Origin of the sequence: Frateuria hangzhouensis (assembly GCF_026410505.1) — a bacterium.
GTDB classification, from domain to species: domain Bacteria; phylum Pseudomonadota; class Gammaproteobacteria; order Xanthomonadales; family Rhodanobacteraceae; genus Frateuria_A; species Frateuria_A hangzhouensis.
This window is the reverse complement of the sequence record NZ_JAPMIU010000008.1, coordinates 1-56,156: the sequence shown is the minus strand read 5'-3', so window position 1 is coordinate 56,156 and position 56,156 is coordinate 1. Positions and strand designations below refer to the sequence as shown.

Below are 56,156 nucleotides of genomic sequence, written 5' to 3'. Positions count from 1 at the left end.
GATGGGGGCGCTCTTGCAAAAGACCCAAAAAAAGGCCGCCCTACTCCACCGATTCCTCGGCCGCCAGGCACTGCCGCTCGAACTCGGCGGCCGACATCGGCCGGGCCAGCAGGTAACCCTGCACCTGGTCACAGCCCAGCGCGCGCAGGATCCTGGCCTGCGCGGCCGTCTCCACGCCTTCGGCCACCACTTCCATGCCAAGGATATGGGCCAGCTCGATGATCGCGGCGATGATCGCGCGCGGCTCGTGCTCTCCCTCGTCCAGCGCCTGCACGAAGAACTGGTCGATCTTCAGCTGCCGCACCTGGAACTTGCGCAGGTAGGCGAGGCTGGAATAACCCGTGCCGAAATCGTCGATGGCGAACTCGAAGCCGTGCGCGCGGAAGTCCTCGAGCACCGTGGTGGTGCGTTCGGCATCGCGCATGGCCATGCTCTCGGTGACTTCGAACATGATCTGCGAGCTTTCGATGCCCGCCGCGGAGACGATGCCCGCGGCCACGTCGACCAGCCCGGGCTGCTGGATCTGCATGGGCGACAGGTTGATGGCGACGCGCACCGGCGACAGGCCGCGGTCGTGCCAGTCACGCAACTGGCGGCAGGCTTCCCGGATCACCCATTCGCCCAGCCGTCCGATCTGCCCGCTGCGCTCGGCCACGCCGATGAACTCCAGCGGCGGCACCGCGCCCAGTTCCGGATGGCACCAGCGCAGCAGCGCCTCCGCGCCGACCATGACGCCGGTGTCGCCGCAATGCTTGGGCTGGAAGTGCAGCGCCAGGCTGCCATCCTCCAGCGCGGTCTGCAGGCCGTGCTGGATCTTCAGCAAGCGCACCGCACGCTCGCGCATCGAGGTGTCGTAGCAGCGGTAGCCGTTTCGGCCACCTTCCTTGGCGTCGTACATGGCCGCGTCGGCGTGCGCGATCAGGTCTTCCACTGTTTCGCCGTCGCGCGGGTAAAGCGCCACGCCGATGCTGGGCGTGACCCGCAGTTCGGTACCGCGCACGTCAAAACCTCCCTGCATCAGGTCGATCAGTTGCTGGGCGATGCGCAGGGCAGAGTCCGGGCTGTGCATGTGTTCCAGCACGGCCACGAATTCGTCGCCGCCCATCCGCGCCAGGCTGTTCTTGTGCAGCGCACCGGCCAGCCGGTCGGCCACCGCGCGCAGCAGCTCGTCGCCGAAACCGTGGCCCAGCGTGTCGTTGATGGCCTTGAAGCCGTCCAGGTCGATGTACAGCACGGCCAGGTGGCCATGCCCGGCGCGCGTGCGCGCCAGCGCCCGCTCCATCCGCTCGGCCAGCAGATGGCGGTTGGGCAGGCCGGTCAGGGGATCGTGCGTGGCCAGGTGATGCAGCTGGCTGTTGAGATGGTCGAGCGAGCCGGACAACCGCTGCGCTCGCACGTACAGCCGCGTCACCACTTCGGACAGCGCCAGCGATGCTCCCATCGCGACCACGGCGACCAGGCTCACGACGCTTCCCAGCCAGACCGTACCCGGCGAGCTCTCCAGCGACAGCACCGGGTGATCGCCGTAGGACAGTCGGGTCGACCAATCCAGCAACAGGCAGATGAGCAGCCCCATCACCGCCGACAACAGTGCGCGTCGACCCAGCTGGCGCCGCTTGGCGCGCGGCCGGAACGCATGCATCAGGCGCAGGCCGCAGGCCACGCCGATCGTGCACAGCACCACCCAGCCCAGCCATACCGCCGGCTGGTAGCGGGTGCCACCGGCCACGTTCACCGCACCCTCGCTGAACATGTGGACGAGCGCCACGCCTACGCCGATCGCCAGCGAACCGGCCAGCCAGCGCCGCCGTCCCAGTACCGCGCAATCGGCAACCCAGAGCAGGCCCAGGCCCACCGCCAGTGCAGCCAGGCCGGAAGCCACGCTCATCACGGGGTCGAACGTACCCACCGCCCGCGGCAGGCGCGCCAGCATGCCCACGAAATGCACCGACCACAGGCCAAGGCCCAGCATCCAGGCGCCCACCCCGTACCAGATGGAGCGATGCACGGTGGCGCGGGAGGCGGCGATACGGCCGGTTGCATCGATGGCCTGATAGGCGATCAGACTGCCGATGAGCAGCGAAAGAAGCTCCAGGCTGAGACGATAACTGCCGACCATGACGTACTCGAAGCCGACAAGACGGCAATTCCCTGCCTTAGCGGCCGGATGGCTGGTTTCTTTAGGCGCGGCGGGAGACGCGCGGACCTCAGCCGCCGTGCTGGTTCAGGCCACGCAGGCGTGCTTGATGTGGCCACGGCCCACCTCGCCACGCGGCGCGAGGTCGGCGCGATGAGCACCTTCGCACGCCTGGATCTGCCGATCATCGCTGGATCGAACGAACGCCGCCCAGGCCCGCCGGTGGTGGACAAACAACAGCTGGTAATGCGAGGCCCCTGATCCCAGGCACAGGCCGATTCCATGCCTGGCGGATCAATCCGGTTCGGCGTCCGCCAGGTCGTTGGGATCGAAGTCGTAACCGAGCAGGTCCGCCGGCTGGCACTGCAGTACCGCGCACATCTTCGCCAGCGTGCGGAAGCGGATGCCCTTGACCTTGCCCGAGCGGAACAGCGAAAGCTGCGTCTCGCTGATCCCGACTTCGGCGGCCAGGTCGCGGGCCTTGATGCGCTTGCGGGTGATCACCTCGTCCAGCGTCACGCGGATCGGCATCAGAGGATCTCGTCCAGTTCGGCCTGCATGCGGCGAGCCTGCTCCACCAGCCGCGCCAGCAGCACCAGCGCCGCACCGACGATCGCCAGCATGATCCCGGACAGGTCGAAGTAGGCGTAGCCACCGCGTCCATGTTCGATCACCCGGGTGAGGTTGGTCACCGCAAACAGGCTGAGCAGCGCGCCGGCCATCACCGCGCAGCCGATCTGGCGCAGCGCCCGCGCCACGGTAACGGCGAACAACCGGCCCAGCGCCAGTTCGCCCAGCGCGCGGCGCACCGCCCACAGGCCCCATAGGTAGAACCAGCCCGGCAACACGTGCACCGTGGCCACGCGCCAACCGTGGCCGCTGAGGTCGCCGCGGAGGAGCAACGAGGCCAGCGGTATCACCACAAAGGGCAACAACAGCAACAGTGCAAGGCCGACCCAGACCGCGGTAGTGATCCGGCGCAGCAGCCGGCAATGCTGTTGGAAGCGTTTCAGGTCCGACATCGTGGTTCCTGGGAAATTTAAGTTTGACTTAAAGACATCGACGCGAATAACTTTATCTCCAACTTAAAGACAAGGGAAAGTCCATGTCCTTCGCGATAGAGACCCAAAGCCTCTGCCGCCGCTTCGGCGATCGCCTGGTCGTCGACCAGATTTCGTTGCATGTGCCCCGGCGCGCCATCTACGGCTTTCTCGGCCGCAACGGCGCCGGCAAGACCACCACGCTGAAGATCCTGCTCGGCCTGTTGCGCGCCGATCATGGACGCGCGTTGGTCGATGGCATCGATGTGGCAGTCGAGCGCCGCGCCGCCGCGCGCAGGGTCGGCGCCCTGCTCGAGGCGCACGGCTTCTACGTGAACCTGAGCGGCGAGGCGAACCTGGATCTTACCCGGCGGTTGCTCGGCTGCCCCGCCACCGAGGTTGCGCGCGTGCTCGCGCTGGTGGAACTGGGTGCGCATGCGCGCCGGCGGGTGGCCGACTATTCGCTGGGCATGCGCCAGCGGCTCGGGCTGGCGAGGGCGCTGCTGGGTGCGCCGCCGGTACTGGTGCTGGACGAACCGACCAACGGCCTGGACCCCGAAGGCATGGCCGACATGCGCCGCTTCCTGCGCGAGCTACCCGAACGGACGGGGGTCACCGTGCTGTTGTCCAGCCATTTGCTGGGCGAAATCGAGCACGTGGCCACGCATGTGGGCATCCTGAGCCAGGGCCGGCTCGTGATGGAGGGCGGGCTGGCCGAACTCAAGGCGGGGCTGACCGCGGAGATCCGCGTGCAGGCCGACGACCCGGCCCGCGCCGCGAAGGTGGCACGCGCCCATGGCTTCACCATCGACGCGGCCGACGATGGGCTCACCGTGCGGCTCGCGCCCGGGGAAGACCCGCGCGAGGGCTCGGCTGCGCTCAATCGTGCGCTGTGCGCCGCGGGCGTGGCCGTGCACGCCTTGCATCCGGAGCTGCCGTCGCTGGAACGGCTTTACCGGGCGGTCTCGCAATCGCCCGCCGCCGTGGAGGCCACCCCATGAACACGCTCGCCACCGCCCTGCTGGTCGAACACCGCAAACTGCGCCGCTCGCTGGCGTTGCTGCTCGCCGCCAGCGTGCCGCTGCTGATCGCCGTGTTCCTGTTCTTCAACCTGCTGCGTGGGCACCAGGCCCGCCCATGGCAGCAGGACATGCAGATGGGCGCGGCGATCTGGGCCTTTTTCATGCTGCCGATGGGCGTGACCGCGCTGACCGTTCTGGTGGCGCAGGTCGAGCACGTTCCGCGTAGCTGGGATCACCTGCGCGCCCTGCCCGTGCCGCGCTGGCATTTTTTCCTGGCCAAGGCGGCGTGGGTGCTGGGTATTGTTGCGTTGATGAGCGCGGGGGTATTGGCAGGTAGCGCGGCAGCGCTCTACCTGGCCGGACGGATCGAGCCGGCCGTGGCACCGCAGGGGCCGTTGGACATGGGCTACTGCGTGCTTCTTTACGGCCGCATGTATCTGTCGGCGTTCCTGCTCGTAGCGGTGCAACTCTGGCTGGCACTGCGTTATGCCAGCTTCGTTCCCGCGCTGGCCGCCGGCATCGGCGGCACCTTCTTCGCCGTGGTGGCCAGTTCGGCGAAGGTCGGGGTCGTGCTGCCCTGGCAGGTGCCGATCAACCTGCTGGCAAGCGATCCGCTGCGGGCGCGGATCGCCCTGCTATGGGGATGCCTGGGTGGAGTGGCTGCGCTGGCGCTGATGCTGGTGCATCTCGCGCACCGGGAAGTGCGCTAGCTGTCCTGCGCGCGGCCGGGCGAGCCGACCGGGGAGGGCTGCGCGTCGCCGCGGGCGGCGAACATCGGCGGCACGCCACCCGGGCTTTTCGCCGGGGTCGTCGCTGGCAGCTTGATACCGGAATGGACAGTGCCGCCTGCCAGCGATTGACGGGATGCGGGCAGGGACTCGTCGTAATGCATGGCCGCGGGCTCCAGTTGGGTTTGGTCACGCGACTGTGCGGCAGCGCCAGTGCAGCGAGCGTGTGGAGGACGCCAAGGGAACGCCGACACGCGGGCCTGCCTGGTAACAAGGCCGTCGAAGATTCGGCCCAGCGCCCCCGCCGCACACCGAAGGCGCGAACCCGCCCCGCACGCTACGCCGGATCCGGCCTCAGCCTCGCCCGCCGCGGCTGGGTGCGCCCGGCGGTGGATCGAGCCCACCGTCCTTGCCGCCGACGCCGTGGCCCTTGGTGGAACCCACGCCGCTCTCGCGTTGCTTGCGCTCCTGGATGTGCTGGGCGCGATCCTGCCCCACCCCACCGGTCTGGTAGGTCGGGCCGTTTTCCTGGATCGGCACGATGGCGTCGGGATCCTCCGGCTCGCCCATCGCCTTGCGGCCCTGCGGGTCGCCGAAGCCGTGGTGCGGGCGCATCTGGCCATTACCGCTGTCGCCGCCGGTGCCACCCGCGGACTCGATCGCCTCGCCGGTTTCTCCCTCGACCTGTACCTGGTCCTGTTCGGCGCGCTTGCCGATGGCGTCCTGGAGGTTGGCGTTGGTACGGCCGCGCGGATCGTCGATGCTTCCCATGGGGTTCTCCCGTTCCGGAATGGCTGCGCATGATCGTGCCGGAACGAAGGTCAGCAGGGCGTGCAGCAGGAATGCCCGCAGCGTTAGTCGATTCGTGCACACCTCCGGCGGCAACCTTGGCCGCGCCGACATGCCTGCAAGGGTCAACCAACATGCAAACCGAAGCCTTCCGGCTCGCTCGCCACGATTGGGTTCCCAACCACCCGCGGCTGCCCGTGCTGCTCTACCACCAGGCGCTTGCCGGCCTGGACGGTGCCGCCATCGAGGAGTGCTTCGATGGCAACGGCTGGCCGCCGCAGTGGCGCGCGGGCGTCTACGAGTTCCACCATTACCACTCCACCGCGCACGAGGTGCTCGGCGTGGTCAACGGCACAGCATTGCTGGTGCTGGGTGGCCCGGACGGGCGCGAGGTCGAAGTGGACGCGGGCGACGCCGTGCTGCTGCCCGCCGGCACCGGCCACCGCAGCCTCCGCTCCAGCGACGGTTTCCAGGTAGTGGGCGCCTATCCGCCCGGGCAGCAGTGGGACATCTGCAGAAAAGCCCCGGACGAAGCGATGCTTGAGCGCATCGCAACCCTGCCCTACCCGACCTGCGATCCGGTGAGCGGCGACCACGGCCCGATGCTGGCGTGCTGGAGCCAACCCGCCTGACCCCACCGCCCGTAGGGTGGGCTTCAGCCCACCACCGCCCTGGCCGCAAAACCGCGATGGGCCGAAGCCCACCCTACGCGCACGGTCAGATCCGATCGAGGATTCCGGGCACCGGCCCGGGAATCTCGCGCGCCAGGAAACCCAGCGAGCCGACCGAGCCTTCCAGCACGCGCCCTGCCTCGGCGTGCACGAACACGCCCCACAACGCCGCCTGCACGGCGTCGCCGCAACGTGCCGCCAGGCCGGCGATCACCCCGGCCAGCACATCACCGGAACCGGACGTGCCCAGCCCATGGCAACCGCCGGGATGGACCCAGGACCGCCCGTCGGGTGCGGCGATGTGCGTGGTGGCCCCCTTGAGCACCGGCACGCTGCGTGCCCGGCGTGCGAGGGCGCACGCCAGCGCGTGGGGCTCCTGTTCCACCTGTGCCTTTTCCCGGCCGCACAGCTTGGCCATCTCGCCCGCGTGCGGGGTGAGCACGAACGGCTTGCCCGGCGGCGCGCGCAGATCCGGCGCCAGCGCGCCGGCGTCGATCACCGCAATGCCGCGCATATGCCGGATGACCCGTTGCACCAATGTTGCGGCTGCCGCCGACGGATTCATGCCGCAACCGACCAGCACCGCATCGCAACCGTCCAATGCCTGATCCAGGGCCGGGCTGCCACGCGCGATCTCGCCCTGCGCCGTCACCGGCAAGCCCAGCACCAGCGCTTCCGGCATCGCCACCGCGAGCGGCAACGCCACCTCCTGGGTGGTGGCGAGCTGCAATTTGCCGGCACCGGCGCGCAGGGCGCCGGTGCCAGCCAGCAACACCGCGCCGGGCACGCGGCTGGAGCCGCCGACCACCAGCACCCGTCCGCGCTGCTCCTTGCCACCGCGCGGATCGGGCAAGGGCATCGTGCGCAACAGCCGCGCGGTCAGGCGTTGCGGCTTCGCCTGGACCGCGCTCATCGCGCGCCTTTGGGCCGGTCCGATTCGATCGTCACCGGCGAGCCGGCCTGCACCAAAGGCGCGACGAAGTTGGTGCGCTCCAGCACCAGGCCGCAACCGTCCGGCGCCTCGACGTATTCGGTGATGCCGCAATTGGGCACGTCGCCGTTGCGGTCGATCGAAAGGATCGTGCCTTCGTCCATCCGTTCCAGCAGATAGCGGAAGCAATTGACGATCACCTGGTGGCCGACGATCATCACGCGCTCGCCCGCGTGGTTGCGCTGCAGGTCACTCAGCATGCTGCGCAGGCGCAATACCACGTCGCACCAGCTCTCGCCGCCGGGCGGGCGGAAATAGAATTTGCCGACCAGCTGCCGCTGTTCGGCCAGCTCGGGAAACTTGGCGCGGATGCCGGCGCGGGTGTAACGATCGAGCACGCCGAACTCCTTCTCGCGCAGGCGCTCATCCACTACCACCTGCTCGGGCGATTGACCCATCGCCGCGGCTACCGCGTCGGCGGTTTCGCGCGCCCGCTTGTAGGGCGAGGCCATGAATGTGGTGGGCCGGTCCTGTTCCGGCAACGCCCGCGCCCATTCGCCGAGCGCACGGGCTTGCTCCAGACCCTGCGGCGAGAGCGGCACGTCAGCGTCGCGATGCTGCAGGTCGATCAACGGTGCACCGGAAGCTTCCGCGCGGTCGCGGGCGATGTTTCCGGCGCTTTCACCGTGCCGGATGACCCACAACCGCTGTGGCCAACCGATGTTGCCCTGCATGACCGCTGCACCCACGCCGCTCTCCCGTTCCGGAATATGCGAAGCATGGGCACGGGCGCCGTGAATGGCTGGTCGACCTGTCGCATGGCGGGCACGCTCCCTCTGCACGCCACGGCGCCTGAGCTATTTACTAGCGCCAGTTAGACGGCGGCCTCACGATCGTTGGGCGACCATCACAGTCGCGAACGGTCGACCCCGGCCGATCGTTCGCAACGCGTGCCGAGCCCACCCGGCCTGACCGTCGAACGAGAACCCCGCCATGCGAAACCCCCTGCAACTGCGCTGCAACCAGTTGGAGCGCTCGATGCGCACCCTGCACGACGAATGCGACCGCCTGATGCGCGAGAACGCGCTGCTGCGCGAACGGATCCAAGGCACCGGCCAGAGCGTGCAGCGCCTCGACGACGAACTGGCACGCATCGCCTCCGGACCGGACGCCGAGCAGGCACCGTTCGTGGTCCGGGCCTCGTCGATCAGGATGTATTAAGACGCCAGGCCGCGCCCCCGCTTCGGCGGAGCCGGAGAGCTGCCACCCTCGTTGCAACCGCTTGCGGTCGGTGTTCTTGGCGTGGTCGAAGATCAGGGCATTGCCGGCTGCCGTCTGGCCGGATCACAACCGATCCCGTCCACAAAAAAGGCCCCGCGGTGGCGGGGCCTTCGTGGTGCGAGCGCGGCGATCAGGCGAACGGATCGTCCAGCACGATGGTGTCGTCGCGGTCGGCGCCGGTGGCGACGATGGCCAGGCGGCAGCCGGACAATTCCTCCACCGCGCGCAGATAGGCACGGGCGGCAGCGGGCAGCTTGTTCCAGTCGCGGATGCCGGCGGTGGATTCCTCCCAGCCGGGGAACTCCAGATAGACCGGTTTGCACTCGGCCCAGCCGTCGGCGTCCAGCGGTGCCAGTTCGCGGCGCTTGCCGCGGTATTCGTAGGCAACGCACACCTTGATCGACGGCAGGCCGTCGAGCACGTCCAGCTTGGTGATGGCCAGGCCGTTGATGCCGTTGATCTGCACCGCGCGCTTGAGCGCCACCAGGTCGATCCAGCCACAGCGGCGCGGACGGCCGGTGCTGGCGCCGAACTCGTTGCCGACCTTGCGCAGGCGCTCGCCCATGTCGTCGTGCAGTTCGGTGGGGAACGGGCCGCCGCCGACGCGGGTGGCGTAGGCCTTGCAAATGCCCAGCACGTAGTCGATGTCGCCGGCGCCCACGCCGGTGCCCGCCAGCGCGCCACCGACGGTGGTGTTGGACGAGGTGACGTACGGATAGGTGCCGTGGTCGATGTCCAGCAGCGCGCCCTGCGCACCTTCGTACAGGATGTTGCCACCCTCGGCACGCACCTCGTGCAGGATGGTGGCGACGTCATCGACCAGCGGACGGATGTATTCGCCCCACGCCAGTGCGTCGTCGAGCACCTTCTGGTAGTCGACCGGCTCGGCCTTGAGCCACTGGGTGAGAATGAAGTTGTGGTAATCGACCGCGACCTCGAGCTGCGCCGGCAGCTCGTGCGGGTACATCAGGTCGGCCACGCGGATCGAGCGGCGCGCGACCTTGTCCTCGTAGGCCGGGCCTATGCCGCGGCCGGTGGTGCCGATCGCCTTGCCGCCGGCGGCCACCTCGCGCGCCTTATCGACGGCGATGTGGTAGGGCATGATCAACGGCGTGGCGGGGCTGATCTTCACCCGCGAGCGCACTTCCACGCCGTTGCCCTCGAGCTCGGCGATCTCGTTGATCAGCGCCTCGGGCGAAAGCACCACGCCGTTGCCGATCAGGCACAGCGCGTCTTCGCGCAGGATGCCGGAGGGAATCAGGTGCAGCACCGTCTTCTTGCCCTTGATCACCAGCGTGTGGCCGGCGTTATGGCCACCCTGGAAGCGCGCCACCGCGCTGACCCGCTCGGTCAGCAGGTCGACGATCTTGCCCTTGCCTTCGTCGCCCCACTGGGCTCCAAGAATGACGACTGACTTGCCCATGAAAGTTCTCGCTCGTTGGGTGCTCCACGCGGGAGCCGTAAGTGGGGAAAACGAAATCTCAGCGCACCAGTTGCAACACCGCCAGCCCGGCGACCACCGCCACGGCGCCGAATACGCGCAGCGTGCGCGGCTGCAGCTCCAGTGCCTGGCGCACCATCGACTGCCAGTGACGCGGGGCGGCGAACAGCATCAAGCCCTCGAACACCAGCACCAGGCACAACGCGATGGCAAGCTCGTGCGGCATCGAGGCATCAGCGTTTGGCGGCGCCGTCGTCGAAGTAGCGCAGCAGCTCCGCGTCGGGCTTGAGCACCAGCGTGCCCTTGCCGTCGGCGAAGGCTTTCTTGTACGCCGCCAGGCTTCGATAGAACGCGAAGAACTCCGGGTCCTGGCTATACGCGCGGGCGTAGATGGCGGCCGCCTCGGCGTCGCCCTGGCCGCGCACGGTGGCCGCGTCACGGTCGGCATCGGCGCGCAGCACCTGGCCCTGGCGATCGGCGTCCGCCTTGATCTTCTCCGCCTGCTCCTGGCCGGTATAGCGCAGTTCGTTGGCCAACTGTAGGCGCTCGGCGCGCATGCGCTTGTAGACCGACTCGCTCACTTCCTCGGGCAGGTCGATGCGCTTGATGCGCACGTCGACCACGGCGATCCCCAGGTTCTTGCGCGCGGCCACGTCGGTCTGCTTGCGCACGCGCTCGGTGATGTCCTTGCGCCCGCCCGCGATCAGGTCCTGCAGGCTGCGCGAGTTGAACTCGAAGCGCAGCGCATCCTTGACCACCGGGCTCAACCGTTGCGCCGCCTGGTTGGCGTCGCCGCTGGTGGCGCGGTAATAGGCCGCGTTGTCGGCGATTCGCCACTTCACGTAGAAGTCGACGTTGACGCTCTTCTTCTCGGAGGTGAAGTAGCGCTCAGGCGGCGCGTCCAGACCCTGGATGCGGCTGTCGAAACGCACCACCTGCTGGACCAGCGGCGCCTTGAAGTGCAGGCCCGGCGCGTAGTCAGTCTGCACGATGCGGCCGAACTGCAGCAGCAGCGCGCTCTGCCCTTCGCGCACCACGAAGGCGCTGTTGAAGCCCAGCAACACCAGCAGCACGGCGATCACGATCCAGACGATCTTCATGGCTGGGTCCCCTTGTCGGTGGCGTCATCGGAAGTGACGGCGGTTGCCGTGCCCGGGCTGGCCGGCGGGGCCGGCGGCAGGTTGATGATGGTGCGGCCATTGGAGCCGTCGATCACCTTGCGGTTGCCGGCCATCACCTGCTCCATCGTCTCCAGCCACAAGCGCTTGCGGGTCACTTCCGGCGCCGCCTTGTATTCCTTCAGCAGCAGGTCGAAGCGTTCGGCGTCGCCCTGTGCGCGGGCAATGCGCTCGGCCTTGTAGCCGGAGGCCTCGGCGGCGATGCGCGAGGCGTCGCCGCGGGCCACCGGCACCACCTTGTTGGCGTAGGCCAGCGCGCCGTTCTCGATGCTCTGCTTGTCTTCGCGCGCCTTGTTGACGTCGTCGAAGGCGTCCTTGACCTCGGCCGGCGGCGAGACGTTCTGGAAGCTCACCGCGGTGACCTGCAGGCCGGCGTGGTAGCTGTCGAGGGTCTTCTGCAGGGCCTGGTTGGCCTCGCCGACCAGCGCGGCGCCTTCGCCGGACAGGATCGTGTCCATGTCACTGCGGCCGATCACCGAGCGCACGGCCGCCTCGGAGGCCGCGGCGATGGTGGTTTCCACGTCGTCCACCGAGAACAGGTAGGCGCGCGCGTCGGACACCTGGTACTGCACGGTGAAGTCGATGGTGATGATGTTCTCGTCGCGGGTCAGCATGCGCACGCTGTCCTGCAGCGAGCGCACGCGGGTGGTCTGGACCTTGGTCACCGACTCGACCGGCTGCGGGAGCTTGAAGTGGAACCCCGGCGGCAACGTGCGGCTGTACTGGCCGAAGCGCAGCACCACGCCGGCCTGGCGCGCATCGATGATGGTGTAGCTGCTCAGCAGCAGCCAGGCCAGCACCAGCGCCAGCACGATGGTGATGATGCCGCCGGGGCCACCATGCTTGCCCAGCCGCGCGCGCAGGCGCTTGAGGACATCGTCCAGGCCGTGGTTGCCGGCGCCGGGGCGCTTGCTGTTCCAGGGGTCGCGTTGGCCGTTGCCGGGCTCGTTCCAGGCCATCTCAGTCTCCTAGGGGCAAGGGGCGGGACGGCGTAAAATGCCGGTGGACAAGTCGCAGAATCAGGGCCATAGAGCGCAGCATTCGAGGTCGGGGATGAACGAACCGCGGCACGCCGCGATCGATCTCGGTGCGGGCGGAGAAAGTGCCGCACAAACGCCGGTTAGTCTAACAGAGGTGAATTGGCACGTGGCTCCAGCCACTGCCTGCCGAGCCCGCGCCCTCATCCTTGCGGGGCCCACTCGTGGGCGATGCGCTTGCCGCCCGGCCGGAAGCATCGCCCGCTTGCGGGCGCCTACCAAACCGCCCACCCGGGGCACTCATGGCGTGTCGGGCGAACCGAGCACCCCGCGCAGCAGCGCGGCATCCTGCGGATGGCCACCGCCCAGGGGCGCGATCACGCTGCGCGGCGCGTCGATCTGCAGGCGCCAACCATGTTCATCCACCGATTCCCCGGCGATCGCACCGGCCGCGCGCAGGCGCGCGTGCAGGCGGCCGGCCGAGAGCGGCAATTGCAGTTCGCTCTGCACGCGCTCGCCACCAAGCAGTTCGCCCAGCGCCTGGCGCAGCAAGTCCAGCCCTTCGCCGGTGCGTGCGGAGAGCCAGACCTGGGTCGGCCGCCCTTCCCCGTCGCGCACGATCCGCGGCCCGGTGCCGGCACGGGCTTCATCACCGTCCCGCAGTGCATCGATCTTGTTCATGACGTGCAGTTGGGGCACGTCGCCGGCGCCGATCTCTTCCAGCACGCCGTCGACCACCCGGTGCAGGCGCTCGCGCTCCTCGTCGGCCGCGTCGCTGACGTGCAACAGCAGGTCGGCGTCGCGCGCCTCGGCCAGGGTCGCGCGGAAGGCGGCCACCAGGTCATGCGGCAGCTCGCGGATGAAACCCACCGTGTCGGCCAGCACCGCCGGACCGCAGGAAAGATCCTCGATCTTGCGCACGGTCGGATCGAGCGTGGCGAACAGCAAGTTGGCGGCGAATACCTCGCCCTCGGTCAGCGCATTGAACAGAGTGGACTTGCCCGCGTTGGTGTATCCGACCAGCGCCACCCGCGGCACTGTGTTGCGCAGGCGCGCGCGGCGCTGCTGGGTGCGCTGCACCTGCACCTTCTCCAGCCGCCGGGTGAGCATCTTGACGCGCTCACCGAGCAGGCGGCGGTCGGTTTCCAGCTGCGTTTCGCCGGGGCCGCGCAGGCCGATGGCGCCGCCGCGCTGGCGCTCCAGGTGGGTCCAGCCACGCACCAGGCGGGTGGCCAGGTGCTTGAGCTGCGCCAGCTCCACTTCCAGCTTGCCTTCGTGCGAGCGGGCGCGCTGGGCGAAGATGTCCAGGATCAGCCCGGCGCGGTCGACCACGCGCACGGCCAGCAGCTTTTCCAGGTTGCGCTCCTGCACCGGCGTGAGCAGGTGATCGACCAGCACCACGTCCGCCTCGGTGGCGCGCACCGCTTCGGCCACTTCTTCGGCCTTGCCGGTGCCGATGTAATAGCGGGGGTTGGGGTCCTCGACCCGTGCCGGGACGCTGGCGAGCACTTCGGCGCCGGCCGAACGCACCAGTTCGGCGAATTCCTCTGCCCGGCGGACCGCATCGCCCTCGCCGCGGCCATGCGGAAGGATCAGTACGGCGCGTTCGCCCTTCTTTTGTCTATCGAACACTAGGTTGGCGTGGCCTGTGGATGCGCGCCGTCGGCGAAACGCCGGCGGCTGGGGGTCGAGGCCGGCATTGTATGCCGATCATCGCCCCGCCGACGGCAAGGCGCCGTCGGCGTAGTTGCCGGCGGGCCAGGCAACCCGCCGGCAGCATGAATCCTTCCCTGGGATCAGTCGTCGCCCTCGGCGGACGATGCGTGTGTGTCGGCGTGGCCGTCGGCATGGCCCTCATGGCCGTTGCCCATGCGCACGTTGCGGCTGGGCACCACGGTGGAAATGGCGTGCTTGTAAACCATCTGGCTCACCTGGTTGCGCAGCAGCACCACGAACTGGTCGAACGACTCGATCGTGCCTTGCAGCTTGATGCCGTTGACCAGGTAAATGGCGACCGGAACCCGCTCACGGCGGAGTGCGTTGAGAAACGGATCTTGCAATGACTGCCCTTTGGACATGTTGTTGTACCCCCTCGCGAACCTTCGCGGGCCGGAGAAAAGACGCACGCGCGGCGACCGGCCCAAGTCGAAGGGATATTAACCGCTTTTAAATGGCGGGCGGAAGCTCGTGAATGGCGACATGCGTCGCGGAGCCCCGTCTCCGTGTAGGAGCCCACTTGCGGGCGATGCTCCTGTTCGTTGTGCACATCAAAGCATCGCCCAAGAGTGGGCTCCTACAAAGTGCAACGCGGGCGAACTCTACAGGAACGATTCCAATGCCCCGCAGGCGCGGTCGAGCAGGCCGGCCTGGTCCGGGTCGAGCGCGCGCGCATCGAGCTCGGCGCGCAGCCAGGTGATCTGCCGCTTGGCCAGCTGGCGGGTGGCGAAGATGCCCTTGTCGCGGAACGTGGGCGCATCGATCGCGCCATCCAGATGTTCCCAGGCCTGGCGATAACCGACCGCGCGCAGGGCCGGCAAGTCCGCGGACAGGTCGCCGCGGGCGCGCAGCGCCTTCACCTCGTCCAGGAAGCCGGCTGCCAGCATGGCGTCGAAGCGTTGCGCAATGCGCGCGTGCAGCTCGCCGCGATCGGCGGGCAACAGCGCCAGCTTCAGCACCCGCCAGGGAAAAGGCTCGCCGCTGCCGCCGGTTTGCTGCTCGGACAACGGGCGGCCGGTGAGCTCGATCACTTCCAGCGCGCGTTGCAGGCGCTGGGCATCGTTGCGGCCGATGCGCGCGGCCGCGGTCGCATCCAGCCTGGCCAGGCGCGCATGCAGCGCCGGCCAACCACACACCGCGGCCTCGCCGGCCAGCCGGGCGCGGATCGCAGGCGCGGCGTCCGGCAGCGCCGAAAGCCCCCGCTGCAACGAACGGAAGTACAAGCCGGTGCCGCCGACCAGCAGGGGTACCCGGCCATGGGCGTGGATGCGCGCCATGGCCGCCAGCGCGTCGGCGCGGAAATCGGCCGCCGAGTACGGTTCGGATGGATCGCGCAGATCCAGCAGCGCGTGCGGGTGCCGGGCCAGCATGGCGGCATCGGGCTTGGCCGCGCCGATGTCCAGCCCGCGGTAGACCAGCGCCGAGTCCACGCTTACCAGCTCCAGCGCGAAGCGTTCGCGCAGTGCGCAGGCCAGCGCGGTCTTGCCCGACGCGGTCGGGCCCATCAGGAATATGGCGAGCGGGCGGGCGTCGGCAGGCACCGGCGCATTGTAGCGGCGCGCACGCTGGCGCCGGCGCCACAATTCCGCGGCGCTTCCACGGGAAAGCCACGGTGAAACCGATCACGTTTTTACCGATAATTCACCCCTCGCGACGACGACAGCTTGCCTGCGCCGCTTGGTGGGCGCACCATCGGCGCATAGCGACCACATAGAATTCACGCGATGGCGCACCGAATCGACGCGGAACACGATCAGGACGCTGGAGAGGGGACAGTTGTCATGTTGCAGCCAGGTATCGCCACGCCCGCCGCGCGCGTCCATCCCGCCACCCAGCCCGCTCCACTGCGTCCGGTACAGGACGACGCCTCGACGGCGCGTCGCAAGCCGATCTGGGACAAGAACAACGTCGGTTTCTGGCTGACGGCATGCATCCTGGCCAGCCTGGTCTTTTCGATCGCCTGGCGCGCCATCGGCTGAGCACGCAGCCTGCCTCGCGGCAAGGCCCTATAATCGTCGGCTTCCCCGCCCGCCTCCGCGGGCCAGACGATGGTGTCCCATGCCGCAGACGATGAAAGCCCTGGTCAAGCGCAAGCCCGAACAGGGCATCTGGATGGAAGAGGTGCCGGTTCCCGAGATCGGCCCCAACGAGGTGCTGATCAAGGTCGAGAAGACCGCCATCTGCGGCACCGACCTGCACATCTACAAGTGGGACGAATGGTCCCAGCGCACGATTCCCCAGGGACTGACCATCGGCCACGAGTTCGTCGGCCGCATCGCCGAGCTCGGCAGTGCCGTGACCGGCTACAAGGTCGGCGACCGCGTCTCGGCCGAAGGCCACATCGTCTGCGGACATTGTCGCAACTGCCGCGCCGGGCGCCAGCACCTTTGCCCGAACACTGTGGGCATCGGCGTCAACCGCAACGGCGCCTTCGCCGAGTACGTGGCGGTGCCAGCCTCCAACCTCTGGCCGATTCCCGACCAGATCCCTTCCGAGCTGGCCGCGTTTTTCGATCCCTATGGCAACGCCGCGCATTGCGCGCTGGAGTTCGACCTGATCGGCGAGGACGTGCTGATCACCGGCGCCGGCCCGATCGGCGTGATCGCCGCGGGCATCGCCAAGCATGTGGGCGCGCGCAACGTGGTGGTCACCGACGTCAACGACTACCGCCTGAAGCTGGCCGCCGACATGGGCGCCACCCGCGTGGTCAACGTGTCCAACCAGTCGCTCAAGGACGTGGTCAAGGACCTGCACATGGAAGGCTTCGACGTCGGCCTGGAGATGAGCGGCAATCCGCGTGCCTTCAACGACATGCTCGACGTGATGTACCACGGCGGCAAGATCGCGCTGCTGGGCATCCAGCCCAAGGGCGCCGGCATCGACTGGGACAAGGTGATCTTCAAGGGCCTCACGCTGCAAGGCATCTACGGCCGGCGCATGTACGAGACCTGGTACAAGATGACCCAGATGGTGCTGACCGGCTTCCCGCTGCAGAAGGTGCTGACGCACCAGATCGCCATCGACGATTTCCAGAAGGGTTTCGACCTGATGGATGCGGGCACCTGCGGCAAGGTGGTCTGCTCCTGGACATGAGTCCGGGCAGCCGCCCTCGGCACAGGCTGAGCCTCTAGCCGAACGTCGTTCCCGCGAACGCGGGTGGCCATCCTGCTCCTCGAACGCCAAGCGAAAATGGCATTCCCGCGTTCGCGGGAATGACGCCCAGGCGGGTTTCGCCGCAATGCGCCCTGCCGCCGCCCCCAAGACCGGAGACCAACGTGACCTATACCGCCCGCGACCGCTACGCCACCGAGCTGGACTCCATCCGCGAGCAGGGCCTGTTCAAGGGCGAACGCGTCATCGTTTCGCCGCAGTCGTCCGAGATCGAGCTGGCCAACGGTCGCAAGGTACTCAACTTCTGCGCCAACAATTACCTGGGCCTGGCCGACCATCCCGACGTGATCGCCGCGGCCAAGCAGGCGCTGGACACGCATGGCTTCGGTATGGCCTCGGTGCGCTTCATCTGCGGCACGCAGGACCTGCACAAGCAACTGGAGGCGAAGATCGCCGAGTTCTTCGGTACCGAAGACACCATCCTCTACGCCGCCTGCTTCGACGCCAACGGCGGCCTGTACGAGCCGCTGCTGGGCGAGGAGGACGCGATCATTTCCGACGCGCTCAACCACGCTTCGATCATCGACGGCATCCGCCTGTGCAAGGCCAAGCGCTTTCGCTACGCCAACTGCGACATGGCGGACCTGGAGAAGCAGCTGCAGGCCGCCGATGCCGCCGGCGCCCGCACCAAGCTGATCACCAGCGACGGCTCGTTCTCGATGGACGGTTTCATCGCACCCCTGGACCAGATCACCGCACTGGCGAAGAAGTACAACGCGATGGTACACATCGACGAATGCCACGCCACCGGCTTCCTCGGCGCCACCGGCCGCGGCTCGGCCGAGGTGCATGGCGTGATGGACAATATCGACATCTTCACGGGCACGCTGGGCAAGGCGCTGGGCGGCGCGCTGGGCGGCTTCGCCACGGGACCCGCGGAAGTCATCGAACTGCTGCGCCAGCGCTCGCGCCCGTACCTGTTCTCCAACTCGCTGCCGCCGCACGTGGTGGCCGCCGCGATCAAGGTGTTCGACATGCTGGTCTCGGCCGGCGAGCTGCGCACGCGCGTGCAGGAAAACACGGCCTACTTCCGCGAGCGGATGACCGCCGCCGGCTTCGACATCAAGCCCGGCGTGCACCCGATCGTGCCGGTGATGATCTACGACGCGCCCAAGGCCCAGGCGATGGCTACCGCGCTGCTGGAAGAAGGCATTTACGTGACTGGCTTCTTCTATCCGGTGGTGCCGCAGGGCCAGGCGCGCATCCGCACGCAGATGAGCGCGGCGCACACACGCGAGCACCTGGACCGGGCGATCGACGCGTTCACCAAGATCGGCAAGCAGTTGGGCGTGATCGAGGGCTGATTCCGCGGGATCCATGCCTGTGTAGGAGCTCGCTCGCGGGCGATGCTTTCTGGCGACATCGAGCGAGGCATCGCCCGCAAGCGGGCTCCTACAAACGCAACGCCAGCACTTCTTCCGTTGTGAGGTGCCGCCATTGCCCCTTGGGCAAGTCGCCGAGCGCGAGGTTGCCGATCGCCACCCGGACCAGCCGCAGCACGCCGACGCCATGGGCCGCGAGCAGGCGGCGGATGTGCCGGTTGCGGCCCTCGTCCAGCACGATCTCGAGCCAGGCGTTTTTCTCCCCCGCGCGCAGCAGCGCCACCTTTCGTGCCGCCAACCGCTCGCCCTGGTCGAGGATGCCCTCGCCCAGCCGAGCCAACAGGCCCTCGTCGGGAATGCGGTCGGCCTGCACGTGATAGGTCTTGTCCACGTGCGTGGCCGGCTCGGTGATGCCCGCCGCCCACACCGTGTCGTTGCTGAGCAGCAACAGGCCTTCGCTGGCCTTGTCCAGCCGGCCGACCGGCCCCAGCCAGGGCAACCCGGCCGCGGCAAGCGCGTCGTAGACGGTAGCGCGGCCGCGCTCGTCCGCCGCGCTGACCACCAGCCCGCGCGGCTTGTTGAACATCACGTAGACCCGCGCGGCCTCGCCGATCGGCTGGCCGTCTACGGTGATGCCGCCCTGCCCGGCCGCGGTGGGATGTTCCGGATCACGTACCACGCGACCGCCGACCGCCACGCGTCCCGCGCGAACCCATTGCTCGGCCTGGCTGCGCGAGCACACGCCGCGCTTGGACAACACACGCGCCAGCCCGTAGCGCGGGCCATTGCGGGCAGAGGCGACGGGTGGACGGCGTGGCGCGGACATCGCGCAAGCGTAGCGACCGCGCCGGAGCGCCGGCAAGCTCGCGCAGGGCGGGCTTAAGCCCACCATGAACTTCCGCACCGCCAAACGTCGCGCTGGTGGGCCACAGCCCACCGTGCGTTGCCGCGCCCGCAAAGAAAAGTGCAATCGCGGCCTGCGGAGCACAGGGCCTTGAACGCCGCGATTCCGCTCCGGCGCGTTCGGCCCCGTGTCTGCAGGAGTCCCCGCGAGAGTGCGATGGCGTTTCCCGGCAAGACCGATGAACCAAGAAAAAACCCGGCCGAAGCCGGGTTTTTCCATTCTGCGTCGTACCGTCCGATTACTGCTCGACCTGCAGCTCCGTGCGGCGGTTGCGCGCGCGGCCTTCGTTGGTCTCGTTGGTGTCGATCGGATCGCTCTCGCCGTGGCCGATCGGGCCTTCCAGGCGGCTGGCGTCGATGCCGTGCGAAGTCAGGTAGTCATACACGATCTTCGCGCGACGCTCGGACAGCGACTGGTTGTAGGCATCGGTACCCACCGCGTCCGTGTAGCCGGCGACAGTCACCTGCACCTGCGGGTAGCGCTGCAGGGTATCGACGGCCTGGTCGAGGATGCCCAGCGAGTCGGAGGTCGGCTCGGCCAGCGCCTTGCTGATGTCCATCTCGCCCTTCGACGGACGGTCGAACTTGAAGTTCACGCCGCGCAGGTCGATCACGACCTTCTGCGGGCAGCCATCCGGACCGACGATGGTACCGGCGGCCGTGGCCGGGCACTTGTCTTCGCAGTCGTTGACGCCGTCGTTGTCGTTGTCCTGGGTGGAGCAATCGTTGACCGGCGGGGGCGGCGGCGGCGCGACCGGTTCCGGAGCGGCAGCCGGTTCGCCGAAGCGGGATACGAAGCTGAAGCCCAGGAACCAGTCACCGTAGCCGTCTTCGGTCGACTGGCTGTTGTCGTCCCAGTCGTAACGGTAGCCGGTCTCGATGCGGATATCCGAGCTGTCGGTGATGGTCTTGGAGACGCCCACGCCCAGTTCGGCCGCCGGCGACCAGCCATCATCAACCGGGTTCTTGTGGTAGCTGCCCATCACGCCGGCCAGCAGGTAGGGGCGCCAGGCGTTCCAGTCGCCACCGTAGAAGCGTGCGGCCACGCCATAGTTGGTATTCGACCAGTCGCCGCCGCCGACCGCGGTGTCGCGGTCACGCTTGGTGCGGTCGATGAACAGATCAATCGAGGCATTCGGCGAAACGAAACGGCCAACACCCAGGCCATAATAGAACTGGCGGCTGTTGGTATTGCGATCGGTATCGTTGTAATAACCGCCAACGGTCGGGGCGATGTACCAACGGCCGTCATAATCGCCCATGCTGCTGGTGGTGGCGGTATCGCCGGTCATATCGGCGGTGTTGTCCTGCGCGTGAACGGCACCAACGCCGCCCAGGGCCAAGGCAATAAGAAAATACAAGCCCTTACGTTTCATCAGGTGTGTCTCCTTCATTTATTGATGTTCGCAGCCGTTCACCTCGTACGGACCGCGCGTCAAACTCTCAGACTTCCGGAAGCTTGAGCCGCCCCCTCGCTATTCGTCCCTACGGGCAAGCGGCACGAGTGTAGCAAAATCGTTAAGTCGTTCACGGGTCACGCAGGCTCCCTGGTGAGGCCTTGTTCAGCAAAGCCCTTTATCCATTCCTACCTGAATGGCGTGGACATGGTGTGAATACAAGTAAACCCGGCTCTGGGGCCGGGTTTACTGTGCAATGCATTGCAGGCGCGAACCTGTTTTTTTCATTGCCGGGTAATGGCAGTGCCCGGCTAATTGTGCTTAAAGCGTGAAAAGGCCGAGAAACCGCTGGATAGGCATGGCATCCAGTGCCGTCGTATCCGATGTCGCCTCCAGGATCGCCTTTACCCGATGCGCCGGCAGGTGGTCGCGCAGGGCCGCCTCGAACTTCTTCAGCAACACCGGAATGCCTTCGGCGCGACGCTTGCGGTGGCCGATCGGGAAGTCGATGGAAACCTTTTCGGTGGACGAGCCGTCCTTGAAGAACACCTGCACCGAGTTGCCGATGTAGCGCTTGTCCGGATCGAAGTAGTCCTTCGTGAACTGCGGGTTCTCGCGCACCTCCATCTTCGCGCGCAGCGCATCGATGCGCGGGTCGGCGGCGACGTCGTCGTTGTAGTCGCCGGCGGTCAGGCGGCCGAAGATCAGCGGCACCGCCACCATGTACTGGATGCAGTGGTCACGGTCGGCGTAGTTGGCCAGCGGGCCGGTCTTGTCGATGATGCGCACGCCCGCTTCCTGCGTTTCGATGACGATCTTCTCGACCTGGTCGAGCTTGTCCGCCACTTGTGCGTGAAGCTGCATGGCGCACTCCACCGCGGTCTGCGCGTGGAACTCCGCCGGGAAGCTGATCTTGAACAGCACGTTCTCCATCACGTAGCTGCCGAAGGGGCGCTCGAATTCGAAGGCATTGCCCTTGAAGGCGACGTCGTAAAAGCCCCAGGTCTTGGCGCTGAGCGCCGAGGGATAGCCGACCACGCCGCGGTAGACCGCGTTGATCGCGTGCGTCACGGCGCGGCGGCAGGCATCGCCCGCGGCCCAGCTCTTGCGCGGCCCGGTGTTGGGCGCGTGGCGATAGGTGCGCAGCGCGCCGTTGTCGATCCAGCTATGCGACACGGCGGTGGTGATCTGCTCCTTGCTGCCGCCGAGCATCGCGGTGGCCACCGCGGTAGAGGCCAGGCGCACCAGGATGACGTGGTCCTGGCCGACGCGGTTGAAGCTGTTCTTCAGTGCGTAGCAGCCCTGGATCTCGTGGGCCTTGATGGCGTAGTCGAGCACGTCGCGCACGGTGAACGCCTGGCCGCCCTCGCGCTCGGCCTTGCGGCTGAGGTAATCGGCCACCGACAGGATCGCGCCAAGGTTGTCCGACGGATGGCCCCACTCGGCGGCCAGCCAGGTGTCGTTGAAGTCGAGCCAGCGGATCTGGGTGCCGATGGCGAAGGCGCCCTGCACCGGATCGAGCTCGTGGCTGGTACCCGGCACGCGCGTGCCGCCCGGCAAGTTGGCGCCCGGCACCAGCGGGCCCAGGTGTTTGACGCACTCGGGAAACTTCATTGCCAGCATCGCCGTGCCGAGCGAGTCGAGCAGCATGTAGCGCGCGGTGTCGTAGGCCTCCTTCGACTCGATCCGGTAGTCGGCCACGTAATTGGCGATGTCGACCATCGGCTGGTCGGGATCGGGACGGACGGCGGAGCGGATGTCGTGGGCACTCATGAAGGCTTCTCGCGGCGGGAAAAACCGCCATTGTATCCGCCGCGCGCCCGATTGCCCCGCCATCCGCCGTGAACCACCTGTGGGAGCCGCCTTGGCCGCGACCACCATTCGGCCGCCGCGGCGACGAGGAACAACGCGGCCACGCCTGATCAACGCTGGCCGGAAACCGCACTGCGGTCCTTAGGGTGGGCCTCAGCCTACCTTGCGATGGCGATGGTGGGCTGAAGCCCACCCTACGGCCCACCGGCGCGCGGCCGAAAATCACCTTGACCGCTGCCAGCGCCGCCTCGACAATCGCCCGGCACCCAAAGGGGAGTAGTTCCGGCGCCGCGATTCGTTCGCGGCCCCGTGCGGTGGTCGTCATCACGGGCGTGCTCACGCCCCGGTCACCCCGGCGAGCTTCTCGCGAACGAGACTTTTGCGGTGGCGGCGGGCGTGCGCGTGTCCGGCGCCATCGTCATGAGTCACGCGCGGGAAACCTTCCATGGAACTTAGCGGTACCGATTTCTTCTCCGGCCTGCTGGCCATCATCCTGCTCGACCTCGTGCTCGCCGGCGACAACGCCATCGTGATCGCACTGGCCGCGCGCAACCTGCCCAAGTCGCTGCAGAAGAAAGCGGTTTTCTGGGGCACCTTTGGCGCGGTGGCCGTGCGCGTGGCGCTGACCGCGGTGGTGGTCTACCTGCTCAAGCTGCCCGGCCTGATGCTGGCCGGCGGGCTGTTGCTGCTGCCGATCGCCTGGAAGCTGCTCAAGCCGGGCGCCGAGGAAGGGCACGAGGTCGGCGCCGCCGACAACTTCTGGGCCGCGTTGCGCACCATCGTGGTGGCCGACGCGCTAATGGGCCTGGACAACGTGCTGGCGATCGCCGGCGCCTCCAAGGGCCACCTGGGCCTGGTGGTGCTGGGCCTGCTGATCAGCGTGCCGCTGGTAGTGTGGGGATCGACGCTGATCCTGAAACTGATCGAACGTTTCCCGATCATCGTCTACATCGGCGCGGGCGCGATCGCCTGGACCGCGGGCCGCATGATCGCCCACGACCACCTGCTCAGCGGCTGGTTCGACGCCTATCCGTGGGCGCGCTGGGTGCTGGATGCACTGCTCGTGGCGGGCATCTGCGGTGGTGGGTGGCTGTTCCATCACCGCAAGCGGCAACCCGCCTGAGTCGAGGCATCGCGTGCGCTGCGATCCGCAGCGCACGCGATGCCCGTCCGTCGCCTTACCAGCGCAGGTTCACGAACGCCGACGGACCGCTCAGGGTCATGTCCAGGTCGGCGTCGTAAGCGCTGCGGTTCCAGTGCAGCTTGATCTGGCTGTAGCCGTATTCCAGGCCCAAACCCAGGTTCTGCCACGGCAGCCACTCCACACCCAGAGCGGCGTTGTAGATGTGGCCACTGATGCGGCCGCCGTTCTTGCGCACGCCCGAGGCGTCCAGGTACGCGCGCCAGTGATCGTTGAAGGTGTGGCGCCAGCCCAGTTGCAACATGGGTGCCCAGGCGCTGTCGTTGCTGTTGGCCACGACCGACACCGTTTCCTCGCCGCCGGCGCCAAGGTCGTAGCTGCCATCGCCGGCCAATGCGGTCTTGACCCGATACCAACCGGCACCCAGGCCGACGCCGTAGGCGTCGTCGCCCTGCCCGAACCACCAGCGCCAGGCGACGCTGCCGAAGTCGAAATCCAGTTTGGCGCGGACGTCCGCGTTGGCGCTGTAGTTCACGCCGTCGTAGCTGATGTCGCGTGCGAGCACCTGGTGACTGGAACGGTCGATGCTGTAGTAGTCCAGCGCCAGGCCCTGATGCTCGCCGATCAGGAAGTCGGCGCGCACGCGCGGGACGGTCTTGTCCTTCTTGAAGCCCAGGTCGTCCTCGAGATTGATGGTGCCGCTGAGGGTGCCGCTCGGATCGCCCATCGAGACGTCCGTATCCATGTTGGCGTAGTAGCCGCCCAGGCGGATGCTTGCCCGGTCAGGGAGCGCGGTCGAATCCTGCGCCAGGGCCGCGGTACTCGCCAGCGCGAGCGGAATCAGGACAACGCCCGCGCCAAGCGCGGACCACGACGGACGTTTTGCTGGATATGGCATGCGGGAGACTCTGTCGGGGAAGGCGGGCCATCGTAGCCAGCACCCGCGTGGACAGGTCGTGGACAGCAGGCGCTCCGATCCGCTCTTCGCAGCGCTCCACTCGTGGGCGATGCGTCCAGGGCATCGCCCACGAGTGGGCTCCTACGGGGGATTCGCCCTCAGCGCTTTTCGATCGGCATGTAGGCCTGGTCTTCGGGGCCGGTGTAGTTCGCGCTCGGGCGGATGATCTTGCCGTCCTGGCGCTGCTCGATCACGTGCGCGCTCCAGCCGGAGGTACGGGCGATCACGAACAGCGGCGTGAACATGGCCGTCGGCACGCCCATCATGTGATACGCGCTGGCCGAGTACCAGTCCAGGTTGGGGAACATCTTCTTCAGTTCCCACATCAGCTTCTCGATGCGCTCGGACACCTCGAACAGGGTCGGGTTGCCACCCTCGGTGCAGAGCTTGCGCGAGATCTCCTTGATGATCTCGTTGCGCGGGTCGGACACCGTGTAAACCGGATGGCCGAAGCCGATAATGATTTCCTTCTTCTCCACGCGGGCACGGATGTCCGCCTCGGCCTCGTCGGCGCTCCGGTAGCGCGAGATGATCTCCATCGCCACTTCGTTGGCGCCGCCGTGCTTGGGACCGCGCAACGCGCCGATCGCGCCGGTGATCGCCGAGTACATGTCCGAGCCGGTGCCGGCGATGACGCGCGCGGTGAAGGTGGAGGCGTTGAATTCGTGCTCGGCGTAGAGCACCAGCGACTTGTCCAGCGCCTGCGCGTGCAATTCGCTGGGCGCCTTGCCGTGCAGCACGTGCAGGAAGTGCGCCGCGATCGAGTCGTCGTCGGTCTGGGTCTCGACGCGCTTGCCGTTGTGGCTGAAGTGGTACCAGTACAGCAGCATGGAGCCGAAGCTGGCCATCAGGCGGTCGGCGATGTCGCATGCGCCGGTGAGGTTATGGTCTTCCTTCTCCGGCAACACCGTGCCCAGCACCGAGCAGCCCGTGCGCAACACGTCCATCGGATGGGTCGCGGCCGGCAGCAGCTCCAGCGCGCCCTTGACCGGCGCCGGCAGGCCGCGCAGGCGCTTGAGCTTGGCCTTGTAGTTCTGCAGTTCGGTCCAGTTCGGCAGGCGGCCGTGCACCAGCAGGTGGGCGACCTCCTCGAAGCTGCCCTTGGCGGCCAGGTCATGGATGTCGTAGCCGCGGTAGTGCAGGTCGTTGCCGCTGCGGCCGACCGTGCACAGCGCAGTGTTGCCGGCGGGAACGCCGGACAGCGCGACGGATTTCTTGGCCTTGGGGAGGACTTGCTCGGTCATCGGGTGTCTCCTGAAGTGCAGGTAGTGTTCCGTTCTGTTTGTCGCAGGAGCCCGCGGGCTCCTGCGAAGGCACGGGTCAACTCTTTCTGGCGAACAGCGCGTCGAGCTTGCGCTCGTAGTCGTGGTAGCCGATGCGTTCGTACAGTTCCTCGCGCGTCTGCATCTGGTCGATCACGTTGCGCTGGTGGCCATCGCGGCGGATCGATTCGTACACGTTCTCGGCCGCCTTGTTCATGGCGCGGAAGGCGGACAGCGGGTACAGCACGATGCCCACGCCGGCGGTGCGCAGTTCGTCCACGCTGAACAGTGGCGTCTTGCCGAACTCGGTGATGTTGGCCAGCACGGGCACCTTCACCGCATCGACGAAGCGGCGGTAGGTGGGCAGGTCGTAGGCCGCTTCGGCGAAGATCCCGTCGGCGCCGGCTTCCACGCACTTGATGGCGCGTTCGATCGCCGCGTCCACGCCGTCCACGGCGATCGCGTCGGTACGGGCGATCAGGAAGAAATCGGGATCGGTCCTGGCATCGGCGGCGGCCTTGACGCGGTCGGCCATCTCGCTGGTGCCGACGATCTCCTTGCCGGGACGATGGCCGCAGCGCTTGGCGCCGACCTGGTCTTCGATATGGCAGGCGGCGGCGCCGAACTTGATCAGGCTCTTGACCGTGCGCGCGATGTTGAACGCGCTCGGGCCGAAGCCGGTGTCGATGTCCACCATCAGCGGCAGGTCGCAGACGTCGGTGATGCGGCGCACGTCGGTGAGCACGTCGTCGAGCGTGTTGATGCCCAGGTCCGGCAGCCCGAGCGAGCCGGCCGCGACACCGCCGCCGGAAAGGTAAATGGCGCGGTAACCCGCGCGCTGCGCGAGCAGGGCGTGGTTGGCGTTGATCGCGCCGATCACCTGCAGCGGCTGCTCGGCGGCGAGAGCGGCGCGGAAACGCGCGCCGGGGGATGCTTGGCTTGCCATGTCGCCTCCGGGGAAAAGGAGCATTTTAGCGTACTGGGGCGTCGGAGCTTCGCGGCGGTGACGGGCATGGCGCCGGATCTGCTCCCTCCCCTGCTTGCAGGGGAGGGCTGGGGAGGGGTGCTATTTCGCTCCGGACGGGCGACCCCCTCCCAACCTCCCCCTGCAAGCAGGGGAGGAGCCGATTCCGTCGTACGGGCAAACACGCGATTGCGCAGGGAAGGCAGCGCGCGCCAGCGCCCCGTGCAGGAGCAACAGATGCAGGTTGGCGGGCGGATCGCAGGATCTTGCGATCCGCCCACACATTCGTCACATTCGCTCCATGAGCACATCCGCACCTTTGGCGACACGCATTCTCTGGGGCTTGGTCATCGGCGTGGTGGCCGCGGTGGTCACGCTGGGTATCGGGCAGTTCCACCCCGCCACGCTGGAGGCGATGCAGGCGCTGTCCACGGCGGTGTTCGATCCGCTGGGGCAGATCTTCCTGCGCATGCTGTTTTTCGTGGTGATCCCGCTGGTGTTCGCCTCGCTGGCCTCGGGCGTAGCGCAGCTGGGCCGGCTGGACCGGCTCGGCCCGCTGGCGCTGCGCACGTTCGGCCTGTTCTTCGCCAACATGCTCATCGGCGTGGCGATCGGCCTGGTAATGATGAACGTGCTGCAGCCGGGCCATCACCTGGCCGAAGGCGCGCGCGCGCTGCTGATGCAGGAATACGGCGGCGGTGCCATGCAGGCGGTGGAGCGCAAGGCCGAACAGCCGGGGATGAGCTTCGCCGTGCTGGTGGAGATGTTCATGCCGCGCAACCTGTTCGGCGCGTTCGTGGGCAACAGCCGCAACGCGCTGGGCGATGTGCTGCCGTTGATCGTGTTCGCGATCCTGGTGGGCGCCGCCGCCACCGTCCTGCCCGAGGACAAGCGCCGCAAGGTGCAGGACGGGCTGGACCTGATCAGCGAGGTGATGACCGGCATCGTCGGCTTCGCGCTGCGGCTGGCGCCCTACGCGGTGCCGGCGATGATCTACAGCGTGATCGTCAAGGTCGGCATGGAGGTGGTGCTGATCCTCTCGGTGTTCGTGGTCGGCTGCGCCGCGGCGCTGATGCTGCACCTGTTCGGCACCATGTCGCTGTGGCTGCGCTTGCTGGCCCGGCGCTCGCCGCTGGGTTTCTTCCGGCAGATCCGCCCGCTGCTGATCACGGCGTTCTCCACCAGCTCCAGCAGCGCCTGCCTGCCCGCCTCGCTGGCGGTGGCTCGCGACGAACTCCGGCTTTCGCCCAGTACCGCCGGCTTCGTGCTGCCACTGGGCGCGACCATGAACATGAGTGGCACCGCGCTGTTCGAGGGTTGCGTGGTGCTGTTCGTGGCGCAGGCCTTCGGCATCGAGTTGTCGCTGCTGCACCAGTGCGTGCTGATGCTGCTGGCGGTGCTGAGCGCGGTGGCGGTCGCCGGCATCCCGGGCGGCTCGCTGCCGCTGATCGCCGGCCTGCTGGCCACTTTTGGCGTGCCGCCGGAAGGCATCGGCATCGTGCTCGGCGTCGACCGCATCCTTGACATGCTGCGCACCACGGTCAACGTCGGGAGCGATATCGTTACCGCCGCGGTGGTGGACCGGCAGGTACGCCCCGCCGCCGCGGCCGCTTCCTGACGGCCGCTACCGCGGTGGTGGCGGGCGTTGCCAGCCGGGCACGCCCGCGCCCGGCTGGCCGCCACCATCATAGTCCGCGTCAATCACTCCCATCCCGACAATCAATTGGATTGATCGGTCAGGGAGGCCTATCCTTTCTCGGGTCAACCCACCACAAACGAGGAGACAGCGATGTCCTTGATCAATACCGAAGTCAAACCCTTCAAGGCGCAGGCCTTCAAGAACGGCAAGTTCATGGAAGTGACCGATGCCGACCTGAAGGGCAAGTGGTCGGTGGTGTTCTTCTACCCGGCCGACTTCACCTTCGTCTGCCCGACCGAGCTGGAAGACCTGGCCGACAACTACGCCGAATTCCAGAAGCTGGGCGTCGAGATCTACTCGGTCTCCACCGACACCCACTTCGCGCACAAGGCGTGGCACGACACCTCCGACGCGGTCAAGAAGATCCAGTACACCATGATCGGCGATCCGACCCATGCCGTGTCGCGCAACTTCGACGTGCTGATCGAAGCCGACGGCATCGCCGACCGCGGCACCTTCGTGATCGACCCCGCGGGCAAGATCCAGATCATGGAAGTCAACGCCGGCGGCATCGGCCGCGACGCTTCGGAGCTGCTGCGCAAGGTGAAGGCCGCCCAGTACGTGGCCGCCCACCCGAACGAGGTCTGCCCGGCCAAGTGGAAGGAAGGCGAGAAGACCCTCGCTCCTTCGCTGGACCTGGTCGGCAAGATCTGATCAGCCCGCTCTGATCGACCGCACCACCGGAATCCGGGCGCACGCCGCCCGGATTCCCCAGGCGGCACCCGACCGGGTGCTTGCAGCAGCGGCCTGGGCCGCATGGCGCCCCTCCCCCCGGCGCCCCCTCCCCGCCCGCGACCCAGGCCGCTCCTGCAAGCGCCCTTCCCCACTTCCCTTCGTTGTCTGGAGCCCGACATGCTCGACACCAACCTGAAGAACCAACTCCAGGCCTACCTCGAAAAGCTCGTCCAGCCGATCGAACTGGCCGCCTCGCTCGACGACAGTGCCAAGTCCGCCGAGCTGGAGGAACTGCTGACCGAGATCGCCTCGCTGTCGGACAAGATCATCCTGGTGCGCCGCGATGACGAGGCGCGCAAGCCGTCGTTCGCGATCAACCGCGTCGGGACCGACGTCAGCGTGCGCTTCGCCGGCATCCCGCTCGGCCACGAATTCACCTCGCTGGTGCTGGCGCTGCTGCAGGTCGGCGGGCATCCGTCCAAGGCGGCCGCCGAGACCATCGAGCAGGTGCGCGACCTGGACGGCGACTTCCGCTTCGAAACCTATTTCTCGCTGTCCTGCCAGAACTGCCCGGACGTGGTGCAGGCGCTCAACCTGATGAGCGTGCTCAATCCGCGCATCCAGCACGTGGCGATCGACGGCGCGCTGTACCAGGGCGAGGTCGAAGCCCGCCAGGTGATGTCGGTGCCGACCGTGTTCCTCAATGGCGAGCTGTTCGACCAGGGCCGCATGAGCCTGGAGCAGATCGTGGCCAAACTGGACGTGGGCGCCAGTGCCCGCGAGGCGGAAAAGATCAAGGCCAAGGATGCCTTCGACATGCTGGTCGTCGGCGGCGGGCCGGCCGGTGCCGCGGCGGCGATCTACGCCGCGCGCAAGGGCATCCGCACCGGCGTGGTGGCCGAGCGCTTCGGCGGCCAGGTGCTCGACACCATGAGCATCGAGAACTTCATCTCGGTCTCCTATACCGAGGGGCCCAAGCTCGGTACCGCGCTGGAGCAGCACGTGCACGACTACGACGTGGACGTGATGGACCTGCAACGCGCCGAGACGCTGGTTCCCGCCAGCGACGCGACCGGCGGCCTGGTCGAGGTGCAACTGGCCAACGGCGCGACCGTGAAGTCCAGGGCGGTGGTGCTCTCCACCGGAGCGCGCTGGCGGCAGATGAACGTGCCCGGCGAGAACGAATACCGCAACAAGGGCGTGGCCTACTGCCCGCATTGCGACGGCCCGCTGTTCAAGGGCAAGCGCGTGGCGGTAATCGGCGGCGGCAACTCCGGCGTGGAAGCGGCAATCGATCTGGCCGGGCTTGCCAGCCACGTGACCCTGATCGAGTTCGACAGCCAACTGCGCGCGGACGATGTCCTGCAGCGCAAGCTGCGCAGCCTGCCCAACGTGGACATCATCGTCAGCGCGCAGACCACCGAAGTGCTCGGCGACGGGCAGAAGGTCAGCGCACTGGTCTACAAGGACCGCGTGGGCGGCGACATGCACACGCTGGAGCTCGAAGGTGTCTTCGTGCAGATCGGCCTGCTGCCGAACACCGAATGGCTCAAGGGCACGCTGGAGTTGACCCCGCGCGGCGAGATCGTGATCGACGACCGCGGCCAGACCTCGCTGCAGGGAGTGTTCGCCGCGGGCGATGCGACCACGGTGCCTTACAAGCAGATCGTCATCGCCATGGGTGCGGGTTCGACCGCGGCGCTGGCGGCCTTCGACCACCTGATCCGCACTTCGGCGCCCACCGCCGTCGCCGCCTGAGCTGTAGGAGCGCACCCTGTGCGCGACCGTCGGCCACATCCCGCCGCGCAGTCGCGTACAGGGTGCGCTCCTGCAATTCTTTGAAAAATCGCTTGACCCTCACGTAACGTCATCCCGGAAAGTGCCCGCCACGCATCCGAGGAGACTTAGGCCATGCCGCTGACCGTCGGCGAACTCGCCCGCCGCTGCGGGCTGACCGTCCGCACGCTGCACCACTACGACGCCATCGGCTTGCTCCAGCCCTCGCTGCGCTCCGATGCCGGCTACCGGCTTTACGACCGCGCCAACGTGGAACGCCTGCATCGCATCCAGGCGCTGCGCCAGCTCGGCCTGTCGCTGGCCGACGTCGGAACCGTCCTGTCCGGACCCGCGCAACCGCTGGACCAGGTGATCAACCGCCAGATCGCCCAGCTCGACCAGGAACTCGAGCGGGCCACGCGCCTGCGCAACCGGCTGGTGGCGCTTGGCGGGCAGGTTGCCGCCGGACAGTCTCCCGACCTGGCCGAATGGCTGGACACGCTGGAACTGATGACCATGTACGAAAAATATTTCTCGCCCGAGGAACTGAAAAACCTGCCGCTGCACAACGATCCGGATGTCCTGGCGCAATGGAATGCGTTGATCGGGCAAGTGCAGGCCGCGATGGATCGCGGCGTGGCGCCCGGGTCGCCGCACGCCCACGCCCTGGCATTGCAGTGGATGGAAGCGGTCCAGCGCGGCACCGGCCACAATCCCGGCTTCATCAGCCGCCTGAAGGCCATGCAGGACAACGAGCCGGAGCTGCGCGAACGCAACGGGATCACGCCCGCGCTGGAGCGCTTCATCGAGCAGGCCCTGGTCGATGCTCGATTGGCGATTTTCGAACGGTACCTGCTCCCTCCGGAAATGGAACGCATGCGCGCCAATTACGGCAAGCAGATGTACGACTGGCCGCCGCTGATCGCCGACGTGCGCAGCGCCATGAACGCCGGCACCCCGCCCTCCGACCCGCAGGCGCAGCAACTGGCCCGGCGCTGGATGGAACTCTTCCGCAGCTACGCCGGCGACGATCCAGCCACGCACGCGCGCATTCGCGAGGCCTACGCGAACGAACCTGACCTGCGCAGCGGAAGTACGGTGGACCAGGCGATGCTGGCGTACGTGCGGCAGGCAACGCTGGCGGCGGGATAGGCGGGCAGCAGGCGTTTCGAACCCGCACGAACGTCATCCCCCGCAAGAACGGCCTCTTACCCCCGACCCCCTCCCCGGAGGGAGAGGGAGCAGCATCCGGGGATCGTGCGCGATAAAGTGGTTTGCCGCTCCGCTCCCTCTCCCTTCCGGGGAGAGGATTGGGGTGAGGGGCCAAGGCTGGCGTGGAGTCCCGGCCGGACGCCGGCAAGAAAAAGGGCGGCCCAAGGCCGCCCTTCTCCAACCACCCTCAGGCAGTTTTACTTCTTCGCGAACAGATGCTCCACGCCACCGCGCTCCTCGCGCAGTTCCTTTTCGGTCGCATCCATCCGCGCACGCGAGAACTCGCCGATCTCCAGGCCCTGCACGATCGTGTACTTGCCGTCCTTGCAGGTCACCGGGTAGCCGTAGATCACGCCCGGCGCGATGCCGTAGGAGCCGTCGGACGGGATGCCCATCGAGACCCAGCTGCCCTCTTCCGTGCCCAGTGCCCAGGAGCGCATGTGGTCGATCGCGGCCGAGGCGGCCGAAGCGGCCGACGAGGCGCCGCGAGCCTTGATGATGGCCGCGCCGCGCTGCTGCACGGTGGGGATGAAGTCGCCTTCGTACCAGGCCTGGTCGACCAGCGACAGCGCCGGCTTGCCATCCACGGTGACGTGGTGCAGGTCCGGGTACTGGGTGGAGCTGTGGTTGCCCCAGATGGTCATCTTCTTGATGTCGGTCGAGTGCTTGCCGGTCTTCTCGGCCAGCTGGCTCATGGCGCGGTTGTGGTCCAGGCGCACCATCGCGGTGAAGCACTTCGGATCCAGGTCGGGCGCGTTCTGCTGCGCGATCAGCGCGTTGGTGTTGGCCGGGTTGCCCACCACCAGCACCTTCACGTCGCGCTTGGCGTGGTCGTTCAGCGCCTTGCCCTGCGGCCCGAAGATGGCGCCGTTGGCTTCCAGCAGGTCCTTGCGCTCCATGCCCGGGCCGCGCGGACGGGCGCCGACCAGCAGCGCGTAGTCGACGTCCTTGAAGGCGACGTTGAGGTCGTCCGTGGCCACCACGCCGGCCAGCGTCGGGAAGGCGCAATCGTTGAGCTCCATCACCACACCCTGCAGCGCGGGCAGCGCCGGGGTGATTTCCAGCAGGTGCAGGATGACCGGCTGGTCCTTGCCCAGCATGTCGCCGGCGGCGATGCGGAAAAGCAGTGCGTAGCCGATCTGGCCAGCGGCACCGGTAACGGCAACTCGAACGGGGGCTTTCATCGTTTGTCTCCGTGATTCGGGATTCGGGATGCGGGATTCGGACAGGCGATTCCCAGTGCTACTGGAGTTCGGCGAAGAACTCCTGGATGCGCTTCAGGCCCGGCTCCAGCTGGGCCGTCGGGCAGGTATAGGAGATGCGCAGCGAATGCGGTTCGCCGAAGGCCGAGCCCGGCACGCAGGCCACGCCCTTGGCCTCGAGCAGCGCCGCGCAGACGTCCACGTCGCTGTTGATTGGCGTACCGTTGTGCGACTTGCCGAAGGCGACGGAGATGTCCGGGAAGGCATAGAACGCGCCCTGCGGGCGCGGGCAGATCACACCGGGGATCGCGCGCAACGCTGCGACCACGATGTCGCGCTTGCCCGCGAACTCCGCGCACTTGGCCTGCGGTACGTCCTGCGGGCCGCTGAACGCGGCCACCGCGGCAGCGGTGATCACCTCCGGCACGCTGGTGATGTGGTTCGAATTGAGCGTAGTGACCGCCTTGGCCACGACTTCGGGCCCGGCCAGCATGCCCACGCGCCAACCGGGCATGCCGTAGGTCTTGGACACCGAGTCGACGAACACCAGCCGCTCGCGCAGCTCGGGACGGGCGAACACGAAGTTGTGGTAGCCGATCCCGTCGAACACCATCGAGTTGTAGATGTCGTCGGTGACGATCCAGGTGTCCGGGTAACGCACCAGCACGTCGGCGAGCGCGGCGATTTCCTCGGCCGTGTAGACCATGCCGGTCGGGTTGGACGGGTTGTTGAACAGGAACACCTTCGGCTTGCGCTTGAGGGCTTCCTCGAGCTGTGCTGGCGCCAGCTTGTAGTTCTGCGTCGACGGGCACGGCAGCACGTTCATCCTGGCGCCGGCGATGTCCGCGATGTCGCGGTAGGTCGTCCAGTACGGCGCGGCGAAACAGATCTCGTCGCCCTCGTCGAGCAGCGCCTCGGCCAGGTTGTAGAGCACCTGCTTGGCGCCGATGCCGATGGACAGGTTCATGCGGCCGTAGCCGGAGAAACCGAGCGCCTCGATGTGTTTCAGGAAGGCATCCAGCAGCGGCTCGGCGCCGCGGTTGCTGCCGTACTGGCCGGAATCGTGGCTGAGCGATTCGCGGGCAGCGGCGTAGACGTGCTCACCCGGCAGGAAGTTGGGCACGCCGATGGAAAAGCTGATGATGTCCCTGCCCTGCGCCTTCAACTGCCGGGCTTTTTCGGCGATGAGCATGATCGCGCTGGGCTTGGCGCGGCCGACACGGCGGGCGAGCTGGGGCATGGCTTCCTCGGAGGTGTGGGAGTGAGGCAACCGGCGGATTTTAGCATGGGGCCGGAGCGCTCCCGCCCGGCGGACCTGGAGCAGGCGGCCCGACCGAAAGTATGTTGCAGGCGCCCACTTGCGGGCGATGCTCCTGCCCTGGTGGACCATCCAGAGCAAAGTGCATCGCCCACAAGTGGATTCCTACAAGCGATACGCCTGATCCAGGCCCCCAGCGGGGCCGACGGACTGGATCAGCGCGGATCAACCGCGCTGGTCGAGCGTCCCGTTCCACTCCTTGACGCGGTCGGCCTGGGCGGCCAGCAGCGCGTCGACGTCGCCTTCGACGGTCACCTTCTCGATGGTGTCGCCCTGGCGGACCGCGTTGACCACCTTCTGGTCGTCGTCGCCGGCCACCTCGCCGAACACGCTGTGCTTGCCGTCCAGCCACGGGGTCGGGCCGTGGGTGATGAAGAACTGGCTGCCGTTGGTGCGCGGGCCGGCGTTGGCCATGGACAGCACGCCCGGCTTGTCGTGCCGCAGCGAAGGATCGAACTCGTCCTCGAACTTGTAGCCCGGGCCGCCGGTGCCAGTGCCCAGCGGGCAACCGCCCTGAATCATGAAATCGTTGATGACGCGGTGGAACGACAGCCCGTCGTAGTAGCCGCGGCGGGCCAGGTTGACGAAATTGGCGACGGTCACCGGCGCCTTGTCCTCGTGCAGGCGCAGGTGGATCGGGCCGCGGTTGGTCTCGAACGTGACGTTGATGGTCATGGCAATCCCTTTGGAACGTGGGCGATAGGCCGGCAAGGATAGCGCAGCGGCCAGCCCTCGCCCGTGAACCGGCTGCATCAACGCACTGCGGCCGCCCCTGCCTCCTGCGCCGGGGCGGGTACCCGTGCTGGCGCGCCCTGCAGCAACTGATGGGACTTGAGGTAGACCGCGTTGGTCCAGCCGAAACCGATCACATTGGTGGTGTAGCCGGCGGTGATCTTTACGTCCGCGTTGCCGAGCGCCATGTTGTATTTCTCCCGGATGGTGCCGTCGTGGGCGAAGCCGGTCTCCACGGTGGTCATGAACTTGCGCGCCAGGCGCCGCGCGTCGTCGTGGAAGCCATAGGCATCCAGGCCCGAGATCGCCAGCCAGTTGGTCGGCGCCCAGCCGAACGGTTCATCCCACTGCGCGCCGCTGCTCAGGTTGTCCATCGACAATCCGCCCTTGCGCTCGAACACGGCCAGGTGCTTCTGAAGCGCGGCCGCCTGCGCCTTGGTGGCGAGCCCCGCCCACAGCGGCCAGTAAGTGGTGACGTAGGGCTGGGTGGATGGCTTGCCGGCGATGAAGTCGTAGTCCATGTACATGCCTTGCTCCGGCTGCCACAGGTATTTGTTCATGGCGGCCTTGCGGCGCGCCGCGGCCTGCGCCCACTGCTGCGCCTCGGCCACCTTGCCCAGTTGCAGGGCAAGGTCGTGCAGGTCGCGCTCGTAGCGATAGAGCAGGCTGTTCAGGCCGACGCCCGCGTAGTGGTGGGTGGCGCCGCCGTAGGGTCCGAAGTGGAAGTTGGTGTCGAAACCGGACTCGCGCATGGCGCGATCGCCCAGGTAGTAGTCGGCGCTCAACCGGTAGTCCTGGGCCCAGGCGCCGGCGCAGACGTCGGATGCCTCGACGTCACAGCTGCTGGTCTTGAGCTTCGCCTTTTCGGCGGCATCCGGATGATCCGACGCCTTCACCAGGTAACCGGGGTCCTTTTTCGGGTGGGCCAGTACCCAGGCGATCACGCCGCGGTAGTACTCGCTGCCGTGCATTTCGGGCACCGGACCCTGTCCCAGGTCGAAGTAGCGCGCCAGGCCGGTATCGCCGGCGCGGTGTTCGGCGCGCGTCCAGATGTGGTAATTCGCCACCGCCAGCGGATAGGCGCGGGCCAGCCAGGCGTGGCGTTCTGCCTCGTCCTTGAAGGCGCCGGGCGCGGCCAGCACGTCGGCGACCATGCGGCTGAGGAACGGCGGCTGCGAGCGGGTCAGGTAGTAGGTGCGATTGGCGTTGAGCACGCCGCCGTAGTGCTCGACCTCGAACAGCATGTTGTCGGTCATGTCGCGCGCCAGGTCGTCGCGGTGGTCGGCGAGCAGGCCCAACTGGATGAAGTAGCTGTCCCAGCCGTACATCTCGTTGAACTGGCCGCCGGGCACCACGTAGGGCCGCGGCAAATAGAGCAGGCCTTCGGCCGGCAGCGTCGAAGGCATCAGGTCGCCCAGCTTTTCGATCCGCCTGGGCAGCGTGCGCACCTCGACCTTGCAGCGGCTGGCGACCTCGTCGATACCCTCGGGCCTGGCCAGGCCCGCCGGCAAGTAGAGCACCGGGCGAGCGTCCATCTTCGGGTCATGCAGCGCCGAGCAGTCCTGCAGCGAACGCGTGAGCGTGTCCCAGGCCTTGTGGATATAGGCCTGCGTCTTCGCCGGGCTGGGCGTGGCGGCGCCGGCGGCGGTGGAAAGGATCAGCGCGGTGGCGCCGAGCAGGGAGGCGATCCGTTGGCGGCTCATCATGGACGGGCTTCCTCTTGCGGTGGGGCGAGGTGGCGCTCGAAGAACGCCACTATGGTGCGGTAGGCCTGCCTTGACTCGGGCAGTTCGGGGTCGGAAAAGAACGAGTGCCACATGCCTTCCCAGACGTGCAACTCAGCTTCGACGCCGGCCTGTGCGAGCAACGCCTGGCTGTGCACGACCGAACTCATCGCCATGTCGCGCGTGCCGGTGATGAGCAATGTCGGCGGGAATTGCTTCAGCAACGCGGGCGACAGGCCCGGCTGCACCATCGGATCGCTGGCGTCGACGCCAGCGAAATACGGCAGCATGGCAAGGTCCAGCGACGCCGCCGGCACGCCATGGCCGTTCAGCAGCGGCCCGACGTAGGCCGAGTCGCCGGCCATGGTCACCAGCGAGCCGCAGAAGGTGCCGATCGCGCCGGGCACCGGCAACTTGTCCGCGATGAAGCGGGCCACCGCTTCGCCGGTGAGGATGCCGCCGGCGGAGCAGCCGTAGATGCCGATCTCTCCCGGGCGATGGGTCTCAAGCAATGTGCGGTAGACGGCCTCGACATCCTCGCTTGCGGTGGGGAAGCGATACTCGGGCCCTTGCCGGTAATCCAGCGTGATCACCCGGATACGGCCCAGGCTGGCGATCGGGATGGCCTCGACCAATCCGCCGCTGCCGGCGCCCCACAGGAACGCGCCACCATGCAGGTTGATCAGCACGCGATGGCGATTGGCCGCGCTCACGCCCTGCGCCGGCAGCAGCACATCAGCACCCACGCCGGCGATGGTCTGGTGCTGGATGGTGACCGGATAGCGCTTGCGCATGCGCGCGGCGCGATCGCTGTTGAGGCGATCGTAGAAACCGCGGCTGCGCTCGATCGGCGCGCTGAGTGGCGGCGCCTTGGCGCCCGCCGCGAGCATCTTCGGGAAGAATGTCCGGGCCTCGGATGAAGCGAACTGCGAATACGGAATGGCCACGGAAGTGGCGGTCACGGTGCCGTCGGGCTTCACGCCCGCCGCGCGCTGGTCCGCACGGGCCCCCATGCATCCAAGACTCAGCAGAGCGGCGAGCAGCAACCCCGCCCGGCGAAGGCCCGCTCTGTGCCCTGCTCGCGGACGAAGGATGAAGAAAAGTTCCACTCGCTGCGATGAGCTCCGCCAACGACCCCCCAGCTTTCCCGTTGAAGCAGGAGAAGTCGTTGGATGGCATCCGAGGGACGCGTTCATGGCCTGTCCTGTGCGGATCGGCGCGTGAGCACGGCACGGCCGCGATCGCGATCGCGGGCTTGCGGTGATGTCGTCGTACGCGCCGCGCAAGGCTACAGGGGCCAGCGTGAAGGACTGCCACGCCGGCGGCGGGCGCTGGGCAAGTTCCTTTCCCGCAAAGCCGTTGCAGGAGCCCACTTGTGGGCGATGCTTCTCGCGGAGCGGCCGGATAGGAAGCATCGCCCACAAGTGGGCTCCTACAGTGGTTGTCGGTACGCCGGGGCTCCCCTTGCGAGCGCGGCTGCGGAGATTCATTTTCATGGCAACGCCTTGCGCACCAGGCGTGCCTTGCCGTCGGCATCGCGGTCGACATGGATATCGAAGCGCTGCCCGCGGAAGTGCACGCCCTTGAGAGTCAGCCCGTTCCATCCCGGCGGCAACACCGGCGCGTACTTCTCGCTCAGGCCGTCATCGTCGATGCGCAGGCCGGTGAGGCCGTAGAGCATGCTCTGCAGGAAACCGGCCGAGGTGGCCAGGATGTAGCCGGCGTTGTTGGCGGCGGTTTCGGTGCGCACGTTGAACGGCGGCTTGAGAAAACCGACCAGGTTGCGCTCGATCCATGCGCCGGCCGCCTTGGCATCACCCAGCTCCGCGGCGCCGACGGCCAGCATCACCATCATCATCTCGTTCGGGTCATCACCGTGGCTCTTGAGCGCCTGCAACTGGAAGTCGAAATCGTTGCGGCGTACCTGCGGCGACATCGGCAGGTCGAGGTTGGGGTACATCAGCCAGACCAGCGAGGAGCCCATCCAGGTGATCTTGTCGTGCGGCACCGACTTGTCGAAGTCCAAGTGGCGCTGCCCGGCTTCATCAAAGGGGATGTACATCTTCGAGGCGATTTCGCCCCAGCGCGGGTCGGCCCTGGCGCCGACCACCCGGGCCGCCTTCACCGCAATACGAAGCGCCTTGCGCGCGGCAGCGTTGGTGAACGAGTCGTTCGGCACGTCGTTGTAGGCCTCGTCGGGCGAGGTGACGTGGTGGATTTCGTAGCGGTCGCGCGCCTTGTCGTAGGTGACGCGACTGGTCCAGAAAGTGGCAATGCCTTCCAGCACGGGCCAGGCGTGGGTCTTCAGCCATGCCTCGTCGCCGGTGGCCAGGTAGTACTGCCATTGCGCGATGGCGATGTCGGCGTTGACATGCACCTCGCGGTAGACCTCCCAGGCGAAGTGCGGGGTGACGTCCACGCCGGTCTGCGGATCGGCTTCCCATGGGTACATGGTGCCGGCCACGCCGTACTGGCGGGCGCGCGCCCGCGCCGGCCCAGTGGTGCGGGCGCGGAACATCACGATCGGCCTGGCCCGCTCCGGGTGCAGCAGCAACAAGGCCGGGAATACCCACGAGTCGCTGTCCCAGAAGGCGTGTCCGGCGTAGTTGGGCGTCAGCGCGCAGGCGCCCATCGGCCAGGCGGTGCCCACGGTGCTGTTGGACAGCAGGTAGTAGAGGTCGGAGTGCACCGCCTTCTGCACGGCAGGATCGCCGTCGACCACGATGTCCGATTGCCAGAGCCGGTGCCAGGCAGCCTGGTGGTCGGCGAGCAGGCGATCAAAACCGGTCTCGCGGGCGGCGGTCGCCATGGCGAGCACGTCCTGATCCTCGCCCCAGCCCTCACGCGACAGCGCCAGGTACTTGGTAAAGACGTAGCGCCGGCCCTTGTGCAGCGTGGCGGTGATCTCCAGCGACAGCCTGGTCGGGCTCTGTTCGAGCTTCACCGTATCGGGCGCAAGGCCCTCGGGCAGCCCGATCGCGGCCGCCTCGGCCATGCCCAACCCGTGCTGCGCCCTGCCCTTCAATGCGAGCGTCAGCGCCTTGGCATCGCCGTCGGTGGAAAGCACTTGCGTGTAACCGGGATACCAGACCGGTGCGCGGTCGGGCGTGGGCACCGGCTTGTTGTCCAGGCTCTGGCCGCTGGCGATCACCGCGGCGATCATTTCCTCGCCGCCCATGCTGGCGATCGGGAAGCGCGGCTGGTGCTCGGACCACAGCCGCAGCGGGAAGCTCAGTCGCACCTGGCCATCGAACTGCGGCGTGATCGCGATGCGCGTGGCCGCCAGGTGCGGCGAGGCCTGGCTGACGAAGGTGATGACCTGGATGTCGCTGGCCTTGTTGGCGTAGGCGAAGCGGTAGCGCGTGGTCAGCGTGGCATCGTGCATGTCCAGCGTCTGCGCATAGTCGCGGAAGATGCCCGCATCCAGCCGCGTGCGGTTGATCCAGCCGCCGCCGGGGTTGTAGTCGATCTCGCTCCAGCCGGGGATCGCGGCGGGGCGCGAGATGTCGCCCGGCTTGTAATCCATGAACGCGACCATGTAGGCGGCGTTGGGCTCGGTACCGCGCGGCGAGGTCATGGTGGAGAAATAGCCGTTGGCCAGGTAGCTGGGGAAGTAGTGGCCGAAGTCTTTCGCCGTGGCGGTGAACAGGAAGCCCGGATCGGTGGCAAAGGCCGGACCGGCGCCGGCCGCGAACAGCGACAGGGCGATGCGGAACAGCGTGTTCCGGAGCGAACGGGCTAGCAGGTGGCCGGGCTTCATCGCACCTCCGCGGTGAGGTCGAAAAAAAGCGCCTGCGTCCGCCACCGCGGCGGGCGCAGGCGATCCGGGTGGATCAGAACAGGTACTTGACCTGCAGGTTGACCTCGCGCCCCTCCAGCGGACGGGCCAGGATCACGCCGGTGGTGCCGGCGGCCGAGCCGAAGATGCGCGAGTTGCTCTCGGTCAGGCCCAGCTCGTTGGTCATGTTGGTGCCCTGCAGCCGCACCTGCCAGTTCTGCTGGATGTCGGCCACCACGCCGAAATCCCAGGTGTGGTAGCTGCCCAGCTGCTGCAGGCCGGAAATGTCCTGCGTGTGGTCGCCGACATGGGTGAAGGTGACGAAGGCGAGCACGTCGCCCCAGCCGAACGGGATCCTGTAACTGGGCGTGAACATGTAGCGCACCTTCGGCTGGCGCTGCAGTTGCACGCCATTGATCAGGGCGCAGCCGTCGCCCGCGACCGGATTGGTGTACGGCAGGCAGGAGTTGTTGTGCGAGTAGTGACCGTCCAGGTAGTTGCCGACCAGCTGGAACTTCAGGTTTTCGGTCGGGCTCCAGGCAGTGTTGACGTTGATGCCCTTGGAGTCCGAACCGTAGGTGCTCTGCGGGCCGTTGGGCACGCCGGCCGCATCGGTAGGCTGGTACAACAGGCCGATGAACTGGCGGTGGTAGGCGCTCAGGTCCAGGAACCACTGTTCGCTCTGGTATTTGAAGCCGCCTTCGAAGTTCTGGATCTTCTGCATTGGCGCGGTGTTGCCGGTGGTGTTGCCGCGGATGCCGTTGTCGAAGTCGTCGAAGTGGCCACCACGGTTGGCGCGGAAGTACACGCTCATGTTGTCGGCGAGCTCGTAGTTCACGCCGAAGGTCCACGATGGGTGCGTCTTGTCGTATTCGGTGCGGGCGAAGGTGCCGTCGCACACCGGCACCGCGTTGTTGTAGAGCGTGTTCGGGTTGCCGTCGGTGTCGATCACGCCATTGACGGGGTTGCCCTCGTCATCGACCCGGCCATCGCTCTGGAAATTGCACACGTTGTTGGTGGCGTCCTGGTTCTCGATGCGGCCGGACAGGTCGATCAGCCACTTGCCGATGCGCCAGATGTCGGACAGGTAGAACGCCTTGTTGGTCGCGTTGCCGTGCTGGGCGATGTTGAAGCCGCCGTTGTCCAGGAAACCCTGGCCGTCGGTCAGGTAGTACGTCTGGCCGCCATCGGCGTAGGTGACCGTGATCGGCCGCGCGTTGGGCGTGTTGGTCATCAGCATCTGGTTGCCCAGCGCCCACTCGTCGTCCATGGTGTAGTGCGCCAGGTAGACGCCGGCCGTGAGCGTGTTGCCCTCGAAGATTTCCTTGCTCAGGCGGAAGTCGTTGCTGATGTTCTTCAGGTGCTTGTGGATGAACCACCAGCCCTGGTGGATCACGCTCTGGTTCGGGTCGACCGCGCCGCCACCGACGTAGCTGGCGGTGGCCGAACCGGGAGCCAGGTTGAACGCGCCGATCTGGCTCTGGTCGGTGTAGAGCATGTCGGCGAGGCTGCCCGGGTTGGTACCGGAGAACAGCGCGTTGGTGTCCGCGTCGCCGCCGTCGATCAGGAACTTGTCCGAGATGTTCCAGCCGTTGCCCAGGGCGTAGTCGAAGTTGCCGCCGAAGAAGCCGAACTTGGCGCCGCGTCCGTTGGCGAGGTTGGCATCGCGTCCGCCGCCGGGGTAGCCGGCGAGGAACACGTGCTGGATCGCCGGCCCATTGTAGGTGTCGGTGAGCGGATCGAAGCCCGGATAGGCATGGAAGTCGTCGGTGCCGGACTGCAGCAACGGAATGGGCGTGATGAACTGGTTGCGGTCGTTGAGGTAGCGCGCGTACAGCGTCATGGTGCCGTTGTCGCTGTCGTGGGTGAACGTGCCGGTGAGCTGGCCGCCCTTGTCCGCCGAGAACTTGGGATCGCGCACGCCGTCGGAATCGCGGTAGAAGCCGCCGATGCTGCCGTAGGTGTCCTTGCCCAGCGGGAAGCCGAAGAAACCGTCGACGCGGCGCAGGTTCTCGTTGCCGTAGGTAACGCCGATACTGCCGGAGGGCACCTCGGTGCCCTGCTTGAGGATGAAGTTCTCGCTGGCGCCGATCTGGCCGTCGGCGAACACCACCGAGGGACCGCCCTGGATGATTTCGGCGCGGTCGACGGTGTCGTCCAGACGGAAGATCGAGGTCTGTTCGAAGAACGACAGCGTGGGCATGCCGTACAGCGGCGAACCCATGATCTGCACCGTGTTGAACGGCGCGTCGCCGCCGCCGGGAAAGCCGGCGATCTCGATATTGGCGCCGGTCTGGCCACCGGTGGATTCGGGCCACAGGCCCGGCGCGATCTTCAAAAGATCCGCCGTGCTCTTGGGGTTGGCCATCTTGATTTCTTCGGCAGTGGCGGTGGTCACCGTGTAGCTGGTGTCGATCTTGCGCAGGCCGCCGGTGGCGGTGTTGCCGGTGACCACCACTTGCTCGAGGCTCTTCGCGTTGGCGGCACTGGGCGCTCTCTGCGCCCTGGCAGCGGCAGGTGCCGGGGTCGTCGTCGCGTCCTGCGCCTGGTCGTCGTTCTGCGCGAGCGCCAGGCCGGGCATCAGGCAGGCGGCGATCGCCGCGGATAGGGTCACTTGCACGTATTTGTTCATCAGCTTCGCTCCCCGTCAGGTGTGTACTCGACGGTGGGCTGCCGGCGGGCAGCCACGCCGCTTCGCCGTTCTTGTCTGTTGCTTGCGCCTGCGGCATTTCGCCACAGCCGAGCCAAATACTTACCCCCGCGTGAGCGTGCTGTAAATGCGCGCTGCACTTTCACACCCGTGCTGCACCGCGTCACGGCGCTGTTGCTCCATCCCCGCGGCCGGCTCGGTCGCGCGTCCGATGGCCCACAGGTAGGCACGGCAGGGCTCGCAGCCGCGGAGCATGGACGTGCGGGGTGCGCTCCCGCCCTGGTGCGTGGGCTCGCCGCGATCGTAAGGCGCGACGGTCGCGCGCCGTGCCGTAAAGGACCCCGGCGGCAGCGCGCCTAAGCGATGGCGTCGAGCGACCGGGCGCTGCGGAACTGCCGCGGTCGCCCGCTCAACGGATCGACGAAGGCGAGCGCGCGTGCCAGTAACTGCAACGGCCGGCCGGGGTCATCCTCCTCACGATCCTGCAGCGCCGGATAGAACCGGTCATTGCGGATCGGCGCACCGAGCGCAGCCATGTGCACGCGTAACTGGTGCTTGCGCCCGGTATGCGGGTCCAGCGCGTAGCGCCACCACCGCGGGCCCCGCTCGATCACGTCCACGCGCGTCTCGCTGTTCGCCTCGCCGTCCGCCTCGCGCATGCGGAAGAACGGCTCGCCCCGCTCCAGCCGCGAGTGGCGGACGTAAGGGAAATCCAGCCCGGGCAGCGGCGCGGCCAGCGCCTCGTAGCGCTTGGCGATCCGTCGCTCGCGGAACAGCCGGAGGTAGGCATCGCGCGTGGCCGGTTGCGCCGAGAAGAGCACGAGCCCGGCCGTCTCGCGATCCAGGCGGTGCAGCGGCACCAGCGCCGGGTTGCCCAGCCGACGGACCAGCCGCGCCAGCAGCGTCTGCTGCACGTACGCGCCCGCCGGCACCACCGGCAGGAAATGCGGCTTGTCGACCACCACCAGGTGCGCGTCCTCGTGCAGCACCACTTCGTCGCCAGGAATCGTCGGCTCGCTCGCCACCTCACGGAAATAGCGCAGCTTCATGCCGGCGCCATAGGGCGTGTGCTCGTCGATCGGCTGGTCGCGGGCATCCAGCACGCGTCCACGGCGCACCCGGTCCAGCCACTGCCCGCGCGGGATGCGCGGGAAGCAGGCACAGAGGCTGTCCAGCGCCGTCGGCCAATCGCCTTCGGGCAGATGCACAGTGCTGGGCGCGGTCGCGTGGATCATCCGCGTCAGCTTAGCGCCGGCCATCGCGGTGGCGGAGCGTACAATGGACGATTACCTCGCACCAGGCACACCCATGGCCCTCAACGCCACCATCCACAAGGCGGAACTGTCGATCAGCGACATGGACCGGCACTACTACGCCACCCATGCGCTGACCCTCGCCCGCCACCCTTCCGAAACCGAAGAACGGCTGATGGTGCGGCTGCTCGCCTTCGCGCTGCACGCCGACGATCGGCTGGAGTTCGGCAAGGGCTTGAGCGACGAGGACGAGCCGGCGCTATGGCGCCGCGCGTACACCGACGAGATCGAGCAGTGGATCGAGCTCGGCCAGCCCGACGAGGCACGCATCCGCAAGGCGTGCGGCCGCTCGCGCCAGGTCGTGGTGGTCAACTACGGCGGTCGCGTCGCCGACATCTGGTGGGACAAGGTCGGCAACGCGCTTTCGCGCAACGACAACCTCACCGTGCTGGACATCGACGAGGCGACCGTGCACCAGCTCGCCGCCTTGTGCGACCGCGGCATGCGGCTGCAGTGCCTGATTCAGGACGGCGAACTGCAGTTGATCAGCGGCGACACCACCGTTGCGGTCCGGCCGCGCGCGCGCATGGGCGAGTACGCAGCGGCCTGACCGCCCCCGGTCGATGGCGACCCATCCGGATCGGGTGGCCCTCTTGCGCCCCGGCGGCGCGCAGGCGCACGCGACCATTTATTCCCCGCACGGGCAAGAAAGCCCATAAACCCGTATAATTGCGGAGTTTACCCCTCCGAAATCTTACGTGGCGGCTGAGCTAGCGTCGCCCGGGCCTGTGCCATGTCCATCGAAAAACTGCGCAATATCGCCATCGTCGCCCACGTCGACCACGGCAAAACCACTCTCGTCGATCAGCTGCTCAAGCAGTCGGGCACGCTCAACGAGCGTACCGTGCTGGCCGAGCGCGTGATGGACTCCAATGACCAGGAAAAGGAACGCGGCATCACCATCCTGGCCAAGAACACCGCCATCACCTGGCAGGACAACCGCATCAACATCGTCGACACGCCCGGACACGCCGACTTCGGTGGCGAGGTCGAGCGCGTGCTGTCGATGGTGGACACGGTGCTGATCCTGGTCGACGCGCTGGACGGCCCGATGCCGCAGACGCGCTTCGTCACGCAGAAGGCCTTCGCGATGGGCTTCAAGCCGATCGTGGTGATCAACAAGATCGACCGTCCGGGCTCGCGTGCGGAGTGGGTCGTCGAGCAGGTGTGGGATCTGTTCGACCGCCTGGGCGCCACGCCCGAGCAGATGGACTTCCCGATCGTCTACGCCTCGGCGCTCAACGGTTATGCCTCGCTGGACGAGAACGCCCGCGAAGGCGACATGACGCCGCTGTACGAGGCCATCATGCAGCACGCGCCCAAGCCGGAGGTCGATCCGGAAGGCCCGTTCCAGATGCGCATCAGCCAGCTCGACTACAGCAACTTCGTCGGCGTGATCGGCATCGGCCGCATCCAGCGCGGTACGTTGAAGAAGAACATGCCGGTGGCGGTGATCGATCGCCACGGCAAGAAGCGCCAGGGCAAGGTGCTGCAGGTGCTCGGCTTCCTCGGCCTGGAGCGCATCGAACAGGACACTGCCGAGGCCGGCGACATCGTCGCGATCTCCGGCATTGCCGAGCTGACCATTTCCGATACCGTCTGCGCGCTGGACGCGCCCGAGGCGCTGCCGGCGCTGACGGTCGACGAGCCGACCATCAGCATGACCTTCCAGGTCAACAACTCGCCGTTCGCCGGCAACAAGGATCTTTCCGGCGGCAAGTTCCTCACCAGCCGCCAGCTCAAGGACCGCCTGGACCGCGAGCAGGTGCATAACGTCGCACTGAAGGTCGAGCAGGGTTCGGATGCGGACAAGTTCCTGGTCTCCGGCCGCGGCGAGCTGCACCTGTCGGTGCTGATCGAGAACATGCGCCGCGAGGGCTATGAACTGGCCGTGTCGCGCCCGGAAGTGATCATCAAGGAGATCGACGGCCAGAAGATGGAGCCGATCGAGCAGCTGGTGGTCGACGTGGAAGAGATCCACCAGGGCCCGGTGATGGAGCGCCTGGGCATCCGCAAGGGCCAGCTCAAGAACATGGAGCCCGACGGCAAGGGTCGCGTGCGCCTGGAGTACATGATCCCGGCGCGTGGCCTGATCGGCTTCCAGAACCAGTTCAAGACCCTGACCCAGGGTTCAGGCCTGCTGTTCCACGTGTTCGACCACTACGGTCCGAAGGAAGAAGGCCAGATCGCCAAGCGCCAGAACGGCGTGATGATCGCCAACGCCGGCGGCACCACCCCCGCCTACTCGCTGGGGCCGCTGCAGGAACGCGGCAAGCTGTTCGCCGCCGAAGGCGACAACGTTTACGAGGGCCAGCTGGTAGGCATCCACGCCAAGGACAACGACCTGACCGTCAACGCGATCAAGCCCAAGCCGCTGACCAACATGCGCGCCTCGGGCAAGGACGATGCGATCCAGCTGACCCCCGCGATCAAGTTCTCGCTGGAGCAGGCACTGGACTTCATCGACGACGACGAGCTGGTCGAGGTCACGCCGAAGGAAATCCGCCTGCGCAAGAAGCACCTGACCGAGAACGACCGCAAGCGGGCCTCGCGCGGGGCCTGACGCGCCCGACCCGGTCGACGAAAGAGCCGCCGCAAGGCGGCTTTTTTTTGGCTCATCGCTTTGCCGGGAACGCGATGGCCGTGTTCCCGGTTTGACCGCGATGGATCTTCTGCGGGAGCACACCTACAAGGTGGTCGCGCGCCCCTTCCCGCGAACCGCAAAGAACTTTTTCTCGCGCTTTTTGCGGGAGCCCACTTGTGGGCGATGCCCTTCTCCGGCACCGCGCCCAAAGCATCGCCCACAAGTGGGCTTTCACAGTGTTCCAGGCCGGCCATGCACGCGGCGACCACGGCACCGCGTGCAACGTCCACCTCGTCTGGCGCGGGGGCGCCAGCGTGCGAGGGGAGTGTCGATGGAGATTTCGAGCAGCCGGCCAGTGTCATTCACGCAGGTCGGCAACGAGCTGGACGATTTGAAGAACGAAGTGGAGACCATGGCGCTGGTGCTGCGTGCGCTGGTCGAGTCGCACCCGGCGCCGGCTGAGCTGGTCAAGCGCTGGAACACGCTCAGCCGCGAGCCGATCGAGCAGACCCGGCCCAAGGGTTGCCACCCCGGCGTGCTCACGCGCAAGGAACGGCTGTACCAGACCCTGCAGCGCTGGTCGCACACGGTGCACAGCGCGGAAGTGTCGTAAGGCGGGGCGCTGGATCCGGTAGGAGCCCACTTGTGGGCGATGCTTCGGTTTTCGATGGGGCACCGGAACAAGAGCATCGCCTACAAGTGGGCTCCTGCAAATTTCTGCAGCCTGTCAGCGGTTATCCCCCTTCGGAAAGCGCACCCGTTCCGGCTGCGCGTTGAGCCGCGCCAGCATGGTGTCGATCAGCCGCGTCTTGACGCTGCCCGCGTGGCGCGGCTCCACCACGTAGCGCACGATGGCATCCACCCAGGTGTTGGTGTTGATGCGGAACAACACCGACGGCCGCTCGTTGACCTGCAATTCGTCCACCGGCGTCCTGGCCAGCACCTCGCGGAAGGTGCGCACGCGCCCGAGCATGGCCTCGCCCAGTTCCTCCTCGGCCGCCTCGCGCATGACCTGCTCGACGAAGGCGAAATCGCTGTCGTAGCCGACCTGGAAGTTGATCTCGTTCCAGATGTACGGGAACACCGGCCAGGAATAGTTGTAGACCGCGCTGGTCAGCACGTTCGCGTTCGGGAACTTCACGATGCGCCCGCTCGGGTGGTCGGTGGAGATGTAGGGTCCGCCGACCTCCCATAGCGTGGTGTCCAGGTAGGTCACGTCGATCACGTCGCCGGTGGCGTCGCCGATCTGGATGCGGTCGCCCACGCGGTAAGGTTCGCGCACCAGGATGTAGACCCAGCCGATGAAGCTGGTGATCGGCGTCTGCAGCGCGAAGCCCAGTACCAGCGAGATCAGCCCCAGCGAGGCCACCGCGGCGTACCAGTTGGCGAACAGCACCGACACCACGATCAGCGCCAGCACCATGTACACCACCAGCCGCAGGATGCGCTTGAGGTTGTAGCGCGTCACCGCCGTCTGCGCCCGCTCGATGGCAAACGCCTGCACCAGCCGCGAGGCAGCCAGGGTCAGCACGATCGCCATCGCCCCCACGGTGGCGCGCCGCGCCATCGGCAGGTAGCGCCCGAGGATGCCGAAGAATTCCAGCCGCAACAGGTAGAACAGCACCGTCAGCGCAATCAGGACTAGCCCGAAGATGCCCAGCCAGAACTTGTGCCGGGAACCCATCGACCGCTTTTGCCTGTGATGCGTGGCCGTGCTCGTGGCCAGTGCGTGGCGCACGTCGGCGCGGCGCTCCACCTCGCGTACCGCCTTGTCGGTCATGCCTGCTCCGGGAACGGGTCCGCGCACAGCAGACAACCGCGGCGGTGCCGACCAGGTGAAGGCGTTGACCCCAACTGCACGCCCGCACCGGATGATGAGTCCGGTTCCGCTCCGGCGCGCCACTGGGCGCCCCCGGCGCAGCCAGGAGACGCCATGCCCGCCGACCCCGAGACCACCCGCGACGCCGGCGAGCCCTGCCCGCCGCCGCGCCCACGCTGGAAGCGTCGCCTGTTGTGGGCCGGCCTGGGTGCCTTCGCCGCATTGGTGCTCGGCGTACTGGCACTCAACCTGGTCCCGCAAACCCAGCAACTCGTACATCCGCTGGGTCCGCTGAGCCCGGTCGACAGTCCGCAGTTCCGCCGCGAGATCGGCAACCTGCTGGGACCGGCGATCGTCGAGGGCAACGCGGTGGAGGATTTCCAGAACGGCGCGGAAATCTTTCCGGCCATGCTCGAGGCGATCCGCTCGGCGCAACACAGCGTGGACATGGAGACCTACATCTACTGGTCGGGCCGGATCGCCGAGGAGTTCGTGGCGGCGCTGACCGAGCGCGCCCGTGCCGGCGTGCGCGTGCACGTGATCGCCGACTGGGTCGGCTCCACCCGCATGCAGCAAAAAGTGGTCGACGCATTGCGCGCCGGCGGCGTGCATTTCGAGTATTTCCATCCGCTGCGCTGGTACGACATCGACCGCATCAACAACCGCACCCACCGCAAGCTGCTGATCGTCGATGGCCGCGTGGCCTTCACCGGCGGCGTGGGCATCGCCGACGAATGGGACGGGCATGGCAACCGGCCGGACATCTGGCGCGACATGCAGATCCGCGTCACCGGCCCCGGCGCGCTGCAGATGCAGGCGGTGTTCGAGGACAACTGGATCACCACCACCGGCCAGGCCCTGCTCGGCCCCGACTACTACCCGGCGGTGCCGGCGGCCGGCGACGTCGCCGTGCAGACGGTGGCGAGCTCGCCCGAGGGCGGCGGCGAGAACCTGCAACTGATGTACCTGATGGCGATCAACGGCGCGCGCCGGTCGATCGACCTGGAAGCGGCCTATTTCGTGCCCGACGAACTGACCATGTCGGCGTTGAAGCGCGCGCTCGAGCGCGGCGTGCGCATCCGCCTGGTGGTGCCCGGGCCCTACGTCGACAGCGAGATCATCAGCCACGCGGCACAGACGCGCTGGGGTGAAGTGCTCAAGGCCGGCGGCCGCATCTACCGCTTCCAGCCGGCCATGTTCCACAACAAGCTGATGATCGTGGACGGCTACCTCACCATCGCCGGCAGCGCCAATTTCGACAACCGCTCCTTCAGCCTCAACGACGAATCCAACATCGTGGTGTTCGACCGCGACTTCGCCACCCACATGACCGAGGTGGTGGACCGCGACATCGCGCGATCGAAGGCACTTTCCCTCGAACAATGGCGACACCGTCCGTGGACGCGCCGCATGCTGGACTGGCTTTCCGCGCTCGGTGCCGCGCAGTACTAGAGGGATCCCCGATGCCTGCCCGCAAGCCGCTCAAGGTGGCCACGTACAACATCAACGGCGTGCGCACGCGCCTGCCTTCGCTGCTGGCCTGGCTGGAACGCGAGAAGCCGGACGTGGCGTGCCTGCAGGAATTGAAGGCACCGGACGAGGCCTTTCCCATCGAGGCCATTCGCGATGCCGGTTACGGCGCGATCTGGCACGGCCAGCGCTCCTGGAACGGGGTGGCGATCCTCGCCCGCGGCGCAGATCCGCAGGAAAGCCGCCGCGGCCTGCCGGGCGACCCGAAGGACACCCAGAGCCGTTACCTGGAAGCGGCCGCGCACGGCCTCATCGTCGGTTGCCTGTACCTGCCCAACGGCAACCCGCAGCCGGGGCCTAAATTCGACTACAAGCTGGCGTGGTTCGACCGCTTCATCGAGTACGCGCAAGGCCTGGTGGGCAGCGAGCATCCGGTGCTGCTGGCCGGCGACTACAACGTGGTGCCCACGGACGAGGACATCTACAACCCACGCTCCTGGCGCCGCGACGCCCTGTTGCAGCCGGAAAGCCGCGAGCGCTATGCGGACCTGCTGGCGCAGGGCTGGACCGATGCGTTGCGCCACCACTTCGGCGAAGAGCGGGTATACACGTTCTGGGACTATTTCCGGCAGCACTGGGAGCGCAATTCGGGCTTGCGCATCGACCACCTGCTGCTCAACCGCGCGCTGGCGCCGCGGTTGAAGGATGCCGGCGTGGACCGCTGGGTTCGCGCCCTGCCGCATCCCAGCGACCACGCACCGACATGGGTCGCTCTCGGGCAAAGCCGCAAGCGCGCCGGCCCCTAGGCCCCTCCCGCTTTCCAGCGAAATCCTGCAGGATCCTTATGCGGAATAAGGCAGAGGGGCGGAATGGGGCAGGCCTTTGCTCTTGCGCGTGATCGCCACACCGGAGCGGGAGCGCAACCTGCGTTTCTGGCAAAGTGGCGTGCGTCCGTTCATCCGGGAAACCCATGCGCCTCTTGTCCTGCCTCGCCGGCTTCGCGCTCGCCGCCAGCAGCCTGGCCATCCATGCCGCCGACACGCTCGCCGCACGTGCCTTCGCCCGCGACCCGGCCCAGCCGGTCGACCAGGCCTATACCGCGCAGATCGCCAGGTTCACCACCGATCCGCAATTCAATTCCCCACTGACCGACTATCTGCCCGCCGCGCCCGGCGTGCCCACGCCGCTGCAGGTACTCGGCCACGTCGCCGGCGCGGCCGACTGGCTGCCCTACTCCGCCGACGTCTACCGCTACTTCCGCGCGCTCGACACCGCCAGCCCGAGAGTGAAGTTGTTCTCCATCGGCAAGACCGAGGAAGGCCGCCAGATGATCGCCGTGGCCGTGGCGGATGAGGCGTTGCTGGCCGACCTGGAAGCCAACGACGCCCGCCTGGCCCAGCTAGCCGATCCGCGCACGCTCGGCCTGGACGACGGCAAGGCCGATGCCCTCATCGAGCGCACCACGCCGGTGTACTACCTCACCGGCTCGATCCACGCCACCGAAACCGGCGCGCCCACCGCGCTGATGGAACTGGCCTACCGGCTGGCAGTGGACGACGCGCCGTACATCAGGCACATCCGCTCGCACGTGATCACCCTGATCACGCCGATCGTCGAAGTGGACGGCCGCGACCGCATGGTCGACCTCTACAACTGGCACAAGGCGCATCCGGACCGGAACTATCCGCCCCTGCTCTACTGGGGCCATTACGTCGCGCACGACAACAATCGCGACGCCATGGGCATGACCCTGGCGCTCACCCGCAACGTCGCCGACACGTACCTGGGCTGGCACGCGCAGGTGCTGCACGATCTGCACGAGTCGGTGCCCTTCCTGTATGACAACACCGTCGGCGACGGCCCCTACAACGCCTGGATCGACCCCATCCTCACCAGCGAATGGCAGCAGCTGGGCTGGGACAACGTGCAGAAAATGACCCAGCTGGGCATGCCCGGCGTGTTCACCCATGGCGACTTCGACACCTGGAGTCCCGGGTATCTGATGTTCATCGCGGCCATGCACAACGGCATCAGCCGCCTGTACGAAACCTTCGGCAACGGCGGCGCCGATACGCGCAAGCGCATCCTGGACCCGTCCGAGTACGAGCGCACCTGGTACCGCCCCAACCCGCCGCTGCCGGAAGTGACCTGGTCCCAGCGCAACAACAACAATTACCAGCAGACCGGCGTGCTCACCGCGCTGGACTACTTCGCCCGCAACGGCAAGGCGTTCCTGAAGAACTTCTACCTCAAGTCCAGGCGCTCGATCGAAAAGCCGACCGAAGCCGGCCCCGCCGCCTATGTGCTGCCCGCAGACGACAAGCGCTCGGGCACCCAGGCGCAACTGCTGCGCGTACTCACGCGCCAGCACGTGGAAATCAGCCGCGCCAGCGCGCCCTTCAGTGTCACCTTGCCCACCGCCGGCGACAAGAAGCCGCGCACGCGCCGCTTCCCCGCCGGCAGCTACGTGGTGCGCATGGACCAGCCCTACTCGCGCATCGCCGACACCCTGCTGGACCGCCAGTACTGGTCGCCCAAGGACCCGCAGCAGCATCCCTACGACGACACCGGCTGGTCGATGGGCGACCTGTACGACGTGGAAGTGGTGCGCGTCACCGACCCGGCCGTGCTCGAGGCGCCGATGCGCCGGCTGGACCGGCCGGTCGGCGTGCCGGAAGGCCTGGCCGGCGTCGACGTGCCGAACGCAAAGCTTCCGCGCATCGCACTGATGCATACCTGGCTCAACACCCAGACCGAAGGCTGGTGGCGGATGGCGCTGGACCAGTTGGGCGTGCATTACGACTACATCAGCACCCAGGACGTGGCGCGCCTGCCCGACCTGCGCGCGCGGTACGACGCCATCCTGTTCGCACCTATCGGCGGCGCCAGCCTGCGCCTGATCGTCGACGGCCTGCCGATGTGGGGCGCGCCCATGCCTTGGCAGACCGGCCCGCTCACGCCCAACCTCGGCCGCATCGACAGCACCCCCGACGTCCGTCCCGGGCTCGGCGAGGCCGGGCTGGCCAACCTCAAGCGCTTCGTGCACGACGGCGGCCTGCTGGTCACCGCCGAGGACACCGCGCAATTCGCCATCGACGCGGGCCTGGCGCCGGGCGTGTTTTCCACTCGCACCCAAAAGCTCAAGGTGGTCGGCAGCGTGCTGCAGGCGCAGTTCGTCGACCGCGACAGCCCGATCGCCGCCGGCTACGGCAAGCAGTTGGCGCTGTACAGCGCCGAAGGCCGCTCCTTTACCGTCTCCAACCTGCTGACCGGCGACCGCGGCCTGCCCAACGCCAACGACGTCGAACGCCCTACCGGCCGCGGCGGCCCGCAGGAGCAGGACGTCCCCGAAGGCCGTCCCTTCGCCAGGCCGCCTGCGCTGCCCGATGCCAAACCCTGGCAGGCGCTGCCGCTGAATGTCGACCAGGCCTACAACAACCCCTGGGTGATCCCGCAAAACCGGCGCCCGCGCGTGATCCTGCGCTTTGCCGACGCCAAGCACCTGCTGGTGTCCGGCCTGCTCGACGGTGGCAGCGAAATGGCCGAGCGCGCGGCGGTGGTCGATGCGCGCTACGGCAAGGGCCACGTGTTGCTGTTCGCCGGCAACCCGATCTGGCGCGGCGAGACGCTGGGCAGCTATCCGTTGGTGCTCAACGCGCTGATCCATGTCGATCGGCTGGACCAGGGACACTGAAGTCGGACGGCGCTTCGATTTCGCTTCGCTACGCCCGGGGCGAACGGATCTCTTTCACCTTGCCTCAAGCGATCCCTCTCCCTCCGGGAGAGGGTGCCAACAGGCGGGTGAGGGTTCGGGCGAAGCGTGGTTCAGGCGCCACCGCACCTCATCCGACCTTTCCTCCGGCAGGGATTTTTTGACACCCGCCTGCCTGAACACCGTCACCCCGCCTCACGGGTTTTTCATCGCTCATTGCCGCCCGCGCCCGAAAACTCGGGCGTACCACTCCCAGGAGGAACGGCCATGAAAAAGCTCGCTTCGATAACCCTTGTCCTGACCCTGGGCGTCTGCGGCACGGCGCTGGCGCAGCAGGCAATGACCGAGGCACAGGTGCGCGAGACGCTGATCCAGCAGGGCTACACCGACATCGACGACCTGAAGTTCGACGGCGGCATGTGGCGCGCCGAAGCCGACAGCGCCGACGGCAACGACGTAGCGCTGCGCATCGACCCCAAGAGCGGCAAGGTCTATCCGGACGAGGACGTCTCCCAGCTGAGCGAGGACGCCGTGCGCGCTTCGCTGTCCACCCAGGGCTACACCAACGTGCACGACGTGGATTTCGACGACGGCGTGTGGCATGCCAAGGCGGACGACAAGAATGACCACCGCGTCGAACTGACCGTCGACCCCTCGAACGGACGCGTGATCGACAGCGACGATTGAGCTATCGCACGGAGGCGTCCGCGGCGGGGCCGAGCGCCTCGTCCGTGGGCGCTGCATGGAACTGGTGGCGCCAGCGCAATGCGCCCACCACCAGCAGCACCACGATCGCCACCAGCAGCAGGATCAGCCCGCCGCGGCGCTTGCCATTGTTTTTCATGCGTACTCCGCGGCCACCGATGCCGCCACGCTAACGCGGCCCACGTCGCGGGCGCGTGCGCAGCGCATCAGGACGGCCCGGCCCGAAGTGCCCAACGGCCCAGCACGCGGTATTCGGTGCGTCCGAGCAGGCTGTGGATGAGCAGGAACTCGCGCACGGCCCAACCCATCGGCTCGACGGGCCGCGGCGCGATTTTCAGCGTGTCGTAGAGCAGCGTGACGTGCGGCACGAATACGCGCTCCGGCCGCGCGAGGCCCGCCGCCGCGAGTCGCGCGCCGAGATCCGCATGCAATCCGGCCAGTGCCGAAGCGCCCTCGCTGCCCAGCAACACGAACGGGTGCTTGCCCGCGCGCCCGACAAAGCTGCCGACGCGGTCGAAGCGCGCCTCGAACGAAGGCAGGGCGACACCGGCGGCCGCCGTGCAGGCGTCGTCCACGCGCTGCCGAGGCACGCCCGCGAAATCGCCCAGGTGGTGCAGCGTCACGTGCAGGTGCCCGGTCGGGCGTGGTCGGCCGCGCAACCCCAGCTGCCCGCGCGTTTCCGCGGCAAGCAGGGCGATGCGTTCGGCCACCTCCGCCGGCGGCATGACGGCGAAGAACAGGCGGTCGGTCGGGTGCGGTGCGGCAAAGCCGTCCAGCGAGCTCTGGTGCATGACAGTCAGGTGCAGGAAAGGACGCCCATTGTAGATACTCTGTTACCGGTCAACCCCTAGCGAGGTGGCAGGCGCTGAACAACTTGGTGGGATCGAAGGTCTCGCCGCGTTGCATGCAGGCCCACAGACCGGTGAGGTACTTGCGCATGACTGCG

At 67.4% G+C, this 56,156-nt stretch carries 50 protein-coding genes; 19 read left to right on the top strand and 31 right to left on the bottom strand.

Going from position 1 to position 56,156, the window contains the following annotated elements:
* Positions 1 to 40: 40 nt before the first annotated feature.
* The 3 genes from OSC30_RS10255 to OSC30_RS10245 all read right to left on the bottom strand — a co-directional run bounded on the left by OSC30_RS10255 (position 41) and on the right by OSC30_RS10245 (position 3,159).
* Entirely contained in the window at positions 41 to 2,119 is a 2,079-nt protein-coding gene (locus OSC30_RS10255; protein WP_267171753.1) for a putative bifunctional diguanylate cyclase/phosphodiesterase, read from the bottom strand.
* A 312-nt stretch (positions 2,120 to 2,431) separates the two neighbouring features.
* Positions 2,432 to 2,668 (bottom strand): helix-turn-helix domain-containing protein, encoded by a 237-nt coding sequence (locus OSC30_RS10250; RefSeq protein WP_267171752.1) that lies wholly within the window; start codon positions 2,666 to 2,668, stop codon positions 2,432 to 2,434.
* Positions 2,668 to 3,159 (bottom strand): DUF2975 domain-containing protein, encoded by a 492-nt coding sequence (locus OSC30_RS10245; protein ID WP_267171751.1) that lies wholly within the window; start codon positions 3,157 to 3,159, stop codon positions 2,668 to 2,670. The genes OSC30_RS10250 and OSC30_RS10245 overlap by 1 nt, the downstream gene beginning before the upstream one ends.
* An 83-nt stretch (positions 3,160 to 3,242) precedes the next feature.
* Here OSC30_RS10245 and OSC30_RS10240 point away from each other — a divergent pair, with 83 nt between their 5' ends.
* Together OSC30_RS10240 and OSC30_RS10235 are read left to right on the top strand one after the other, a co-directional pair.
* The gene (locus OSC30_RS10240) at positions 3,243 to 4,178 is read left to right on the top strand and encodes an ATP-binding cassette domain-containing protein (protein WP_267171750.1); all 936 of its coding nucleotides are present in this window, start codon (positions 3,243 to 3,245) and stop codon (positions 4,176 to 4,178) included.
* On the top strand, positions 4,175 to 4,909 hold the full coding sequence (locus OSC30_RS10235) for an ABC transporter permease (RefSeq protein ID WP_267171749.1): 735 nt from the start codon (positions 4,175 to 4,177) through the stop codon (positions 4,907 to 4,909). The genes OSC30_RS10240 and OSC30_RS10235 overlap by 4 nt, the downstream gene beginning before the upstream one ends.
* Here OSC30_RS10235 and OSC30_RS10230 read toward each other — a convergent pair.
* Together OSC30_RS10230 and OSC30_RS10225 are read right to left on the bottom strand one after the other, a co-directional pair.
* The gene (locus OSC30_RS10230; protein WP_267171748.1) at positions 4,906 to 5,091 is read right to left on the bottom strand and encodes a hypothetical protein; all 186 of its coding nucleotides are present in this window, start codon (positions 5,089 to 5,091) and stop codon (positions 4,906 to 4,908) included. The two genes, OSC30_RS10235 and OSC30_RS10230, sit on opposite strands and share 4 nt — an antisense overlap.
* A 190-nt stretch (positions 5,092 to 5,281) precedes the next feature.
* Entirely contained in the window at positions 5,282 to 5,698 is a 417-nt protein-coding gene (locus OSC30_RS10225) for a hypothetical protein (protein ID WP_267171747.1), read from the bottom strand.
* 152 nt (positions 5,699 to 5,850) lie between these two features.
* Between OSC30_RS10225 and OSC30_RS10220 the strand changes: the two genes are divergently transcribed.
* Entirely contained in the window at positions 5,851 to 6,348 is a 498-nt protein-coding gene (locus OSC30_RS10220; protein WP_267171746.1) for a cupin domain-containing protein, read from the top strand.
* 85 nt (positions 6,349 to 6,433) lie between these two features.
* Here the strand turns inward: OSC30_RS10220 and OSC30_RS10215 are convergent, their stop codons facing one another.
* Together OSC30_RS10215 and OSC30_RS10210 are read right to left on the bottom strand one after the other, a co-directional pair.
* Positions 6,434 to 7,300 (bottom strand): NAD(P)H-hydrate dehydratase, encoded by an 867-nt coding sequence (locus OSC30_RS10215; protein WP_267171745.1) that lies wholly within the window; start codon positions 7,298 to 7,300, stop codon positions 6,434 to 6,436.
* The gene (locus OSC30_RS10210; RefSeq protein WP_267171863.1) at positions 7,297 to 8,052 is read right to left on the bottom strand and encodes a histidine phosphatase family protein; all 756 of its coding nucleotides are present in this window, start codon (positions 8,050 to 8,052) and stop codon (positions 7,297 to 7,299) included. Before OSC30_RS10210 ends, OSC30_RS10215 begins: the two co-directional genes overlap by 4 nt.
* Before the next feature lie 259 nt (positions 8,053 to 8,311).
* Between OSC30_RS10210 and OSC30_RS10205 the strand changes: the two genes are divergently transcribed.
* The gene (locus OSC30_RS10205; RefSeq protein ID WP_267171744.1) at positions 8,312 to 8,539 is read left to right on the top strand and encodes a hypothetical protein; all 228 of its coding nucleotides are present in this window, start codon (positions 8,312 to 8,314) and stop codon (positions 8,537 to 8,539) included.
* A gap of 190 nt (positions 8,540 to 8,729) precedes the next feature.
* Here the strand turns inward: OSC30_RS10205 and OSC30_RS10200 are convergent, their stop codons facing one another.
* The 7 genes from OSC30_RS10200 to miaA all read right to left on the bottom strand — a co-directional run bounded on the left by OSC30_RS10200 (position 8,730) and on the right by miaA (position 15,452).
* A complete protein-coding gene (locus tag OSC30_RS10200; RefSeq protein WP_267171743.1) occupies positions 8,730 to 10,022 on the bottom strand; it encodes an adenylosuccinate synthase in 1,293 nt (430 codons plus the stop codon).
* Positions 10,023 to 10,080: 58 nt separating this feature from the next.
* Entirely contained in the window at positions 10,081 to 10,266 is a 186-nt protein-coding gene (locus OSC30_RS10195) for a DUF2065 domain-containing protein (RefSeq protein ID WP_267171742.1), read from the bottom strand.
* A 7-nt stretch (positions 10,267 to 10,273) separates the two neighbouring features.
* Entirely contained in the window at positions 10,274 to 11,140 is an 867-nt protein-coding gene (gene hflC, locus OSC30_RS10190) for a protease modulator HflC (protein WP_267171741.1), read from the bottom strand.
* On the bottom strand, positions 11,137 to 12,177 hold the full coding sequence (gene hflK, locus OSC30_RS10185) for an FtsH protease activity modulator HflK (RefSeq protein ID WP_267171740.1): 1,041 nt from the start codon (positions 12,175 to 12,177) through the stop codon (positions 11,137 to 11,139). The genes hflC and hflK overlap by 4 nt, the downstream gene beginning before the upstream one ends.
* 318 nt (positions 12,178 to 12,495) lie before the next feature.
* Positions 12,496 to 13,827, bottom strand: coding sequence for a ribosome rescue GTPase HflX (gene hflX / locus OSC30_RS10180; protein WP_267171739.1), 1,332 nt, complete (start codon positions 13,825 to 13,827; stop codon positions 12,496 to 12,498).
* 164 nt (positions 13,828 to 13,991) lie between these two features.
* Positions 13,992 to 14,273, bottom strand: coding sequence for an RNA chaperone Hfq (gene hfq, locus OSC30_RS10175; RefSeq protein ID WP_267171738.1), 282 nt, complete (start codon positions 14,271 to 14,273; stop codon positions 13,992 to 13,994).
* A gap of 240 nt (positions 14,274 to 14,513) precedes the next feature.
* Positions 14,514 to 15,452 (bottom strand): tRNA (adenosine(37)-N6)-dimethylallyltransferase MiaA, encoded by a 939-nt coding sequence (miaA, locus tag OSC30_RS10170; RefSeq protein WP_267171737.1) that lies wholly within the window; start codon positions 15,450 to 15,452, stop codon positions 14,514 to 14,516.
* A gap of 240 nt (positions 15,453 to 15,692) precedes the next feature.
* Between miaA and OSC30_RS10165 the strand changes: the two genes are divergently transcribed.
* The 3 genes from OSC30_RS10165 to kbl all read left to right on the top strand — a co-directional run bounded on the left by OSC30_RS10165 (position 15,693) and on the right by kbl (position 18,386).
* Positions 15,693 to 15,890 carry a hypothetical protein gene (locus OSC30_RS10165; protein ID WP_267171736.1) on the top strand — a complete coding sequence of 66 codons (198 nt, stop codon included), beginning with the start codon at positions 15,693 to 15,695 and terminating at the stop codon, positions 15,888 to 15,890.
* A gap of 79 nt (positions 15,891 to 15,969) precedes the next feature.
* Positions 15,970 to 17,004 (top strand): L-threonine 3-dehydrogenase, encoded by a 1,035-nt coding sequence (gene tdh / locus OSC30_RS10160; RefSeq protein WP_267171735.1) that lies wholly within the window; start codon positions 15,970 to 15,972, stop codon positions 17,002 to 17,004.
* A gap of 182 nt (positions 17,005 to 17,186) precedes the next feature.
* On the top strand, positions 17,187 to 18,386 hold the full coding sequence (kbl, locus tag OSC30_RS10155) for a glycine C-acetyltransferase (protein WP_267171734.1): 1,200 nt from the start codon (positions 17,187 to 17,189) through the stop codon (positions 18,384 to 18,386).
* 88 nt (positions 18,387 to 18,474) lie between these two features.
* Here the strand turns inward: kbl and OSC30_RS10150 are convergent, their stop codons facing one another.
* From OSC30_RS10150 to OSC30_RS10140, 3 genes are all read right to left on the bottom strand, one after another.
* On the bottom strand, positions 18,475 to 19,230 hold the full coding sequence (locus tag OSC30_RS10150) for a pseudouridine synthase (RefSeq protein ID WP_267171733.1): 756 nt from the start codon (positions 19,228 to 19,230) through the stop codon (positions 18,475 to 18,477).
* 316 nt (positions 19,231 to 19,546) lie between these two features.
* Entirely contained in the window at positions 19,547 to 20,683 is a 1,137-nt protein-coding gene (locus OSC30_RS10145) for an OmpA family protein (RefSeq protein ID WP_267171732.1), read from the bottom strand.
* Positions 20,684 to 21,025: 342 nt separating this feature from the next.
* The gene (locus OSC30_RS10140) at positions 21,026 to 22,477 is read right to left on the bottom strand and encodes a bifunctional 2-methylcitrate dehydratase/aconitate hydratase (protein ID WP_267171731.1); all 1,452 of its coding nucleotides are present in this window, start codon (positions 22,475 to 22,477) and stop codon (positions 21,026 to 21,028) included.
* Between the two features lie 484 nt (positions 22,478 to 22,961).
* Here OSC30_RS10140 and OSC30_RS10135 point away from each other — a divergent pair, with 484 nt between their 5' ends.
* Positions 22,962 to 23,639: a TerC family protein gene (locus tag OSC30_RS10135; protein ID WP_267171730.1), complete on the top strand. Its 678-nt coding sequence runs from the start codon at positions 22,962 to 22,964 to the stop codon at positions 23,637 to 23,639.
* A gap of 55 nt (positions 23,640 to 23,694) precedes the next feature.
* Here OSC30_RS10135 and OSC30_RS10130 read toward each other — a convergent pair whose 3' ends face one another.
* The 3 genes from OSC30_RS10130 to prpB form a co-directional block, all read right to left on the bottom strand.
* Entirely contained in the window at positions 23,695 to 24,555 is an 861-nt protein-coding gene (locus tag OSC30_RS10130) for a porin family protein (RefSeq protein ID WP_267171729.1), read from the bottom strand.
* Between the two features lie 158 nt (positions 24,556 to 24,713).
* On the bottom strand, positions 24,714 to 25,859 hold the full coding sequence (gene prpC / locus OSC30_RS10125; RefSeq protein ID WP_267171728.1) for a bifunctional 2-methylcitrate synthase/citrate synthase: 1,146 nt from the start codon (positions 25,857 to 25,859) through the stop codon (positions 24,714 to 24,716).
* Positions 25,860 to 25,935: 76 nt separating this feature from the next.
* On the bottom strand, positions 25,936 to 26,823 hold the full coding sequence (gene prpB / locus OSC30_RS10120) for a methylisocitrate lyase (RefSeq protein WP_267171727.1): 888 nt from the start codon (positions 26,821 to 26,823) through the stop codon (positions 25,936 to 25,938).
* Positions 26,824 to 27,142: 319 nt separating this feature from the next.
* On the opposite strand from prpB, the gene OSC30_RS10115 reads away from it, so the two are divergent.
* The 4 genes from OSC30_RS10115 to OSC30_RS10100 all read left to right on the top strand — a co-directional run bounded on the left by OSC30_RS10115 (position 27,143) and on the right by OSC30_RS10100 (position 32,143).
* On the top strand, positions 27,143 to 28,459 hold the full coding sequence (locus tag OSC30_RS10115; protein WP_267171726.1) for a dicarboxylate/amino acid:cation symporter: 1,317 nt from the start codon (positions 27,143 to 27,145) through the stop codon (positions 28,457 to 28,459).
* A gap of 171 nt (positions 28,460 to 28,630) precedes the next feature.
* On the top strand, positions 28,631 to 29,194 hold the full coding sequence (gene ahpC, locus OSC30_RS10110) for an alkyl hydroperoxide reductase subunit C (RefSeq protein WP_267171725.1): 564 nt from the start codon (positions 28,631 to 28,633) through the stop codon (positions 29,192 to 29,194).
* A gap of 198 nt (positions 29,195 to 29,392) precedes the next feature.
* Entirely contained in the window at positions 29,393 to 30,973 is a 1,581-nt protein-coding gene (gene ahpF / locus OSC30_RS10105) for an alkyl hydroperoxide reductase subunit F (RefSeq protein ID WP_267171724.1), read from the top strand.
* Positions 30,974 to 31,126: 153 nt separating this feature from the next.
* Positions 31,127 to 32,143 (top strand): MerR family transcriptional regulator, encoded by a 1,017-nt coding sequence (locus tag OSC30_RS10100; protein ID WP_267171723.1) that lies wholly within the window; start codon positions 31,127 to 31,129, stop codon positions 32,141 to 32,143.
* A gap of 257 nt (positions 32,144 to 32,400) precedes the next feature.
* Here the strand turns inward: OSC30_RS10100 and OSC30_RS10095 are convergent, their stop codons facing one another.
* The 8 genes from OSC30_RS10095 to OSC30_RS10060 all read right to left on the bottom strand — a co-directional run bounded on the left by OSC30_RS10095 (position 32,401) and on the right by OSC30_RS10060 (position 44,842).
* Complete coding sequence (locus OSC30_RS10095; protein WP_267171722.1) at positions 32,401 to 33,387, bottom strand: malate dehydrogenase; 987 nt, start codon at positions 33,385 to 33,387, stop codon at positions 32,401 to 32,403.
* Positions 33,388 to 33,445: 58 nt separating this feature from the next.
* Positions 33,446 to 34,645 carry an aminotransferase class I/II-fold pyridoxal phosphate-dependent enzyme gene (locus OSC30_RS10090; protein WP_267171721.1) on the bottom strand — a complete coding sequence of 400 codons (1,200 nt, stop codon included), beginning with the start codon at positions 34,643 to 34,645 and terminating at the stop codon, positions 33,446 to 33,448.
* Between the two features lie 243 nt (positions 34,646 to 34,888).
* Positions 34,889 to 35,398, bottom strand: a complete 510-nt coding sequence (locus OSC30_RS10085) for a peptidylprolyl isomerase (RefSeq protein WP_267171720.1) — start codon at positions 35,396 to 35,398, stop codon at positions 34,889 to 34,891.
* 77 nt (positions 35,399 to 35,475) lie between these two features.
* Positions 35,476 to 37,161, bottom strand: coding sequence for a trehalase family glycosidase (locus OSC30_RS10080; protein ID WP_323374209.1), 1,686 nt, complete (start codon positions 37,159 to 37,161; stop codon positions 35,476 to 35,478).
* Positions 37,158 to 38,141 carry an alpha/beta hydrolase gene (locus OSC30_RS10075; protein WP_267171719.1) on the bottom strand — a complete coding sequence of 328 codons (984 nt, stop codon included), beginning with the start codon at positions 38,139 to 38,141 and terminating at the stop codon, positions 37,158 to 37,160. The genes OSC30_RS10080 and OSC30_RS10075 overlap by 4 nt, the downstream gene beginning before the upstream one ends.
* Before the next feature lie 530 nt (positions 38,142 to 38,671).
* On the bottom strand, positions 38,672 to 40,939 hold the full coding sequence (locus OSC30_RS10070; protein WP_267171718.1) for a glycosyl hydrolase family 95 catalytic domain-containing protein: 2,268 nt from the start codon (positions 40,937 to 40,939) through the stop codon (positions 38,672 to 38,674).
* Positions 40,940 to 41,012: 73 nt separating this feature from the next.
* A complete protein-coding gene (locus tag OSC30_RS10065; RefSeq protein ID WP_267171717.1) occupies positions 41,013 to 43,589 on the bottom strand; it encodes a TonB-dependent receptor in 2,577 nt (858 codons plus the stop codon).
* Between the two features lie 374 nt (positions 43,590 to 43,963).
* On the bottom strand, positions 43,964 to 44,842 hold the full coding sequence (locus OSC30_RS10060; RefSeq protein WP_267171716.1) for a pseudouridine synthase: 879 nt from the start codon (positions 44,840 to 44,842) through the stop codon (positions 43,964 to 43,966).
* 73 nt (positions 44,843 to 44,915) lie between these two features.
* Here OSC30_RS10060 and OSC30_RS10055 point away from each other — a divergent pair, with 73 nt between their 5' ends.
* The 3 genes from OSC30_RS10055 to OSC30_RS10045 all read left to right on the top strand — a co-directional run bounded on the left by OSC30_RS10055 (position 44,916) and on the right by OSC30_RS10045 (position 48,117).
* Positions 44,916 to 45,470 (top strand): YaeQ family protein, encoded by a 555-nt coding sequence (locus OSC30_RS10055; protein WP_267171715.1) that lies wholly within the window; start codon positions 44,916 to 44,918, stop codon positions 45,468 to 45,470.
* Between the two features lie 183 nt (positions 45,471 to 45,653).
* Positions 45,654 to 47,483: a translational GTPase TypA gene (typA, locus tag OSC30_RS10050; protein WP_267171714.1), complete on the top strand. Its 1,830-nt coding sequence runs from the start codon at positions 45,654 to 45,656 to the stop codon at positions 47,481 to 47,483.
* Between the two features lie 376 nt (positions 47,484 to 47,859).
* Entirely contained in the window at positions 47,860 to 48,117 is a 258-nt protein-coding gene (locus tag OSC30_RS10045) for a hypothetical protein (protein ID WP_267171713.1), read from the top strand.
* A gap of 114 nt (positions 48,118 to 48,231) precedes the next feature.
* On the opposite strand, the gene OSC30_RS10040 is transcribed toward OSC30_RS10045, so the two are convergent.
* Complete coding sequence (locus OSC30_RS10040) at positions 48,232 to 49,284, bottom strand: mechanosensitive ion channel family protein (protein ID WP_267171712.1); 1,053 nt, start codon at positions 49,282 to 49,284, stop codon at positions 48,232 to 48,234.
* Positions 49,285 to 49,437: 153 nt separating this feature from the next.
* Here OSC30_RS10040 and OSC30_RS10035 point away from each other — a divergent pair, with 153 nt between their 5' ends.
* The 4 genes from OSC30_RS10035 (at position 49,438) to OSC30_RS10020 (ending at position 55,192) form a co-directional block, all read left to right on the top strand.
* Positions 49,438 to 50,775 carry a phospholipase D-like domain-containing protein gene (locus OSC30_RS10035; RefSeq protein WP_267171711.1) on the top strand — a complete coding sequence of 446 codons (1,338 nt, stop codon included), beginning with the start codon at positions 49,438 to 49,440 and terminating at the stop codon, positions 50,773 to 50,775.
* A gap of 11 nt (positions 50,776 to 50,786) precedes the next feature.
* Complete coding sequence (xth, locus tag OSC30_RS10030; RefSeq protein ID WP_267171710.1) at positions 50,787 to 51,599, top strand: exodeoxyribonuclease III; 813 nt, start codon at positions 50,787 to 50,789, stop codon at positions 51,597 to 51,599.
* Between the two features lie 164 nt (positions 51,600 to 51,763).
* Positions 51,764 to 54,487, top strand: coding sequence for a M14 family zinc carboxypeptidase (locus tag OSC30_RS10025; protein ID WP_267171709.1), 2,724 nt, complete (start codon positions 51,764 to 51,766; stop codon positions 54,485 to 54,487).
* Positions 54,488 to 54,772: 285 nt separating this feature from the next.
* A complete protein-coding gene (locus OSC30_RS10020; RefSeq protein WP_267171708.1) occupies positions 54,773 to 55,192 on the top strand; it encodes a PepSY domain-containing protein in 420 nt (139 codons plus the stop codon).
* A 1-nt stretch (position 55,193) separates the two neighbouring features.
* Here the strand turns inward: OSC30_RS10020 and OSC30_RS10015 are convergent, their stop codons facing one another.
* On the bottom strand, positions 55,194 to 55,349 hold the full coding sequence (locus OSC30_RS10015) for a hypothetical protein (protein ID WP_267171707.1): 156 nt from the start codon (positions 55,347 to 55,349) through the stop codon (positions 55,194 to 55,196).
* 67 nt (positions 55,350 to 55,416) lie between these two features.
* Positions 55,417 to 56,001, bottom strand: a complete 585-nt coding sequence (gene thpR, locus OSC30_RS10010; RefSeq protein WP_267171706.1) for an RNA 2',3'-cyclic phosphodiesterase — start codon at positions 55,999 to 56,001, stop codon at positions 55,417 to 55,419.
* Positions 56,002 to 56,156: the final 155 nt, after the last annotated feature.

Excerpts from the sequence above, each read along its gene's own strand:
- OSC30_RS10245 (WP_267171751.1), bottom strand. The coding sequence starts at position 3,159 with ATGTCGGACCTGAAACGCTTCCAACAGCATTGCCGGCTGCTGCGCCGG.
- xth (WP_267171710.1), top strand. The coding sequence starts at position 50,787 with ATGCCTGCCCGCAAGCCGCTCAAGGTGGCCACGTACAACATCAACGGC.
- OSC30_RS10255 (WP_267171753.1), bottom strand. The coding sequence starts at position 2,119 with ATGGTCGGCAGTTATCGTCTCAGCCTGGAGCTTCTTTCGCTGCTCATC.
- OSC30_RS10215 (WP_267171745.1), bottom strand. The coding sequence starts at position 7,300 with ATGAGCGCGGTCCAGGCGAAGCCGCAACGCCTGACCGCGCGGCTGTTG.
- OSC30_RS10130 (WP_267171729.1), bottom strand. The coding sequence starts at position 24,555 with ATGCCATATCCAGCAAAACGTCCGTCGTGGTCCGCGCTTGGCGCGGGC.
- thpR (WP_267171706.1), bottom strand. The coding sequence starts at position 56,001 with ATGCACCAGAGCTCGCTGGACGGCTTTGCCGCACCGCACCCGACCGAC.
- OSC30_RS10235 (WP_267171749.1), top strand. The coding sequence starts at position 4,175 with ATGAACACGCTCGCCACCGCCCTGCTGGTCGAACACCGCAAACTGCGC.
- OSC30_RS10060 (WP_267171716.1), bottom strand. The coding sequence starts at position 44,842 with ATGATCCACGCGACCGCGCCCAGCACTGTGCATCTGCCCGAAGGCGAT.
- OSC30_RS10115 (WP_267171726.1), top strand. The coding sequence starts at position 27,143 with ATGAGCACATCCGCACCTTTGGCGACACGCATTCTCTGGGGCTTGGTC.
- OSC30_RS10150 (WP_267171733.1), bottom strand. The coding sequence starts at position 19,230 with ATGTCCGCGCCACGCCGTCCACCCGTCGCCTCTGCCCGCAATGGCCCG.
- ahpF (WP_267171724.1), top strand. The coding sequence starts at position 29,393 with ATGCTCGACACCAACCTGAAGAACCAACTCCAGGCCTACCTCGAAAAG.
- hfq (WP_267171738.1), bottom strand. The coding sequence starts at position 14,273 with ATGTCCAAAGGGCAGTCATTGCAAGATCCGTTTCTCAACGCACTCCGC.
- OSC30_RS10025 (WP_267171709.1), top strand. The coding sequence starts at position 51,764 with ATGCGCCTCTTGTCCTGCCTCGCCGGCTTCGCGCTCGCCGCCAGCAGC.
- OSC30_RS10055 (WP_267171715.1), top strand. The coding sequence starts at position 44,916 with ATGGCCCTCAACGCCACCATCCACAAGGCGGAACTGTCGATCAGCGAC.
- OSC30_RS10145 (WP_267171732.1), bottom strand. The coding sequence starts at position 20,683 with ATGAAACGTAAGGGCTTGTATTTTCTTATTGCCTTGGCCCTGGGCGGC.
- OSC30_RS10070 (WP_267171718.1), bottom strand. The coding sequence starts at position 40,939 with ATGAAGCCCGGCCACCTGCTAGCCCGTTCGCTCCGGAACACGCTGTTC.
- OSC30_RS10015 (WP_267171707.1), bottom strand. The coding sequence starts at position 55,349 with ATGAAAAACAATGGCAAGCGCCGCGGCGGGCTGATCCTGCTGCTGGTG.
- OSC30_RS10095 (WP_267171722.1), bottom strand. The coding sequence starts at position 33,387 with ATGAAAGCCCCCGTTCGAGTTGCCGTTACCGGTGCCGCTGGCCAGATC.
- OSC30_RS10250 (WP_267171752.1), bottom strand. The coding sequence starts at position 2,668 with ATGCCGATCCGCGTGACGCTGGACGAGGTGATCACCCGCAAGCGCATC.
- OSC30_RS10205 (WP_267171744.1), top strand. The coding sequence starts at position 8,312 with ATGCGAAACCCCCTGCAACTGCGCTGCAACCAGTTGGAGCGCTCGATG.
- OSC30_RS10210 (WP_267171863.1), bottom strand. The coding sequence starts at position 8,052 with ATGCAGGGCAACATCGGTTGGCCACAGCGGTTGTGGGTCATCCGGCAC.
- OSC30_RS10080 (WP_323374209.1), bottom strand. The coding sequence starts at position 37,161 with ATGATGAGCCGCCAACGGATCGCCTCCCTGCTCGGCGCCACCGCGCTG.
- OSC30_RS10085 (WP_267171720.1), bottom strand. The coding sequence starts at position 35,398 with ATGACCATCAACGTCACGTTCGAGACCAACCGCGGCCCGATCCACCTG.
- OSC30_RS10200 (WP_267171743.1), bottom strand. The coding sequence starts at position 10,022 with ATGGGCAAGTCAGTCGTCATTCTTGGAGCCCAGTGGGGCGACGAAGGC.
- tdh (WP_267171735.1), top strand. The coding sequence starts at position 15,970 with ATGCCGCAGACGATGAAAGCCCTGGTCAAGCGCAAGCCCGAACAGGGC.
- OSC30_RS10165 (WP_267171736.1), top strand. The coding sequence starts at position 15,693 with ATGTTGCAGCCAGGTATCGCCACGCCCGCCGCGCGCGTCCATCCCGCC.
- OSC30_RS10225 (WP_267171747.1), bottom strand. The coding sequence starts at position 5,698 with ATGGGAAGCATCGACGATCCGCGCGGCCGTACCAACGCCAACCTCCAG.
- OSC30_RS10100 (WP_267171723.1), top strand. The coding sequence starts at position 31,127 with ATGCCGCTGACCGTCGGCGAACTCGCCCGCCGCTGCGGGCTGACCGTC.
- prpB (WP_267171727.1), bottom strand. The coding sequence starts at position 26,823 with ATGGCAAGCCAAGCATCCCCCGGCGCGCGTTTCCGCGCCGCTCTCGCC.
- OSC30_RS10135 (WP_267171730.1), top strand. The coding sequence starts at position 22,962 with ATGGAACTTAGCGGTACCGATTTCTTCTCCGGCCTGCTGGCCATCATC.
- prpC (WP_267171728.1), bottom strand. The coding sequence starts at position 25,859 with ATGACCGAGCAAGTCCTCCCCAAGGCCAAGAAATCCGTCGCGCTGTCC.
- OSC30_RS10090 (WP_267171721.1), bottom strand. The coding sequence starts at position 34,645 with ATGCCCCAGCTCGCCCGCCGTGTCGGCCGCGCCAAGCCCAGCGCGATC.
- OSC30_RS10230 (WP_267171748.1), bottom strand. The coding sequence starts at position 5,091 with ATGCATTACGACGAGTCCCTGCCCGCATCCCGTCAATCGCTGGCAGGC.
- typA (WP_267171714.1), top strand. The coding sequence starts at position 45,654 with ATGTCCATCGAAAAACTGCGCAATATCGCCATCGTCGCCCACGTCGAC.
- ahpC (WP_267171725.1), top strand. The coding sequence starts at position 28,631 with ATGTCCTTGATCAATACCGAAGTCAAACCCTTCAAGGCGCAGGCCTTC.
- hflK (WP_267171740.1), bottom strand. The coding sequence starts at position 12,177 with ATGGCCTGGAACGAGCCCGGCAACGGCCAACGCGACCCCTGGAACAGC.
- OSC30_RS10140 (WP_267171731.1), bottom strand. The coding sequence starts at position 22,477 with ATGAGTGCCCACGACATCCGCTCCGCCGTCCGTCCCGATCCCGACCAG.
- OSC30_RS10195 (WP_267171742.1), bottom strand. The coding sequence starts at position 10,266 with ATGCCGCACGAGCTTGCCATCGCGTTGTGCCTGGTGCTGGTGTTCGAG.
- OSC30_RS10040 (WP_267171712.1), bottom strand. The coding sequence starts at position 49,284 with ATGACCGACAAGGCGGTACGCGAGGTGGAGCGCCGCGCCGACGTGCGC.
- OSC30_RS10240 (WP_267171750.1), top strand. The coding sequence starts at position 3,243 with ATGTCCTTCGCGATAGAGACCCAAAGCCTCTGCCGCCGCTTCGGCGAT.
- OSC30_RS10065 (WP_267171717.1), bottom strand. The coding sequence starts at position 43,589 with ATGAACAAATACGTGCAAGTGACCCTATCCGCGGCGATCGCCGCCTGC.
- hflC (WP_267171741.1), bottom strand. The coding sequence starts at position 11,140 with ATGAAGATCGTCTGGATCGTGATCGCCGTGCTGCTGGTGTTGCTGGGC.
- OSC30_RS10020 (WP_267171708.1), top strand. The coding sequence starts at position 54,773 with ATGAAAAAGCTCGCTTCGATAACCCTTGTCCTGACCCTGGGCGTCTGC.
- OSC30_RS10035 (WP_267171711.1), top strand. The coding sequence starts at position 49,438 with ATGCCCGCCGACCCCGAGACCACCCGCGACGCCGGCGAGCCCTGCCCG.
- OSC30_RS10220 (WP_267171746.1), top strand. The coding sequence starts at position 5,851 with ATGCAAACCGAAGCCTTCCGGCTCGCTCGCCACGATTGGGTTCCCAAC.